Origin of the sequence: Polyangium sp. y55x31 (assembly GCF_029946505.1) — a bacterium.
Classification (GTDB): Bacteria; Myxococcota_A; Polyangia; order Polyangiales; family Polyangiaceae; genus Polyangium.
On record NZ_JARZHG010000011.1, the window covers coordinates 115343 to 172737 of the forward strand.

The 57395-nt window shown below is 69.5% G+C and carries 48 protein-coding genes and 1 tRNA gene (2 of these 49 running past the window's edge); 21 read left to right on the plus strand and 28 right to left on the minus strand.

Annotated elements, in window-relative coordinates:
• A protein-coding gene (locus QHF84_RS20840; protein WP_281315096.1) for a protein kinase crosses the window boundary here: on the minus strand, nucleotides 1-3264 show its 5' portion. It extends 2070 nt beyond the left edge of the window; 3264 of the gene's 5334 nt are visible here — the first part of the coding sequence; the start codon lies at nucleotides 3262-3264; its stop codon lies beyond the left edge, outside the window.
• 208 nt (nucleotides 3265-3472) lie between these two features.
• On the opposite strand from QHF84_RS20840, the gene QHF84_RS20845 reads away from it, so the two are divergent.
• The 3 genes from QHF84_RS20845 to QHF84_RS20855 are packed head-to-tail and all read left to right on the plus strand — an operon-like array spanning nucleotide 3473 to nucleotide 7185.
• The gene (locus tag QHF84_RS20845) at nucleotides 3473-3772 is read left to right on the plus strand and encodes a septum formation initiator family protein (RefSeq protein WP_232379981.1); all 300 of its coding nucleotides are present in this window, start codon (nucleotides 3473-3475) and stop codon (nucleotides 3770-3772) included.
• 48 nt (nucleotides 3773-3820) lie between these two features.
• Entirely contained in the window at nucleotides 3821-5476 is a 1656-nt protein-coding gene (locus tag QHF84_RS20850; RefSeq protein ID WP_281315097.1) for a hypothetical protein, read from the plus strand.
• A gap of 23 nt (nucleotides 5477-5499) precedes the next feature.
• Entirely contained in the window at nucleotides 5500-7185 is a 1686-nt protein-coding gene (locus QHF84_RS20855) for a methylmalonyl-CoA mutase family protein (protein ID WP_281315098.1), read from the plus strand.
• Between the two features lie 320 nt (nucleotides 7186-7505).
• On the opposite strand, the gene QHF84_RS20860 is transcribed toward QHF84_RS20855, so the two are convergent.
• Genes QHF84_RS20860 through QHF84_RS20880 form a run of 5 tightly spaced genes read right to left on the minus strand, consistent with a single transcriptional unit; the run spans nucleotide 7506 to nucleotide 12416 of the window.
• Nucleotides 7506-8873, minus strand: coding sequence for a sigma 54-interacting transcriptional regulator (locus QHF84_RS20860; protein WP_281315099.1), 1368 nt, complete (start codon nucleotides 8871-8873; stop codon nucleotides 7506-7508).
• A 41-nt stretch (nucleotides 8874-8914) separates the two neighbouring features.
• On the minus strand, nucleotides 8915-10276 hold the full coding sequence (locus QHF84_RS20865) for a serine/threonine-protein kinase (RefSeq protein WP_281315100.1): 1362 nt from the start codon (nucleotides 10274-10276) through the stop codon (nucleotides 8915-8917).
• 51 nt (nucleotides 10277-10327) lie between these two features.
• Nucleotides 10328-11368 carry a hypothetical protein gene (locus tag QHF84_RS20870; protein ID WP_281315101.1) on the minus strand — a complete coding sequence of 347 codons (1041 nt, stop codon included), beginning with the start codon at nucleotides 11366-11368 and terminating at the stop codon, nucleotides 10328-10330.
• Nucleotides 11335-11745 carry a hypothetical protein gene (locus QHF84_RS20875; RefSeq protein WP_281315102.1) on the minus strand — a complete coding sequence of 137 codons (411 nt, stop codon included), beginning with the start codon at nucleotides 11743-11745 and terminating at the stop codon, nucleotides 11335-11337. The genes QHF84_RS20870 and QHF84_RS20875 overlap by 34 nt, the downstream gene beginning before the upstream one ends.
• Nucleotides 11742-12416, minus strand: coding sequence for a hypothetical protein (locus tag QHF84_RS20880; protein WP_281315103.1), 675 nt, complete (start codon nucleotides 12414-12416; stop codon nucleotides 11742-11744). The genes QHF84_RS20875 and QHF84_RS20880 overlap by 4 nt, the downstream gene beginning before the upstream one ends.
• Nucleotides 12417-12645: 229 nt before the next feature.
• Here QHF84_RS20880 and QHF84_RS20885 point away from each other — a divergent pair, with 229 nt between their 5' ends.
• On the plus strand, nucleotides 12646-13092 hold the full coding sequence (locus QHF84_RS20885; RefSeq protein WP_281315104.1) for a hypothetical protein: 447 nt from the start codon (nucleotides 12646-12648) through the stop codon (nucleotides 13090-13092).
• A 10-nt stretch (nucleotides 13093-13102) separates the two neighbouring features.
• Here the strand turns inward: QHF84_RS20885 and mutY are convergent, their stop codons facing one another.
• Together mutY and QHF84_RS20895 are read right to left on the minus strand one after the other, a co-directional pair.
• Nucleotides 13103-14239, minus strand: coding sequence for an A/G-specific adenine glycosylase (gene mutY / locus QHF84_RS20890; RefSeq protein WP_281315105.1), 1137 nt, complete (start codon nucleotides 14237-14239; stop codon nucleotides 13103-13105).
• Nucleotides 14236-15537: an aminopeptidase P N-terminal domain-containing protein gene (locus tag QHF84_RS20895; protein ID WP_281315106.1), complete on the minus strand. Its 1302-nt coding sequence runs from the start codon at nucleotides 15535-15537 to the stop codon at nucleotides 14236-14238. Before QHF84_RS20895 ends, mutY begins: the two co-directional genes overlap by 4 nt.
• Before the next feature lie 396 nt (nucleotides 15538-15933).
• On the opposite strand from QHF84_RS20895, the gene QHF84_RS20900 reads away from it, so the two are divergent.
• The 4 genes from QHF84_RS20900 to QHF84_RS20915 all read left to right on the plus strand — a co-directional run bounded on the left by QHF84_RS20900 (nucleotide 15934) and on the right by QHF84_RS20915 (nucleotide 18636).
• Nucleotides 15934-16263: a hypothetical protein gene (locus QHF84_RS20900; protein ID WP_281315107.1), complete on the plus strand. Its 330-nt coding sequence runs from the start codon at nucleotides 15934-15936 to the stop codon at nucleotides 16261-16263.
• 33 nt (nucleotides 16264-16296) lie between these two features.
• Nucleotides 16297-16857 carry a hypothetical protein gene (locus QHF84_RS20905; protein ID WP_281315108.1) on the plus strand — a complete coding sequence of 187 codons (561 nt, stop codon included), beginning with the start codon at nucleotides 16297-16299 and terminating at the stop codon, nucleotides 16855-16857.
• Nucleotides 16854-17348 (plus strand): hypothetical protein, encoded by a 495-nt coding sequence (locus tag QHF84_RS20910; protein WP_281315109.1) that lies wholly within the window; start codon nucleotides 16854-16856, stop codon nucleotides 17346-17348. The genes QHF84_RS20905 and QHF84_RS20910 overlap by 4 nt, the downstream gene beginning before the upstream one ends.
• 61 nt (nucleotides 17349-17409) lie before the next feature.
• Complete coding sequence (locus tag QHF84_RS20915) at nucleotides 17410-18636, plus strand: phosphodiester glycosidase family protein (protein ID WP_281315110.1); 1227 nt, start codon at nucleotides 17410-17412, stop codon at nucleotides 18634-18636.
• Nucleotides 18637-18999: 363 nt separating this feature from the next.
• Here QHF84_RS20915 and QHF84_RS20920 read toward each other — a convergent pair whose 3' ends face one another.
• A complete protein-coding gene (locus tag QHF84_RS20920; protein WP_281315111.1) occupies nucleotides 19000-21525 on the minus strand; it encodes a hypothetical protein in 2526 nt (841 codons plus the stop codon).
• A 182-nt stretch (nucleotides 21526-21707) separates the two neighbouring features.
• Here QHF84_RS20920 and QHF84_RS20925 point away from each other — a divergent pair, with 182 nt between their 5' ends.
• Nucleotides 21708-23213: a serine/threonine-protein kinase gene (locus tag QHF84_RS20925; protein ID WP_281315112.1), complete on the plus strand. Its 1506-nt coding sequence runs from the start codon at nucleotides 21708-21710 to the stop codon at nucleotides 23211-23213.
• Between the two features lie 177 nt (nucleotides 23214-23390).
• On the opposite strand, the gene QHF84_RS20930 is transcribed toward QHF84_RS20925, so the two are convergent.
• Nucleotides 23391-24428: a hypothetical protein gene (locus QHF84_RS20930; RefSeq protein WP_281315113.1), complete on the minus strand. Its 1038-nt coding sequence runs from the start codon at nucleotides 24426-24428 to the stop codon at nucleotides 23391-23393.
• 103 nt (nucleotides 24429-24531) lie between these two features.
• Between QHF84_RS20930 and QHF84_RS20935 the strand changes: the two genes are divergently transcribed.
• The 3 genes from QHF84_RS20935 (at nucleotide 24532) to QHF84_RS20945 (ending at nucleotide 26932) form a co-directional block, all read left to right on the plus strand.
• On the plus strand, nucleotides 24532-25983 hold the full coding sequence (locus QHF84_RS20935; RefSeq protein WP_281315114.1) for a trehalose-6-phosphate synthase: 1452 nt from the start codon (nucleotides 24532-24534) through the stop codon (nucleotides 25981-25983).
• A gap of 94 nt (nucleotides 25984-26077) precedes the next feature.
• A complete protein-coding gene (locus QHF84_RS20940; RefSeq protein WP_281315115.1) occupies nucleotides 26078-26527 on the plus strand; it encodes a hypothetical protein in 450 nt (149 codons plus the stop codon).
• A 147-nt stretch (nucleotides 26528-26674) separates the two neighbouring features.
• A complete protein-coding gene (locus tag QHF84_RS20945; protein ID WP_281315116.1) occupies nucleotides 26675-26932 on the plus strand; it encodes a GlsB/YeaQ/YmgE family stress response membrane protein in 258 nt (85 codons plus the stop codon).
• Nucleotides 26933-27024: 92 nt separating this feature from the next.
• On the opposite strand, the gene QHF84_RS20950 is transcribed toward QHF84_RS20945, so the two are convergent.
• From QHF84_RS20950 to QHF84_RS20960, 3 genes are all read right to left on the minus strand, one after another.
• A complete protein-coding gene (locus tag QHF84_RS20950) occupies nucleotides 27025-28395 on the minus strand; it encodes a serine/threonine-protein kinase (protein ID WP_281315117.1) in 1371 nt (456 codons plus the stop codon).
• A 320-nt stretch (nucleotides 28396-28715) separates the two neighbouring features.
• The gene (locus tag QHF84_RS20955) at nucleotides 28716-30125 is read right to left on the minus strand and encodes an oligosaccharide flippase family protein (RefSeq protein WP_281315118.1); all 1410 of its coding nucleotides are present in this window, start codon (nucleotides 30123-30125) and stop codon (nucleotides 28716-28718) included.
• A gap of 210 nt (nucleotides 30126-30335) precedes the next feature.
• Nucleotides 30336-30408 (minus strand) — tRNA-Gly (locus QHF84_RS20960).
• Between the two features lie 124 nt (nucleotides 30409-30532).
• On the opposite strand from QHF84_RS20960, the gene QHF84_RS20965 reads away from it, so the two are divergent.
• Nucleotides 30533-31873, plus strand: a complete 1341-nt coding sequence (locus tag QHF84_RS20965) for a hypothetical protein (protein ID WP_281315119.1) — start codon at nucleotides 30533-30535, stop codon at nucleotides 31871-31873.
• 369 nt (nucleotides 31874-32242) lie between these two features.
• Here QHF84_RS20965 and QHF84_RS20970 read toward each other — a convergent pair whose 3' ends face one another.
• The 7 genes from QHF84_RS20970 to QHF84_RS21000 form a co-directional block, all read right to left on the minus strand.
• Nucleotides 32243-32719: a hypothetical protein gene (locus QHF84_RS20970; protein ID WP_281315120.1), complete on the minus strand. Its 477-nt coding sequence runs from the start codon at nucleotides 32717-32719 to the stop codon at nucleotides 32243-32245.
• 422 nt (nucleotides 32720-33141) lie between these two features.
• Nucleotides 33142-33498, minus strand: coding sequence for a hypothetical protein (locus QHF84_RS20975; protein ID WP_281315121.1), 357 nt, complete (start codon nucleotides 33496-33498; stop codon nucleotides 33142-33144).
• 44 nt (nucleotides 33499-33542) lie between these two features.
• A complete protein-coding gene (locus QHF84_RS20980) occupies nucleotides 33543-34163 on the minus strand; it encodes a sterol desaturase family protein (protein ID WP_281315122.1) in 621 nt (206 codons plus the stop codon).
• A gap of 298 nt (nucleotides 34164-34461) precedes the next feature.
• Nucleotides 34462-35604, minus strand: coding sequence for an iron-containing alcohol dehydrogenase (locus tag QHF84_RS20985; protein WP_281315123.1), 1143 nt, complete (start codon nucleotides 35602-35604; stop codon nucleotides 34462-34464).
• Between the two features lie 19 nt (nucleotides 35605-35623).
• A complete protein-coding gene (locus QHF84_RS20990) occupies nucleotides 35624-36985 on the minus strand; it encodes a glutamine synthetase (protein WP_281315124.1) in 1362 nt (453 codons plus the stop codon).
• 50 nt (nucleotides 36986-37035) lie between these two features.
• The gene (locus QHF84_RS20995) at nucleotides 37036-37998 is read right to left on the minus strand and encodes a GGDEF domain-containing protein (protein ID WP_281315125.1); all 963 of its coding nucleotides are present in this window, start codon (nucleotides 37996-37998) and stop codon (nucleotides 37036-37038) included.
• A 55-nt stretch (nucleotides 37999-38053) separates the two neighbouring features.
• Entirely contained in the window at nucleotides 38054-39157 is a 1104-nt protein-coding gene (locus QHF84_RS21000; protein ID WP_281315126.1) for a hypothetical protein, read from the minus strand.
• Between the two features lie 482 nt (nucleotides 39158-39639).
• Here QHF84_RS21000 and QHF84_RS21005 point away from each other — a divergent pair, with 482 nt between their 5' ends.
• From QHF84_RS21005 to QHF84_RS21015, 3 genes are all read left to right on the plus strand, one after another.
• On the plus strand, nucleotides 39640-39864 hold the full coding sequence (locus tag QHF84_RS21005) for a hypothetical protein (RefSeq protein WP_281315127.1): 225 nt from the start codon (nucleotides 39640-39642) through the stop codon (nucleotides 39862-39864).
• 126 nt (nucleotides 39865-39990) lie between these two features.
• The gene (locus QHF84_RS21010; protein WP_281315128.1) at nucleotides 39991-41559 is read left to right on the plus strand and encodes a hypothetical protein; all 1569 of its coding nucleotides are present in this window, start codon (nucleotides 39991-39993) and stop codon (nucleotides 41557-41559) included.
• A 17-nt stretch (nucleotides 41560-41576) separates the two neighbouring features.
• On the plus strand, nucleotides 41577-42326 hold the full coding sequence (locus QHF84_RS21015) for an ATP-binding cassette domain-containing protein (protein ID WP_281315129.1): 750 nt from the start codon (nucleotides 41577-41579) through the stop codon (nucleotides 42324-42326).
• Nucleotide 42327: 1 nt separating this feature from the next.
• On the opposite strand, the gene QHF84_RS21020 is transcribed toward QHF84_RS21015, so the two are convergent.
• On the minus strand, nucleotides 42328-43221 hold the full coding sequence (locus QHF84_RS21020) for a lysophospholipid acyltransferase family protein (RefSeq protein WP_281315130.1): 894 nt from the start codon (nucleotides 43219-43221) through the stop codon (nucleotides 42328-42330).
• 318 nt (nucleotides 43222-43539) lie between these two features.
• Between QHF84_RS21020 and QHF84_RS21025 the strand changes: the two genes are divergently transcribed.
• Entirely contained in the window at nucleotides 43540-44175 is a 636-nt protein-coding gene (locus QHF84_RS21025; protein WP_136934646.1) for a response regulator transcription factor, read from the plus strand.
• Between the two features lie 212 nt (nucleotides 44176-44387).
• On the opposite strand, the gene QHF84_RS21030 is transcribed toward QHF84_RS21025, so the two are convergent.
• The 3 genes from QHF84_RS21030 to QHF84_RS21040 form a co-directional block, all read right to left on the minus strand.
• On the minus strand, nucleotides 44388-45179 hold the full coding sequence (locus QHF84_RS21030; RefSeq protein ID WP_281315131.1) for a hypothetical protein: 792 nt from the start codon (nucleotides 45177-45179) through the stop codon (nucleotides 44388-44390).
• Between the two features lie 380 nt (nucleotides 45180-45559).
• A complete protein-coding gene (locus tag QHF84_RS21035) occupies nucleotides 45560-48292 on the minus strand; it encodes a hypothetical protein (protein WP_281315132.1) in 2733 nt (910 codons plus the stop codon).
• Nucleotides 48293-48383: 91 nt separating this feature from the next.
• Nucleotides 48384-49838 carry an O-antigen ligase family protein gene (locus tag QHF84_RS21040; protein WP_281315133.1) on the minus strand — a complete coding sequence of 485 codons (1455 nt, stop codon included), beginning with the start codon at nucleotides 49836-49838 and terminating at the stop codon, nucleotides 48384-48386.
• Nucleotides 49839-49967: 129 nt separating this feature from the next.
• Between QHF84_RS21040 and QHF84_RS21045 the strand changes: the two genes are divergently transcribed.
• The gene (locus tag QHF84_RS21045) at nucleotides 49968-50600 is read left to right on the plus strand and encodes a polysaccharide biosynthesis/export family protein (protein ID WP_281315134.1); all 633 of its coding nucleotides are present in this window, start codon (nucleotides 49968-49970) and stop codon (nucleotides 50598-50600) included.
• A gap of 237 nt (nucleotides 50601-50837) precedes the next feature.
• Nucleotides 50838-52628, plus strand: a complete 1791-nt coding sequence (locus QHF84_RS21050; protein ID WP_281315135.1) for a M4 family metallopeptidase — start codon at nucleotides 50838-50840, stop codon at nucleotides 52626-52628.
• Nucleotides 52629-52680: 52 nt separating this feature from the next.
• Here QHF84_RS21050 and def read toward each other — a convergent pair whose 3' ends face one another.
• Both def and QHF84_RS21060 read right to left on the minus strand, forming a co-directional pair.
• Nucleotides 52681-53274, minus strand: coding sequence for a peptide deformylase (def, locus tag QHF84_RS21055; protein WP_281315136.1), 594 nt, complete (start codon nucleotides 53272-53274; stop codon nucleotides 52681-52683).
• A 20-nt stretch (nucleotides 53275-53294) separates the two neighbouring features.
• Nucleotides 53295-54287 carry a hypothetical protein gene (locus QHF84_RS21060; protein ID WP_281315137.1) on the minus strand — a complete coding sequence of 331 codons (993 nt, stop codon included), beginning with the start codon at nucleotides 54285-54287 and terminating at the stop codon, nucleotides 53295-53297.
• Between the two features lie 50 nt (nucleotides 54288-54337).
• Between QHF84_RS21060 and QHF84_RS21065 the strand changes: the two genes are divergently transcribed.
• Entirely contained in the window at nucleotides 54338-55417 is a 1080-nt protein-coding gene (locus tag QHF84_RS21065) for a glycosyltransferase family protein (protein ID WP_281315138.1), read from the plus strand.
• On the opposite strand, the gene QHF84_RS21070 is transcribed toward QHF84_RS21065, so the two are convergent.
• Both QHF84_RS21070 and QHF84_RS21075 read right to left on the minus strand, forming a co-directional pair.
• The gene (locus tag QHF84_RS21070; RefSeq protein WP_281315139.1) at nucleotides 55418-56515 is read right to left on the minus strand and encodes a hypothetical protein; all 1098 of its coding nucleotides are present in this window, start codon (nucleotides 56513-56515) and stop codon (nucleotides 55418-55420) included.
• Nucleotides 56512-56775 carry a hypothetical protein gene (locus tag QHF84_RS21075; protein ID WP_281315140.1) on the minus strand — a complete coding sequence of 88 codons (264 nt, stop codon included), beginning with the start codon at nucleotides 56773-56775 and terminating at the stop codon, nucleotides 56512-56514. The genes QHF84_RS21070 and QHF84_RS21075 overlap by 4 nt, the downstream gene beginning before the upstream one ends.
• Before the next feature lie 558 nt (nucleotides 56776-57333).
• Between QHF84_RS21075 and QHF84_RS21080 the strand changes: the two genes are divergently transcribed.
• Nucleotides 57334-57395: the 5' end (the start) of a DUF2169 domain-containing protein gene (locus QHF84_RS21080; protein ID WP_281315141.1), read on the plus strand. It continues 2368 nt past the right edge of the window; the window shows 62 of its 2430 coding nt (coding positions 1-62); its start codon is at nucleotides 57334-57336; the stop codon falls past the right edge of the window.

Sequence of the window (57395 nt, forward strand, 5' to 3'; positions counted from 1 at the left end):
CGGCATCGCGTCGGAGCGGTTCGCCAGCGACTCGAAGTGCTTGGCCGCCTCGACGAAGCGCGAGGCGTTGAAGGCGATCTCGCCCGAGACGTAGAGCGCCTTCATGTTCGTGGGATCGAGGTCGATCGCCTTCGTCGCGGCCGCCTGCGCGCGCTCGGTGTCCTTGAGCTTCTCGTGCAGGAGGAAGGCCATCTCGCCGTAGTGGCGCGCCTTCGCGAGGTTGCCCTCGGCAGCTTCGATCTCGCGGCCGAGGAGCTCGACGGCGCTCGTGGCGTCGCCGCGCGCGAGGTAGGCGGCGCGGAGCGCGGTGGAGGCCGCGACGTTGCCGGGCTGCGCGTCGAGGGCCTTCTTGTAGCGCTCGATCGCGCCGTCGCGATCGCCCTTGTCGTCGAGCAGCTTGGCCGCGCGGATCCAGAGATCGGCGCGCGTCTCGGGCGTCGTCGCCTTGACGGCGAGCGACTCGATCGCGGAGAGCGCGGCGAGCGCGTCGCCGGACGCGGCGCGGACGTTCGCGAGCGACTCGAGCGCGCCGCCGTGCTGCGGATCGATCTCGATGACCTTCTCGTACGCCTTGGAGGCGCGCTCGGGCGAGCCGATCTGCTCGACGAGGACGCGGCCCATCGCGAGGAGCAGCTCGATGCGGCGCTTGTCCTCGGTGACGATGCGGAGGAGGCGCTCGTAGAGCGAGACGACGTCCTCCCAGCGCTCGAGCGCGCGGTAGTGCCGCATGAGCGCGGTGAGCGTTCCCTCGTGCGCGGGATCGATCTGGAGGATGGCCTCGTACGCTTCGGCGGCCTTGCCGTGATCGAGGAACTGCTCGTCGTGGATGCCGGCGAGCCGCTCGTAGAGGTTGATCTTCTGGCGCGGCGTCGCGCTGATCGCGATCTGCTTCTCCAGGTTGCCGACGAGCTCCTTGTAGCGGCCCGTGCGGTTGTAGATGCGATCGAGGCCGCGCAGCGCGGTGAGGCTGTGCGGGTCGACGTCGAGCGCGGCCTCGTAGCGACGCGTGGCCTCGCCGAGATCGTTCAGTTGATCCTCGTAGAGCTCGGCGACCCTGCAGATGGCCTCGACGCGGGCCTCGCCGCGGAGCGCGTCGGCGCGGCGCTCGAGGATCTTCGCGTAACCGGCCCAGTCCTCCAGGCGGTGGTAGATGCGGCCGAGCGCCTCGGCGGCTTTGTCGTTGCTCGGGTCTTCCTGGAAGATGTGCTCGTAGAGATCGCGGGCGCGCGAGGCGTCGTTGAGCCGCGTCTCCAGGACTTCGGCGGCCTCGGCGCGGATCTCGCGGGAGCGCTCCGGCGTCGCGGCGCGATCGGCGCGGGTCTGGAGGATCTGGCAGAGCTCCTGCCACTGCTGCGCGCGGCGGTAGAGCTGCGCCATGCCGTCGAGCGCGCCGTCGTGCCCGGGCTCGGCCGAGAGCACGGCCTGGAAGCAAGGCAGGCCCATGTCGGGGCGCGCGATCTTCTCCGAGTACCAGCGCCCGAGCAGGTTGAAGAGCGCGATCTTGGCCTCGGTCGACATCTCCGCGCTCGTCGTCGCGGTGCTCAGGATCTGGAGCGCCTCGGCCCAGACCTTCATGTCGCTGCCGGCCGAGCGCTCGAGATCCTTCGCGTAGTCCTGGTTCTCCGGCAGGACGGAGAGCGCCTGCGCGAAGGCGAAGACGCCCTGCTCGATGTCCTCGAGCTCGCGCACGTAGAGGCGGCCGATCTCGTTCAGCGCGCGCGCACGCGCCGGCGGATCCTGCGCCTTCTCGCTGCGCTCGAGGAGCATCTCGGCGACCTCCTCGTACTTCTCGAGCTCCCTTCGCACGCCTTCGAGCGCGCTGAACGCGACGTCGTCGTCCTCGTCGAGCTCGACGATCTGCTCGAGCACGCCCTCGGCCTTCTCCAGGTCCTTCGCGACGTTCTCGTAGGTGCGGGCGGCGCGGAAGAGGAGCTGCTTCTTCGTCTCCGCGGCCTTGATCTTCTCGCCCGCGCTCTCGCCCTCGTCGACCTCGGAGGCCGCGATGACGAAGGCCTCGGCGACCTTGAGCGGATCCGCGCCGTCACGCGCGGCGCTCTCCAGCGCGAGGGCCGAGTCGTGATCCATGGGATCAGCGAGGAGCATGTCGGCGAGGTCGTTGATCTCCTCGTCGGTGAAGCTCTTGCCCTTGGGCGCTTCCTCCGCGCTCTTGGCCTTGGGATCGACGAGGTCGAGCGCGCCGCTCACGCCCTTGGGGCGCGCGCTCGGGTTCTTGTCGAGCAGGCGCGCGATGATCTCGTCGAGCTCTTTGTTGACCCAGCCCTTCGGCGCGACCGTGGACGCGGCGGGCGCCTCGCGGACGAGGTGCGCGGCGGCGATGTCGGCGCCGGTCTCGGCGTTGAACGGAGGCTTGCCCGCGAGGAGCTCGAAGAGCGTGGCGCCGAAGGTGTAGATGTCGCTCTGCGTGTCGATCGCGCCGCCGCGGATCTGCTCGGGCGAGAGAGCGCGGGCGAGCGTGGGGACGCCGAAGGGACCACCCACGCCGGCGCCGAGACGATCGCAGCAGGCGTCGACGAGGTACGCGCGGACCTTGCCGCCTTCGCCGCGGCCGACGAGTACGTTCTCGAGCTTGATGTTGCCGTGCACGACGCGCGCCTCGTGCAGCGCAGCGAGGGCCGAGAGGACGGCGCGGACGATCTCGCGCGCCTCGTTCATGTGCAGCGCGCCCGTGCGCGTCACGCGCGCGGCGAGCGGCTGGCCGTCGACGGGGGCGTACGCGACGTACGCGTGGCCCGAGACGACGCCGGCTTCGAGCGACGCGGGCAGGCCTTCGTGCTGCACCTTCGCGGCGTGACGAACGGCCGTGAGGAAGCGCTGGAGGGCGCGTGCCCCGGAGGCTGCGTCCTTGCGAAAGATCTTGAGGATCCGCTCCTCGGGCTTGTCTTCGCCCTCGACCTTTCGTGTCGCGGCGTAGACGGCGGCGCGCGGGCCCTCGCCGATCTTGCGCGTGATCGTGAAGGCGCCGAACGCCTCGCCGGCCTTCATCTCCGCGTCGGCGGTGCCCTTCTTCGCGAGCTCGCGCAGCTTCGCGTCGGCCTCGGGCCTCAAGGCGAAGATCGCGTCGAGCAGCGCGCCCTCGGCGTCGTTCTCGAAGCATCGATCCGTGAGCGCGCGTGCGAAGGATGCCTTCGAGACGGCGCCTCCTACCTGGGCCGGATCGAGCCCGAGCAGCTCGCGCGACAGCGCGGTCATTTCATCGAGCGAGAAGAGGCGCTCGAGCTCACCTCGGACGATATCGATCGACATGCAATCTCCTCGGATCCTTCGCGCGAGCGTCCTCGTCTGGTCATCGTTCGGTCCAGCCGAACCGACCAGGGCGCCCGCGGGCGGGCGTATGCTAGCCAAAGGTCAGGTCGTTCGCGAAGAACAACTGACGCAAAAGCGCGTGATCTTTACGAAGGACGCGAACCCGGAAAGTTGACCGGGCGCCCCCGGCCGTGGCAGGGAGGAAGACGTGCGTCGACTCACCTTGGCGATCGAGCGGGTGCTGCCGGTCGGAATCCTGGTCGTGGCGGTCATCGGAGTGCCGGTGATGATCCTTTCCCCGGAGGGGCTGCCGCGGCTGCGGGGGCTCGAACGGGAGCTCGAGCAGGTGGAAGAGGAGAGCGCGGAGATGCACCGCGAGATCGACGCGCTGCGCGGTCGGGTCGAGCGGCTGCGGGATGATCCCACGGCGGTCGAGCGCATCGCGCGGGACAACCTCGGGCTCGTGCGACAGACCGAGGTCGTCTTTCAGTTTCCCGCGTCGCGCTGAGGGCCCAAGGCGCCCCTCGCCAACATAAAGAGTGATATCGTTCGCGCCGTGTCGGTCGAGTTGGGGCGACGCCTGATCGCGGCGAACCTGGTGACGCGGGAGAAGGTGCAGGCGGCGCTGCTCCTGTCGGTCGTGCGGGGAATCCCATTCACGCGCGCGCTCGTGGATCGCGGGGCGATCACGGAAGCCGAGCTCGACGAGGAGATCGCGCGGTACGCAGGGCCGGGGCTTCGCCACGTGCAAGGCGCGCCCGATCTCGTGGCGAAGCTGCCGCGCGCGCTGTGTCGGAGGCTCTGCGCGCTGCCGACGCGGCTCGATCCGTTCACGGGGACCGTGGACGTGGCCGCGGCCGATCCGCTGGACGCGCACATCGAGGTGGAGATGTCGTTCCACCTCGGCGCGCCGGTGCGCGTGCTTCGCGCGCCGATCGGCGCCGTGGAAGAGGCGATCCGGCGGATCGAGCTCACGGCGGCGCAGCCCGAGGCGCCGAAAAAGCCGCGAGGTCGCCGCATCACGCCGGCCTCGCCGTACGGCGCGCCGCAGTCGTCGATCCCGCCGCCGCCCACGATCAGCACGCCGATCCCGCTGGTGAAGCGTGTGCCGGAGGGCGCTGACGCAGATCCGACGAACGCGCAGACGCCGGCGACACGACGCGGCGCGCCGGGGACGTTGCGTGGCGCGGCGTCGCTCGAGCGGCCCGTTCGTTCCGCGTTGCCGGCGACGAAGGCCGCGGCAGCAGCGCCTTCGGGTGGAGACGATCCGCCGCGCGTGTCGTTTCCTTCGACGCCGCCGCCGGGCCCGGCCTCGGTTCCCTCGCCGCTCGCCGTGGCGCCGCCCGAGCTCACGGCTTGGCGCGGCGCGACACGCCCGACCCTGGATCCGTCGGTGTTCTCGCGTTCGCCTTCGAGCGACGGGGGCACGGCGCCACGTGTCGTGGGCGATGCGTCGAACGCAGAGAAGGCCGAGCGCGTGGCGGCGATGTGGACGACGCACGACGCGCCCATCTCGCACGCGCTCGCGCCTGCGCTCGGTGCGCCGATCGCGGAGCCGCCTACCGGGCCGAACTCGTTCGCGCCTGCGCCGTCGGCGCGTCGTGGCGGCGTGTCGGTGCCGCCGCCCGCGATGTCGCTCCCTGTGCCCGTGAAAGGCCAGGTGAACGCGCCTGCGCCGACGCCCGCGCCGGATTCCGAAGAGGAGCCGCAACGCCAGACGTTTGTGGGTCCGCCTCCCCTGCCCTTCCCGGATCCGAGCGCGATCCTCGGAGCGCTCGCGCGGGCCGCGACGCGCGACGAGATCGTCTCGCTCGCGCTGGGAGGCGCGGCGCTTTTCGCGCGACGCGTGGCGCTCTTTGCGGTCAAGCGTGACGGGTTCCATGGTTGGACCTGCAACGACGAGTTCGGGGATGAAGAGGCGCTGCGAGCGCTCTCGATCCCGCACGACGTGCCGAGTGTGTTCGCGACGGCGACGGCGACGTCGATCTACCTCGGGCCCGTGCCCGAGACGGAGGCGCACGCGGGGCTGCTCGCGGTGATGGAGCGCGCGAGCCCGGACGTGGCCGTGGTGGCGGTGCGCGTCGCGGGGCGGCCGGCGGCGGTGTTGATGGTCGACGATCTCGGAGACACGCTCACCGGCACGCGCAGGATGGACGAGCTCGCCCGCGCCGTGGGCGAGGCGCTCGCGCGGCTCCTGTCGGCGCGCGGGTAGACGAACGTCGAGGACGACGAACGATGAAGAGCGACGACGACCGAGCGAAAGGCCAGGCGAAGGAAGAGTTCGAGAAGCGGCTCGCGAAGGCGCGCAAGGCGGCGAGGCCACGTGCGCCGCTGCTCTCGGGGCCGCCCGGATCGGTCGGCGTCGACGCGGACGACCTCTACGACGAGGAGACGCTCGAGCGTCTGGGCTTCGATCCTGAGCGGGATCTCGGCTTCCCGGGGATGCCGCCGTTCACGCGCGGCGTGCAGCCAAACATGTTTCGCGGGCGCCTCTGGACGATGCGGCAGTACGCCGGCTTCGGCACCGCGGAGGAGTCGAACGCGCGTTACCACTACCTGCTCTCGCAGGGACAAACCGGGCTCTCGGTCGCGTTCGATCTGCCGACGCAGATGGGCCGCGATTCGGATCACGCGCTCGCGGCCGGCGAGGTGGGGCGCGTGGGCGTGGCGATCGACTCGCTCGGCGACATGCGGCGGCTGCTTGCGGGGCTGCCGCTCGACACGATCTCCACGTCGATGACGATCAACGCGACGGCGGCGATCCTGCTCTCGCTCTACATCGCGGTCGCGGACGAAGCCGGGGTTCCGAGGGACAAACTTCGCGGTACGATCCAGAACGACATCTTGAAGGAGTACGTGGCGCGCGGGACGTACATCTATCCGCCGCGGCCTTCGATCCGGCTCATCAGCGACATCTTCGCGTTCTGCTCGAAGGACGTGCCGCACTGGAACACGATCTCGATCAGCGGCTACCACATGCGCGAGGCGGGCTGCGATGCGGCTCAGGAGATCGCGTTCACGCTGGCCGACGGGATGGCGTACGTGAAGGCGGCCGTCGAGGCGGGGCTCGACGTGGACGACTTCGGCGGGCAGCTCTCGTTCTTCTTCAACGGGCACAACAATTTGCTCGAGGAGATCGCGAAGTTCCGGGCGGCGCGCAGGATCTGGTCGTCGATCATGCAGGAGCGGTTCGGCGCGAAGACGGATCGGGCGCGGGCGCTCAAGTTTCACTGCCAGACGGCGGGGATGACGCTGCTCGCGCAGCAGCCGATGGTGAACGTGGTGCGTGTGGCGATGCAGGCGCTCGCTGCGGTGCTCGGTGGTTGCCAAAGTTTGCACACCAACGGATTCGACGAGGCGCTCGGGTTGCCGACGGCGGAGGCGGCGACCTTGGCGCTTCGGACGCAGCAGGTGATTGGCTACGAGTCGGGCGTGACGGACTTCGTGGATCCGCTCGGTGGGAGTTATGTGGTCGAGGCGCTGACGACGCGGCTCGAACAGGCGGCGCGCGAGTACATCCGGCGGGTCGACGAGCTTGGCGGGATGGTGTCGGCGATCGAGCAGGGCTACGTGCAGCGTGAGATCCAGGCGGCGGCGTATCGCTATCAGCTCGAGATCGAGGAGAAGAAGCGGGTCATCGTGGGGCTGAACGAGTTTGCCTCGGAGAGCCCTCCGGTGCCGGTGATGAAGATCGATCCGCGCATCGAGCGTGAGCAGGCCGAGCGGACGCGCGTGTGGCGCGCCGAGCACGAGGGGCCGCAGAAGAGCGAGGCGCTCGGCGTGATCGATCGTGCGGCGCGCGGGACGGAGAACCTCTTGCCGCCGATCCTCACGGCGGTGAAAGCCGGCGCGACAGTAGGCGAGATCAGCGACGTGCTACGCGCCGCCTGGGGCGAACACACCGAAATCCTCACCATCTGACAAACCCCCTCCGACGTGCATCGACCGCATCGCGGTCGATGCATCAGCGGTCCCGGGCTTGCCCTGCAAAAAGGGGCGGACAGCTACAAACTGACAAACCCCCTCCGACGTGCATCGACCGCATCGCGGTCGATGCATCAGCGATCCCGGGCTTGCCCTGCAAAAAGGGGCGGACAGCTACAAACGAGAGTTCCCCGCGACGACTGCGCTCCGCGCAGTCGTCGCCCAGAGGTCCAGGGCTTGCCCTGGTTCAGGTCCAGGGGCGAACAGCCCCTGGTCGGGTCCGGGGTGAAACCCCGGCGCCACGCACTGCCTGAGACTCACGTATCGCCGGGATCGTACAAACCGCGCTTCTTGAGCAGCGCGCGCAGATGGTTCCGCGCGACGTCGGCCTGGCGCGAGGCTTTCGAGAGATTGCCGCCGCAGCGACGGACGAGCGCGTCGAGGTAGGCGCGCTCGAAGCGATCGATGGCGCGGGCTTTGGCTTCGGCGAACGTTCCCTGAAGGTCGAGGGGTTCGCGCTCGGCCTCGCTTCCGCGGAAACCGAATCCTTCGCCGGCGAGATCGTTCTCCGTGATCGTCCCGTCCTGGCAGAGTGCTGCGGCGCGCGCGATCACGTTGCGCAGCTCGCGCACGTTGCCTGGCCACTTGCGCAGGGTGAGGCTTCGCAGGGCTTCTTCCGTGATCGAGAGCGGGCGCTCCGACGTGGAGAGCTCTTCGAGGAAGTGACGTGCGAGCAGCGGGATGTCTGCTGGGCGCGCGCGGAGCGGCGGCAGGAAGACGCGTGCTTCGGCGAGGCGGAAGTAGAGGTCTTCGCGGAAGCGGTGCGCCTCGATTTCGGCGCGTAGATCGCGGTGCGTCGCGGCGATCAGACGGAAATCCACGGGGATGATCTCGTGGCCGCCCACGCGCGAGAAGGTGCGGCTCTCGAGGACGCGCAGGAGCTTTGGCTGCAGGTCCATCGGCAGCTCGCCGATCTCGTCGATGAAGAGCGTGCCGCCGTGCGCGCGTTCGAATGTGCCGATGTGCCGCGCGTCGGCGCCGGTGAATGCGCCGCGCTCGTGGCCGAAGAGCACGCTCTCGGCGAGCGTCGGCGGGATCGTGGCTGCGTCGAGCACCACGAAGGGGCCTTCGCGCCGCGGCGAGTGCTTGTGGATGGCCCGCGCGAGCTCTTCTTTGCCCGTGCCGGTCTCGCCTTGCGCGAGCACGGTGAGCTGGCTCGGCGCTACGCGCTCGAGGGTCGCGAAGAGCTCGCGCATCTCGGCGGAGACGCCGATCAGCCCGCCGAAGCGGCCGCCTTCGCTGCCGCGCTCGGGCTCGGCGCGATCGTCGACTTCGACACGTACGAGCGAGTCGCCGATCTTCAGCAACGCGCCTGGGCCGAGCTCGGCTTCGCTGATGCGGTGCGGGCCGAACCACGTGCCGTTCGTCGTGCCGAGGTCGCGCACGAGCACGCGGCCCTCGGGCCTGCGTTCGAGCTCGAGGTGCGTCGCGGAGATGCGCGGGTCGGGGATGACGAGGTCGTTGGTCTGGTGCCGGCCCACGGTGGCGCGGGCGCGGGTGACGAGGAGCGTCTTGCCGGCACCCGGTCCTTGGGTGACGACGAGGCGCGCGACGCCGCCGCCCTGTTTGGCCTGGCGGGGCTGAATTTCGGTCGCGGGAAGCTTAGGGGAAGCGGTATCGCTCACGGTCAGCCCGGAGGGGTATCATGAACGGGCCCTCGCGTACTCTAGAAACCGGCTTCGTTCACTTGCGTGAGGGGCTTCGAGCCGCTTCGCGTCGTCGTGACTGCTGGGCGCGTGGGCGCGACCGAGGCTGAAGATGTCGCCGCGCTCGTTGCTTGCACTACCGGACGCACCGCGTCCGCCGTGGACGTGTTTGCGGGGGTTTGCGTGGGGCTCGACGCGGGCTTTGTGCGAGGATCGTGCTCCTGCGTGGCTTGTGCGGCGCCGCTGCTCGTCGGCCTCGTGGGGGCGGCCTGGGGGGTCGGGGCGGGGTCTCGCGTCAAGAACGTGGCAATCGTCCCGCCGAGGAGGGCCGCGCCCGCCAGGAGCATGACGCCGGCGATGGCGCGGGATCGCGTCGGCTTCGGGTCCGACGTCACCGTGGGGATCGGCGCGGGCGTCGGCGCGGGAGACGGCTTTGGGGTTGCTGCGCTCGCGGGTTTTTTCGTCTCGGGGGGCGGCGGCTCGGCGGGCGTTGGATCCGCTGCGGCCGAGCAGAGCGCGGTCTGCAGGGCTTCGGCCATCTCGCCGGCGTCCTTGAAGCGCTCGGCGCGATCGGTGAGCAGGCAACGATCGACGAGCTTCGCGAGCGCGGCGGGCACGTCGCGTGCGACCTCGGCGAGCGCGGGCGCGTCTTTGCGTCGGATCGCGGCGAGCACTGCGTTTGCGTTCGGCGCTTCGAACGGGCGCCTGCGCGCGAGCATCTCGTAGAGGATCACGCCGAGCGCCCACACGTCGCTGCGCGCGTCCACATCGGGATCCCCGAGCGCCTGCTCGTAGCTCATGTACTGCGGCGTGCCGAGCACCTGGCCCGTCGCCGTGAGCGTCGCGCAGAGCTCTGGATCTGCGGCCGCTGCGCGCACCTTGCTGATGCCGAGATCGATGATCTTCGGCACCGTGCTGCCATTCGCGCGATGCAGGACGATGTTGGCGGGCTTGAGGTCCCGATGGACGATCCCCGCGCGATGCAGGGCCGCGACGCCGCGCGTGATCGCGAGCGAGATCGCGCCGGCTTCTTTCCAGTCGAGGGGCGGATCACGGGCGATGCGATCGGCGAGCGTCTCGCCGTCGAGCAGATCGAGCACGAGGTAGAGGAAGCCGTCCTCGGTCTCGCCCACGTCACGCACGCCGACGAGGTGCTCGTGCTGGGCGAGCGCGAGCAGGCGCGCCTCTTTCATGAAGCGATCGCGCACCTCGGTGCGCCACCCGGCTGCGTCGAGCGAGATCGCTTTGATCGCGACCTCGCCGCCGGACACGCGATCCTCCGCGACCCACACCGTGGCCATCGCTCCCTCCGCGAGGGGGCGGACCAGCGCGTAACGCTCGGCGAGGACGCGGCCGATCTCCACTGCTCGAAGGAGTATCACACGAGGCTCGTTTCCGGGGAGACGCGCGCTCTCCGGAATCACGCCTCGGGTTCAGTCGGAGGACATCGGGGCGATCACGATGCGATCGTCCTCGGTGCTGTCGAGGGCTGCCTCCACGACGACACGGATGCCGCCGCATGCGAGCTCGAGGACCTTCGGCGCGCGGCTGCGCTTCCGGCACGCGGGATCGTCCGAGATCCGCGCGGAAAATTCGCGTCGTACGAGTTCTGTCGCGCGGGAGACGCCCGCGGCTCGTCCGCTCGGATCCCCGAGCTCGATCGCCCGACCGCTGACGGTCTCTTCGAGGCGTACGAAGAGATCCGGCCCGCCGATCGTGACGATCCGTGGCCTGCCACGCGCGTCCTCGACGACCACGACTTCGACGGTGGCTTGACGCTCCTCCGTGCCCTCGTCCTTCGTGACCTCGTACGGCAGCTCGAAGAGCTTTGCACAGCGCATCTCGCCGCCGCGCGCCTCGTCGTTCCACGCGCACCGGGGCCACGGGAGCGAGAGGCTCCACGGGACCAGGAGCTCGGCTTTCGCCTCGGAAAGGGGCCGCACGAAGGCGTCCGGGTCGAGCCACGCGCGGAGCGACGCCATGAGCTGCTCACGCGCGGCCACGCGCTTGCCGGCGAGCCTCGCGAGGCGATCGTTCGTGCCCATGACGGTTCGATCGAAGCCGCCTTCCGCGCTCGGCCCCTTCTCGGCGAGTCGATCGAGCTTCTGCCGCGCCTCGGCGGCATGCGGGCCGCGCGGGAGCGCCGCGAGGTAGACGTGCAGGCCTTGGGCGGTGCCTCGGTGCTCCTCGAAGTAGAGCGGCTCGGCCATCGTGTAGAACGCGCGTACCTCCGTCGCGAACGTGCCTTCGGGGTATTGCGCGAGGTAGCGCGCCGCCGCGACGATGCGCCCTTCGAGTGTCGGCGCGACGCGTGTCTTGCGGAACGCGCTGTACTCGGCCGTGGACGTCGTGACGGGGCGTAACGCGGCGCAACCCGAGGCGAGGGCGACGAGCGCCGCCGCGAGGACGATCCATCGGGCTTCGAGGCGCCGCGCGCTCGTCACGGCTTCGCCTCCGGCGGACAGAAGTTGCACTCGGTCGAGATCGTCGCGCCCTGATCCGCGACGAAGGTTGCGTACGTGTCGCAGGAGGCCGCTTCGAGCGCGCGCAGACAAACCTCGCCGTCGTGCACGATGGGGTAACAGCCCTCGGGGAACGATTGCGGCTGCTGCGTCGGATCACAGGCGCGCGCGCACGCCGCCGTGGAAAAACCACACTCCTGGCAACGCGCGCAGTCGACCGTGGCCTTCTCGCGGAAAAACGCGGCGGGGTCGAGGTCCGCGGGCGCTTCGCCGCAGCTCCCGATGTCGCCCACGGTCGGCGCGGCGACGACGAGGACGAGCATCGCGGCGAGGCGCATGATCTCGGCGCGGCCGATCGCGCGGCGCGGCTCGGGCAGGCCTCGCGTCACGGCAAGAACTCCACGTCGAGGATCAGGCCGAGCGACGCGGACAGCACGGGATACGCAGGGTATTTCTTCTCCCACGTGCTCGCGCCGTAGAACAGGCTGCCTGCCACGTCGAGCACGAGCCCGAGTCCGCCGGTCACGAAGAACGCGCCGCCGCCTGCCACCGTGAGCCCCACGTTGACGTCCGGCGAGAGCAGGATCTCCGGGCCGGCTCGTCCGTACGCGAGCAGCCGACCCGGTCCGCGGTACATCAGGATGTACCCCGGGGTGAGCACGGTTTGCCCGACGCCGCTCAGCGCGAACGTGAGCCCCAGCATCCCTCCGTGCTGCAAGCCATCGGGCGACCCGAACGCGAGCGCGCCCATGAGCGTCGTGAAGGGCGCGATCGCGCTCGGAGACTCCGCCGTCGCGCCGAGCTGCGTGGCCAGCCGATACGGGTTGTTGAAGCGGAGCCCGCCGCCGAACGAGAGGCCGGCGAGCGTACGCACGTAACCCTTGGGCGGCGCGGACAGGGCCTCGTAGAGCGCGCGCCTCGCTTCGGCCGCGTCCTCTTCGCGCGCGGCCGGCGCGTCTTCCGCGGCGATCGCGGTCGCGGCCCAGGCGAGGACGCACCCGGTCGTGAACGTCGTCACGAGGGCCGTCGAACGGCGGGGCCGCGGGCGTTTTTCGCGCATGCTGGGGCCCCTGGGTCTTACCGCGTAACGTGCGTTCTTCGCACGTCAAATCACGCGCGCGACTCTTGCATTCGGGCCGAGCGTGAACAGCAACAAACCCCTCAAGCCGGCCCGATCCGGGGCGAAACACGCGCGGGCGGCCGCCCCGTCCACCCAGGCTCCGCCCCCCGCATCGAGCGTACGCAGCAGCGAGCATCGCCACGGCGAAACCCCCGCGCGGCGCTCGGGGATGTCGTTCGACGAGAGGCCCCCGCGGCCCGTGCTCGAAGATCTCGACGAGTTCGCCGCGCCGCCTCTACCTGGCAAGGTGCACCCGGCCGACGCGATGGACGAGCCCGTGCACACGCTCGACGACAGCGATCGCGTCTTCCGCCACCACCCGAACGATCAGGTGAGCGAGGGTTTTTCCTTCGATCCCGACAACGCCGACGCGGCTGCGGATCTCGCCGGTGATCTCGGGGCCGAGTTCCTCGAAGGCGCGACGCGTGGCCGCGACATGAGCGACGTGATCTTGTCGGACGAGGGACAGGACATGGACACGCCGTTCCTCGTCGAGGAGATCGGCGCCGAGGGCGAGGACGTGTACTTCTCGGAAGAGGAGCGCGGAACCATGGAGGACGCGTTGCGCGAGCGGACCAAGCCCGCTTCGCGCAAGCGTGCAGGCCCCACGGAGTGAGCCGAGGGCGCTACGCGCGGGCCTTTTTCTTGCGCGCGGTGCCCTTCTTCTCGGGCTTTGCCGCCGCGAGGATCTTGCGCGCCAGCGTGGAGACGCCGACGCCCTCGGCGTCTCGATCGAGCCAAGCGAGCCGCTCGTACGGCGCCGTCGTCGGCGCTTCGAGCGGCCACGGCCGATTGGCGCGCGCGCTCAGCACGAGCACGTCGAGCTCGCGGTGCGTGAGCACGTGCTCGACGCGCCCCACCTCCGTGAGCTTCGCGTCCGCCGCGATGCCTGCGCCGCAGAGCGAGCTCATCGCATCCTCGGCCGTCCGAGCCTCGACCATCGGCGGCTCCCACAGCCCGCCGAACAGCCCTCCTTCTTTGCGCCGCGCGAACAGAAAGCGCCCCTCGTGCTCCACCACCGCTGCGACCATCGCCACGCGCGGCGATGCCTTTTTCTCGCCCACGATCGGCAGCTCGCGTTCCCTCCCCTGCGCCCGCGCCGCGCACGCGTCGCGCACCGGGCAGATCAGACACGCCGGGTTCTGCGGCGTGCAGATCGTCGCGCCGAGCTCCATCAGCGCCTGGTTCCACGCGCCGGGCTCCTCCTCGGGAACGAGCTTCTCCGCCACGCTCCAGATCCGCTTCAGGCCCGCGGTGCTCTTCACGTCCTCCTCGATCGCCTCGAGGCGCGCGAGCACCCGCGCGACGTTGCCGTCCACGAGCGCCGCCGGACGATCGAACGCGATGCTCGACACGGCGCCCGCGGTGTACGGGCCGATCCCGCGGAGCTTGCGCAGCTCCTCGGCCTCCGCGGGGAACACGCCGCCGTGTATCGATGCGACCTCCTGCGCGCATCGATGAAGCTCTCGCGCGCGACGGTAGTAGCCGAGCCCGCTCCAGAGCGAGAGCACCTCGTCGAGCTCGGCGGACGCGAGCGCACGCACGTCCGGAAACCGCTGCAAGAATCGCTCGTAGTACGGGATCACCGTCTCGACGCGTGTCTGCTGGAGCATCACCTCGGACAGCCAGATCGCGTACGGATCCCGCGTCCTGCGCCACGGCAGATCTCGCGCGCTCTTGCGGAACCAGCCCTTGAGCTCGACGGCGAGCGTCGCCTCGCGCGGCGCCGTTTCCGCCGCGCGGCCCTTCGTTTTTTGCTTCAAGCGTTTCGGCAGGCGCGCTCGACCTCGTCCGGCGCCTTCGGGATGTCGGCCGTCAGGTTCTCGTAGCCCGTGGCCGTGACCAGGATGTCGTCCTCGATGCGGATGCCGATCCCGCGATATTCCGCCGGCGCCTTCTCGTCATCCGGCGCCACGTAGATCCCCGGCTCGATCGTGAACACCATCCCCGGCTCGAGCTGCCGCGCCTCACCGTCGCGGTAGTAGTGCCCCACGTCGTGCACATCCATGCCGAGCCAGTGGCTCGTGCGGTGCGGATAGAGCCGCTTGTACGTCTCTTTCTCGATGATCTCGTTCACGTCGCCCGAGAGCAGACCCTCGCGGACAAACCCCTCGACCAGCGTCCGCACCGTGATGTCGTGCAGCGCGTCCACCGTCACGCCCGGCTTCACGGCCTCGATCGCGGCCATCTGCGCGGCGAGCACGATCTCGTAGAGCCTTCGCTGCACGGGCGAAAATGTCCCGTTCACGGGGAACGTCCGCGTCACGTCGGACGCGTAGTACTCGTACTCGCAGCCCGCATCGATGAGCAGGAGCTCTCCGTCGACGAGCTTCTTCCGGTTCGCATGGTAGTGCAGGGTCGTCGCGTTCGGCCCGGCTCCCACGATGGGCGTGTACGCCGTGCGCTCCGCGCCGTTCCTGCGGAAAACCTCGCGGATCTGCGCCTCGACCTCGTACTCGTAACGACCCGGCGCCGCGAGCCGCATCGCCCCGAGGTGCGCCTCGCGCGTGATCGACGCGGCGCGCCGCATGAAGCCGAGCTCTGCCTCCGACTTCACTGCGCGCATCTCGTGCAGCACGTCGCCCGGCTCCACGATCTCGGTCGGCCACGTCTTTTTGGTCCGCGTCCCCTTCAGCCGGAGCAGCTCGCGCGCGCGGAGCACGCGCTCGTCGAGGGACCGGTTCTGGCCGAGCTTGTAGTAGAGCCGGTGGTAGCCCTGCAGGTAGTCGATGAGCTTGTCGTCGAGCTCGTCGATGGTGAACGCCGCGTCCGCGCCGTACTCGGCCTTCGCGCCTTCCACGCCCGCGCGGGCCCCGTCGTACTTCTCCCGCTCCGGGTCCCGCTTGCGGACGAACAGAACCACCTTGTGCTCCGGGTGCTTCGGGGCCAGAAGGAGCACGGCGTCGGGCTCGCCGAAGCCCGTGAGGTAGTGGAAGTCGGAGTCCTGGCGGTACTCGTGGTGGACGCTGTTGTTGCGGATGAGCTCCGGCGCCGCCGGAAGGACGAGCACTCCCGGAAGTCGCTCGATCAATTGCCTGCGGCGTTCGGCGAAGATGTTCATCGGCCGGGGACTCTAGCGCAGAACCTTGGCCGGCCAAACCCACCACGCGCCCGCGCGCACCTCGTCCTGGCCGCACTCGCAAGCCTCGCTCTGCTCGCCGGCTGCCGCGAGCGCCCGCGCCCCTGGGAGCAAGCCGGCGGCGCCGCCTCCGCCCCCGACTCCCCGCCCCCGACGCCGCCCCTGCCCAAGCTCCCGCCCTCGATGCTCGGCGAGGCCCCCGCCGACGCCGACGGCGGCGTCGCCGAAGCAGGCCCGGCCACACGCGACGAAGACCCAGTCGCCTCGCCCGTTCGTGTCGGTGGACCCTGGGTTCGCTGTTACGGGAATTTTCGCCTGGAGGGAGATCTGCGGAAAGATCTCACGCGCCTGACCATGTTGTGTGGTCCGGAAAACGGGATGCGACGGCTCACGAAGGAGCCAGTCGAGGCGGAGGTCGCCGAGGGAGGCGCGCCGGTCCCGTTCCCGCTCGAAGCCAAAAAAGGCGAGTGTTACCGAGTCTTTGCAGTTGCCGAGCCGACCGTGACGGACCTCGACGTCGTGGTTCGATCGAGCCGAGGCGCCTCGATCGCCGCGGATCACGGCGAGGATCGGTGGCCCATCGTCCAACCCGACCGGCCGTTCTGCCCTCTCGAGAACGATACCCTGACGGTGGAGCTTGCCGCCCGGCGCGGAAAGGGAAAGGTCGTCGCCGAGGTTTGGGCGCTGCGGGTGTCGATGTCCGATTGACGAAGGCCCCCTTCCTGGCTAGTGAGCCGGCGGATGGGCGACATCGACGATCTTCCGAGCCGTGAAGAGCCGCCCGAGGGGGAGAAGCCGGAGACGGAGCGGCGGCGCACGTTCGACCGTGCCATTCCGGAGCTGCTCAAGCGCGCCGTCGAGCGCGCCGTCGAGACCGGCGTCGGCAAGCTGAGCGAAGGCCCCGACACCCTTCGGCATTTCGTGGGGGATATGAAGCTGCCGAAAGAGGTCCTGAACTACCTCTACCAGCAGATCGACGACACCAAGACCGGGCTGTACCGCGTCGTCGCGAAGGAGATTCGCGACGTCCTCGAGCACACGCAGTTCGCCGACGAGCTGACGAAGGTGCTCACGAAGCTCTCGTTCGAGATCAAGACGGAGATCCGCTTCGTCCCGAACGACGCGCGTCCCGCCGAAAAACCTGCGGCCGAGGACACGGACGCCGAGGATTCGGAGGAGGACGAGGGCGCGGCGACGGAGGGGCAGAAGGGTCTGCCGAAGCCGTCCGTCTCCGCGCAGGTGACGGTCAAAGACCGAGGAAAAGAGACGCGGCGCGAGCGCAGAAGACGCGAGGGTACGTGATCACGAAGAAGCCGAAGACCGGTGGCGAGATCGATTCTTATTGCACGAAATGCAAGCTTGACCTGACTCATCGCATCATCGCCATGGTCGGCGACGAGGTGAAGAAGGTGGAGTGCAAGACGTGCGGCTCCCATCACCTCTACCGCCGCCCGAAGAGCGAGAAGCTCGCACCGCTGGCGCCCAAGACGAAGGCCGCCTCCGCCACGAAGCGCGAAGGCTCGGGCGGCGAGGAGCGCAAGTCCGGAAGCGCCCGCGCAAGCGCAGCCGCGCAACGCGAGCGTGACCAGACGATGCAGTGGGAGCACGCGATCGCCGGCCAGCCCATGGGCGCCTTCAAGCCCTACCGCGTCACGCTCACGCTCGGCCCGGGCGAGCTCATCCGTCACCCGAAGTTCGGCGACGGCGTCGTCGCCCGCGTGATCGATCGCGGCAAGGTCGAGATCCTGTTCAAGGACGGCCCGAAGACGATGGCCCACGGCCAGGTCCTCTGACGCTCCGCACACACGCCTCTGCTTGGGTCTCCGGGGCGTCCTGGAGTACCCTCCCGGCCCCGTGACCGGCCCCGAGACAGACAAGAAGAAGAAGCCGCGGCGCTGGCGGCGGCGCGCCGCCATCGGCCTCGGCGTCACGCTCGTCGCAGGCGGCGCGACGTGGTGGGCGATCCACAACGTCCCAGGCTTCGGCCCCGCACTCGCCGACGGCGTGCGCGCAGTGCTCGGCCCCTCGGTGGTCGCGTGGATCGAGGACACGGCCTACGGGCTCGCCGACCGCGTCAACGTCTGGCGTCACGGCGACGAGGCCCCCACGACGTTCTGGGAGACCCCGGCCTCGGCCTCAGCCGCCCTTCCTGCAGCCCCCGCACCGGAGGTCGTGCCCGCGAAGGTCGACGTGGCCGACGCCTCCGCACCCGAGGCCCCGAGCTTCCCCCCGCCGCGCTTCGAGGCGCCGTTCGCGAACGTCGCGGCAGCAGGCGACGGAACGTGGCTCGTGATGCAGGAGGGCAGTCGCGAAGGCGAGCCGCCCGTGCTGGTCAAGGCCGTGGTCCACCCGGATCCGAAGCGTGGTTTCGCCGCTGTGGCCGTCGTCGCGATGGACCTGACGCGCATCGCGATCCGTCTCGTCGCAGGCACGACGGAGCCCGTCTCGCAGAACGTGCCGCTCTCCGAGCGTCCCGGCCTGGTCCCGGCCACGGAGCACCCGGCCCTCATCGCAGCCTTCAACGGCGGCTTCAAAGCGCTGCACGGGCAGTACGGGATGATGATCGAGGGCAAGACGTTCCTGCCCCCACGCGACATCGCCTGCACCGTGGGCCTCTACCGCGACGGCGCGATCCGCATCGGCACCTGGCCCGCGCTCGCGTCGACCGAACCCCAGATGGCAGCGTACCGGCAAACGCCCGCATGTCTCGTCGAGGGCGGCGAGCTCAACACGAAGCTCACCGAGTACAACAAGAACTGGGGCGCGACCGTCAGCGGCGAGACCGTGATCCGCCGCTCCGCCATCGGCATCGACGCCGCAGGCCGCACGCTCTTCTACGCACTCGGCGAGGCCGTCACGGCACAATCACTCGCACGCGCGATGAAAGCCGCCGGCGCACGCGACGCAGCGCAGCTCGACGTGAACTACGCCTACCCGCGCTTCCTACTCTTCGAGCACCCGCCCGCCGCCGAGCGACGCGTCGCCTCATCACTCGTGCCGCACGTCGACTACCGCACACACGACTACGTGAAGGACCCGTCTCCGCGCGATTTCTTCTACGTCACGCGCCGCGCGCAGTGAGCTGGGGGCGCGTCGCTGGGGCTTCGCCCCAGGCCCCACCAGGGGTTGTCCACCCCTGGACCCGGACCAGCGCAAGCGCTGGACTCGGGGTCGATGAACTGCGCGATGCGCAGTTCATCGAACGAGCCAGGTCAAGACCGGCGACGACACTGCCAGCCAAGACAGCAGCGCTGATGTTTCAACCGGCAACGTGCCGCTGCGTGCGACGACCTCCACGGTCTTGCCACCGGCCTGTGGGAAAAACTGCGCGTAGCGCAGTTTTTCCCCCCCGAGTCCAGCGCTTGCGCTGGTCCGGGTCGAGGGGCGGATAGCCCCCGCGGGGTCCGGGGCAGCGCCCCGGCTCCACGGTTCCACAAGAAAAAACTACGCCTTCGGCCGCGCGAGGTTTTCCTTCAGATCGATCCACCACACCGGCGCGCCCGCGGCGGGCTCGCCGCCGGGAGGCCCGACGCTCACCTCGACGCGGATCGGACCGACTGCGCGCATGTAGATCCGCTGCCCGACGGCCGTCGCGCCGAGCTTGCAGATTGCCACCTCCACGCGCGGATCGTCTGCGGCGACCTCGCCGTCGTCCTCGGCGCGCATGTACAGCACCTCGACGTTTGGCTTCGTGCATGCGCCGACCTCGCGCCACACGTCGTACTCCACCGAAGGATCGAGCACGTCGGCGAGCTGGCCGTGGCGGTTGCGACCCACGCGGTACTTGAAGGCGTCGCGCTTCTCGGCGCGCACGCTTGCGCCGATGCGTTCGAACTTCATCGCGAGGGCGCCGAGCGCGCATGCCGTCTTCACGGTCGGCGCGCCGAGGTTCAGCCGATCGGGCTCGATGAAGCGGTGGATCTTCACGTTTTTCGGCAGCGTCGCCGTGAGTTTGTCGAGCAGCGCCGGGTGCATGCTCATGCGGCCGCCGAGCATCACGCGCAGGCCGTCGTAGGGATCTGGATCACGCCCGATCTTCTCGAGCGCCTTCTCCAGGCCCACGCGCACCTCCTCCACCGCCTCGGAGAACCAGCCGTCGATCTCTGCGGCGATTGCTTGCCGATCCACCTCGAGTGGGAAATCGAAGAACGGACCGTCGAGCGTGGCGAGCTTGATCGACTTCGGCAGGCGTGCGTCGCCGCCTTCGAGCAGCGGCCGGATTGCGTCCTTCAGCACCTCGGCGTTCGCGCGGCCCTCGGGGCTCGCGACGAGCAGGTGCTCGAGTGCGCCCACGGGCGTCTCCTCGCTCGGACGATCGAACGGCACGCGCGCCGCGCCCACGCTCGCCTCTGCGGCGATGTAGAGCCGGTAGGCGAGCCGGTGCAGGAGCCGCTCGCCGCCGAACCACGGGATGCTCGTCGGCTCGAGGTACTCGATCATCCGCTCGTGGCCGCCCTCCATCTGCTCGTCGGGTTTGGCGTTGCGGAACAGGCCGAACACCACGCCCGTCTCGCTCGCGCCTGCGTCGATCGCCACGAAGGGCACCGGATCGGGCTTCGGCTGCACTGCGAACGCGCGGAACGCGAAGGCTGCGAACGGGATCGCTGCGGGGCCCGCGTCGACCACGTTCAGCATGTCCATGTCGTGGAACTCGAGCATGCCGGCGGGCAGGCTGCGGAAGATGCCGCGACGCACCGCCACGAGCGCGCTCTTTCGCCGATCCTCGTTCCAGCCCGAGGGCATCGCCACGAGGTAACGCGTGTGGATCCCGCGCGTCCTGTGGTTGACGTGCAGGCCGATGTAGTAGGCGTAGAGCTCGATCGGATCGAACGGATCGTGCGCGCCGATCCCGTCCTCGTCGATGATCGGCGGCGCCGGCTTCTTGAGCGTCTCCTGCGTCTCGGGATCGCCGCGACCGCGCAGCGAGATCTTCTCCTTGCGATCCACGCGCTCGCGCAGCATCGGCAGGTGCGTGAGCGTCGCTGCGCCGAGCGCGATCGACTCCTCGCCGCCCTTCTTGCGCAGGGCGCGCGCCGCGTGCCCGATCGTCACCTCGCCCCAGCGCGTCATCGGCAGGATCACGCGATCGCGCCACGCCTTCAGCGTGCGCCCGAGCTGCTCGAACGAGATCTCGCTCGGGTTCTCGTAGTCGGCCGACACCACGGGCGCGCTCGTCGCGCCGATGCGCACGAGCTCCGGCGCGCTGCGATCGCCGCGCAGGGCGACGACCGTCGTGCTCGACCCGAGATCGATCGACACCCACTCCTTGAGCACGTCGTGCTTCGGATCACGCCGCTTGATCTCCGGCGGCACCGCGTCCTTGTCCGTGCGACCGATCCGCCGGTGGATGCCGACGACCTTGCCCTGGCGCAGGATCGCGATCGCCGTCTGCCCCACGTACCGCGCGCCGTTCCAGAGACCGGCCGAGGGATCGGTGAGCAGGTGCCCCTTCACGCAGGGCAGGTTCGCCACGACCGTCGGGAACAGATCGGCGAGGTGATCACTCGATGCGACCCCGTCGTAACGCTCCACCTTGATCGCGGGGCTGTAATAGTCCTGCGCGCCTGCGCCGTAGATGCGCGGCGTCGTCTGGATCAGCTTGAGGTACGGGACGGGCGAGGTGTGTTCGTCGAGCCGGTACTCCTGGTACTGCTTCGCCCACCCGATCTGGTTTTCCATCTCGGGCCCGATGCGGGGCACGCTCGCGTTCATCTCGGTGCCGAAGTAGAGGAACTTCGTCGGCGCGCCGCCCACGAACGCCGCGATCCGCACCTCGATGAACGACTGCGAGGCTGGCAGCGGAGGCAGCGGGATCGTGTAATCGAGTACCAGCGTGGTGGACCAGGGCTGATCGAACAGGCGCGACTCCCACCGTGTCACCAGCGTCGGAAAGCCCCTCCCCTCGAGCGAAGTGAGCCTCTCGGCCTCGCGAAGGTGGGCGTCGTCGATCGACAGCTCGTAGAGCGACATACGGGGGCGACCTTAACACGAACCCGCTTCCGGTCGGCAAAGGCCCTGTGGGGCATCCGTGACCCCTGCGTCCTGCCGGCGCCCCCGCCTTTTCCCCCACCCGCCTCCTGGGCTCGCGCCCGGCACCCGTGGTAAGCTCGAGACGTGTTGGATTCCTTCCGCTTCTCGCGAGCGACGATCCGATGACCCTCACCCCCGGCCAAGTCATCGACGACAAGTACCGCATCGTCCGCCTCCTCGGCACGGGTGGGATGGGCGCGGTCTTCGAGGGCGAGAACACGCGGATCAAGCGCCGCGTCGCCATCAAGGTCCTGCACGCGAGCGTCTCCGGCTCGGGCGAGACCGTCGCGCGCTTCGAGCGTGAGGCCCAGGCCGCGGGAAGGATCGGCTCCGAGCACATCTGCGAGGTGCTCGACCTCGGCGTTCTCCCCGACCAGTCGCGTTACATGGTCATGGAGTACCTCGACGGCGAGACCTTGAGCGCTCGGATCAAGCGCTCGGGCCGCCTCACGCCGGCGCAGAGCATCCCGCTCATGGCGCAGGTCCTCGACGCGCTCGGCGCCGCGCACGCCGCGGGGATCATCCATCGTGATCTCAAGCCCGACAACATCTTCATCCTGCCGAACAAGGCGGGTCGCGCCGACTTCATCAAGATCCTCGACTTCGGCGTCTCGAAGTTCTCGCAGATCGGCGGCGAGGAGATGAACGTGACGCGGGCCGGCTCGGTCGTGGGCACGCCGTACTACATGTCGCCCGAGCAGGCGCGCGGCATGGCCGTCGTCGACGCGCGCAGCGACATCTACGCGCTCGGCGTCGTGCTCTACCAGGCGACGACGGGGCAGGTCCCCTTCCGCGCCGAGACGTTCAACGAGCTGCTCTTCAAGATCGCGCTCGAGCTCCCGCCTCCGCCGCAGCAGTTCGTCCCGGATCTCGATCCCGAGTTCTCCCTGATCATCCAGCGCGCCATGGCGCGCGAGCAGGTGCACCGCTTCCAGTCCTGCGCCGAGTTCAAGGACGCCCTCCTCGCCTGGCAAGCGGCGCGTGGTGGGAGCCCGAGCATCGTCCCCGGCGCGCGTCTGCCGACGCAGCCGCCCGGCGTGCTCATGGCGCCGGGGCCGCTCACGGCGACGCCGCTGCCCGGCGTGATCCCGGGCGTCGGTACGGCGACGCCTCCACCCGGCGTGCCCGGCATGAGCGTGACGGGACAGGGCATGGCGGGACAAACCGGCACGTCGCTCGACGGCTCGCAAGGCACGGCGAACGCGTGGGGCCACACCTCTGGCGCCGCTGCGCCGAAGCCTTCCCGCGCGAATGCGGTCGTGGGCGCGATCGTCGGGGTCGTCCTGGTCGCGGGCCTCGGCGTCGCCGGGTACCTGATGCTCGGCAAGAAAGACCCGGCGCAGGCCGGCGGATCGATCCCGACCACGAGCGTCGCCCCGCCCGCCCCGACGACCGCCGCCACGCCGACCACGGCGCCGACGCCGAGCGCTGCGGAGGCCGTCAATCCCACGCCGCCGGAGACCAAAACGGCGGAGCCTGCCGCGAGCGCAGCGCCGACCACGACAACCTCGACCGCGCCGCTCGGCACCACGTCGGTCAAGCTCGGTGGTCCGCTCCCCAAGCCCTCCGCGACGTCGACGAACAAGACGAACAAGGGCGGGACGACGGGCGGCGACTTCGGCTACTAGCCGCGAAGCGCGGGCCCGTTCGGGTGTTTCACGGCGTAGCGCCGGGGTTTCACCCCGGACCCGACGAGGGGCTGTCCGCCCCTCGACCCGGGACCAGGGCCAGCCCTGGACCTCTGATGCATCGACCGCGATGCGGTCGATGCACAGGCATGTGGATTTTGGTGCGACGCCTGCGGCTCAGAACCGACCGACGAGCCCGGCGCCGTTCGGCGCGACGTACGGCACGATCATCGCGCCCGCGGGTTTGTCCTGCTTGCTCCCCATCAGGAACAACGCGACGCCTGCGCCGGCCAGCGCCGCGCCCGCCGCGAAGCCCACGATCGCGCCCGTCCCGCGCGACGCGGCCGCCTCGTCGAGCGCGGTGATCTCCGCCTGTTTGTCCGTGGGGCACGGCTTCGGACAGGCGTTGAACGCGTCGTCGGCCTCCTTCGATTTGCCCACGAACATCACCGTGAAGATCGTCCCGGCGATGATCCCCGCGCCGCCGAGGCCCATGCCGGCAATGCCGACGTACTTGAGCGGGCTACTGCCCTTCGGCTTTTCCGGAAGCGTCGGCCCGCCGCCCCCGCCGGTTTGTCCGCTGCCATCCGGCACGACCGCGCCCGCCGCCGGCGCCTCCACTTCGAGCGACACTTCTTTCTTCTCGCCGTCGCCGAGCGAGACTTCCTGCGTGACGGGGCTACGCCCCGCCGCCGTCGCGGTGACCACGTGTTTGCCCGGATCGATCGGCCGGTGCACACCGATGAGCGCGGACGTGACGCCCTGCTCGTCGAGCTTGACCGTCACCTTCGAGGGATCGGCCGCGCCCGGGCCTGTGAGCACGATGCGCAGCGAGCCGATGCGAGGTTCGATCGCCGAGAGCTCGGTCTTCGCGTCCTCCTGCGCTCGCTTGAACGCGGCGGGCGCGTTCGCGGGCAGCTCCTCGCGGATGATCTTGAGGAACGTCTCGCGCGCGGCAACCAGCTTGCCGAGACCGACCTGCCCGCGCCCGATCAGCAAGAGGTGCGGCGGCGCGTGGATGATCGCCTCGGCGCGGCCGAGCAGATCGATCGCCTCGGCGTAGTTCTTGTTCTGCAGGGCCTCGGCGCCTTGCTGCGCCAGAGAGCGCGCGGCCGCCTTCTCCTCGGCCGTCTGCGATGAAGCGGGCCTGGGCGAAAGGAGGGCGAGCGCGACGGAGGCAGCGGCGGCGAGCGGAGCGAGACGATGGAGGCGCACGGGACGGTATCTCCTCGATCTCCGACCCTACCACACGAGCAGGCGCATCGATCAAATCCGCGAGACCGCCCGTGACGGCATTGCTTTCGCATGGGCGGATCCCATGAAAACCCGCTCCCCCCGCCTGGTCATCGTGAGCGCGCGCGCGCCGTTCGTGAGTACGGCGAGCGGCATCGTTCGCGCGCCGGGCGGCCTCATCTCCGCGCTTCTGCCGCTCATGCGCAGGTCGCGCGGAACCTGGATCGCGACGGGCGCGGACCGGGACGCTTGCGACGCGAGCGAGCTGCCCTTCCGCGTGCGTGCCCTCTCCCTCCCCTCGGAGATCCGCTCGGCCTGGTATGCAGGGGCCTCGAACGGCGCGCTCTGGCCGCTCTCGCACGGCTTCGTCGAGGTGTGCCGTTTCCGCGCCGAGCATGCGCGCGCCTACTTCGAGGTGTGTCGCGCCGCCGCGGACGCCGCCGCCGAGCACGCGCCTGCGGGCGCCGTCGTCTGGGTCCACGACTACCAGCTCGCGCTCGTCCCTGCCCTGCTCCGGGCGCGCAGGCCCGACCTCACGATCGGCTTCTTCTGGCACATCCCCTGGCCCGCCGGCGAGAGCTTGCGGGTCCTGCCCTGGGCCTCCGAGCTCGTCGAGGGGCTGCTCGGCGCGGATCTCGTGGGCCTCCACGTGCCGCGGTACGCGCGCGCCTTTCGCGATGCGCTCGACGAGCTCGGCGTCGCATACGTGAACGACGGCGGAAGCATCGTCGTCCCGCGCAGCGAGCGCGAGGCGCGGATCGAAGCGTGGCCGATCGGCGTCGACGTCGAGGGCTGGGCCTCGCTCGGGCGCGACGAGAACGTGGTCGCGGAGGCCGCGCGCATTACCTCCGATCTCGGCGGCGGTCGCGTGCTTCTTTCGGTCGATCGCATGGACTACGCGAAGGGCATCGTCGAGCGGCTGGAGGCCTTCGAGCGGCTCCTCGAACGAAGCTCCGAGGCTCGCGAGCGCGTGACGCTCGTGCAGATCGGCGTACCGAGCCGCGAGACGGTGCCGGCGTATCGCGAGCTCCGGCAGCAGATCGAGGCCACGGTCGGGCGCATCCAGGGACGCTTCGGCGGGCTGCGCCGAAAGCCGGTGCACCTCCTCGCGCGGACCTTCGACTCGGCCGAGCTCGCCGCGTATTACCTCGCGGCCGACGCCGCGATCGTCACGCCGAAGCGCGACGGGATGAACCTCGTCGCCTTCGAGTACGTCGCGACGCGGCCGAAGCCGAACGGTCGGCTCTTGCTGAGCACGACCGCGGGCGCGGCCGACGTCCTGGCCGAGGCGCACCTCGTCAACCCCTACGACGAAGAGGGCCTCGCGTCGGCGATCGAGAACGTGGCGCTCGCACCGGAGACGGCGACCGACGTCTCGCGGATGATCGCGCTGAAGGCCAGGGTCTCCCGGCTCTCCGTGGAAGCGTGGGCTGCGGGCTTCCTCGCGCGGCTGGAGCAGGTGACGGAGGAGCGGGTGCCCGTACGGGCACAAGAGACGCGCCTCGCTGCGTCCGCGCGTATCACACGCGCGCGTTGACGAGGGCGCTCGCGCGCGTCACGCGCGGACGGAGCGGCCGTGATCGGGACGCACGAGGGCCGGTGGCACCGGACGTGCTGAACCTGCCGGCGTCATGACCAGCACGACACGCCCATCGAACCCGACCTCGGAGGGCAAAGCCCCCGGACGAACCGCGCCTCGATCCCACGTCGAGGCTCCGCCGAGCCCCACGGTGGGGCACGTGTTCCGCTGCCCCGAGTGCAGCCGAGTGTTTCTCGTCGTCGCCGCGGAGGGCGCGACGGCCGCGCCGCGATGCGCGTGCGGCACGGAGCTCGTCGCCGGCACGTTGCCCGCGGGCGCGCACGAGATCTCGATGCGCGCGCATGCCAAGCGACGAGGCGCGTCGCGCCGCGCGCCCCCGCGTGGTGAGGAGATCGATCAAGGTTACGGCTCCTCGCACGGCTACGGCCCTGGACACGGCGGACCGACGAGCCCGGGCGACGCGCCAGCGTGCGGGACCGAGAGCACGCCCCCTTGCGATCAGGCGCCCTTGGAGATCGCGGCTGACCCGGAAAAACCCTGAGATTCGTCTTGCTCCGGCGGCGTGCACGCTCTGCCCGGCACGCAGACTGCATCGGGTGAATGCGGGCGGACGTCCTCGCGGCGTAACCCCGCCTGCGCGGCACGACGAGTGCGCCGCGCGTGCCGCGCGAGAGGGAGGTAGGAGAGCATGTCGATTCTGCTCTGGATTCTGTTCGGTCTCGTCGTTGGCGTCATCGCGAAGCTCCTGACGCCGGGTCGTGAGCCCGGAGGGTTCATCATCACGGTGCTGCTCGGCATCGCCGGCGCGCTCCTCGGCGGCTTCCTCGGACGCGTGCTCGGGATCTACCCGACGTACCAGTCGACCGGCGGCTTCATCATGTCGATCATCGGCGCGATCCTGATCCTCGCGATCTACAACATCGCCACGAGTCGTCGCACCGCCTAGAGCCGCGCCCGCACAGGACGTGGCTCGGAGGCGCGCCCCGCGGCGGGAGGAGTCCCGCGGGGCGCGTTTTCATTCTTTGGAGCACGAAGTTTCTACCGCGTCGCCTTGGATCCCGCGGACACGTCGCGCGCCGGGCCGATCCCCTCGGACAGCGTGCTGCCGCGCGCGGCCGCCGCGACGAGCAGGCCCATCACGAACGCGACCACGAGCGGCACGACGTGCGGCGACGAGAGGCGGTGCCGAAGCAGCGGCGGCGCCGCGATGATCGTCGCGGCCTCGTCGATCGGCAAAGCCACCTCGGGCCGCGTCGTCTCGCACTGCGCGCTCGTCTCCGCGAGGCTCTCGGCGCCCTCGCGCGGAAGCGCCCGCGCGCGGAACCCTTCGGGCCGCGTGTCCTCCGCGGCGGGACTCTCCACCGGCGCCGACCTCGCGGGCGACGTCGGCTGCCGCCACGACTTCGGCTCCGGCCACGTGTCCGGCGCGCCCGCGTGCTCGACCTCGTACACCTCCCGCGCGAGCTCCGCGAGCTCGGCCAGCGCTGCCGGCCCACCCTCGACCGAGAGCTCGGCGCCGACGGCGCGGAGCGCCTGCTCCATCGCGGCCGCGCTCTCGAACCGATCCCGCGGATCCTGCGCCAGCGCGCGCCCGACCACCGCTTCGAGCGCGGGCGGGCAGTCCGATCGAAGCGCCGCGAGCGGCGGGATGTCCGCGTCGAGCGCTTGCCGGATCATCTCCACGTCCGCGCCGCGCCGGAAGAGCGGCCGCCCCGTCAGCATCTCGAAGAGCACCACGCCGAGCGCGTACACGTCGCTGCGCGCGTCGAGCGGCTGCCCGCGCAGATGTTCCGGCGCGATGTACCCCATTTTCCCCTTCACCAGCCCCGGCGCCGTGTCGCGCGGCACGTGCGCGCTCGTCGTCTTCGCCACGCCGAAATCGATCAGTTTGATCTCGCCGTCGACGGACACGAGGATGTTCTGCGGGCTCACGTCGCGATGAACGAGGCCGATCGGAACACCGTCGTCGTCCTCGAGCGCGTGGGCGTGCGCGAGCGCGCGCGCGGCCGCGGCGCCGACCTCGATCACCGCGCGGAACGAAAACGAACGACCACTCGCCCCGAGCGCGCGTCCGAGCGTCGCGAGGTCGGGGCCACGCACGTGCTCGAGCACCAGATGATCACGCCCGCGGTGCGACACGAAGTCGTAGAACCGCACGATGTTCGGGTGGCAGAGGCGCGCCGAGATCCACGCCTCCCACGCGAACATCTTCACCACCGCCGGCGCGGCGCGGAACTCGTCGCGCAGCCGCTTCACCACCACCGTGTGCTCGATGGCGTAGAGCCCTCGACGCCGCGCGAGGAACACCTCCGCCATCCCGCCGCTGCCGAGCGGCTCGACGAGCTCGTAGCCCCCGGCGCCCATCGGCAGCCGCTCCGGCAAGCTCCCGCGCGAACCAGGTGAAGGCACGGGGAAGGGCCACCTCGCCGAGGTCGACGTCGCCGGGCGCGATCGCCTGTCCAGCGTGCGCGCTCGGCTCGGACCGCGATCGCGCCTCCGCCTTGGTCGCACCTTGAACTCACCCCCCTCCGCCACGAGAGCATCATGGCGCAAGCTCCCTCGCTCGCCAGCCGCATTCGTAGGCTTGCTTGCGCGAACCACGCGCGTGTGATGAAGCGGGACGGCGCGCGATGTTCGTGCTGATGCGCGCGCCGTCCGCGGAGCGCATCACGCATGCGAAGCGCGCGTGTTCCGCGCGAACGAACGTGGTCCGTCCGTGCCTCCTCGTCTCACGTGACTGCGGCTTCGCGGCTCTTGTCAGGCTTGCGCCGCGCGAGCGCGCGGACCTCCGCGATCGTCACCACGCGCAGCGCGAGCAGCAGCGCGGCGTGCGTGATCGCGCCTGCGATCACGGCGGCCCAGAGCCCCACCGTCTTCAGCGCGAGGAGCGCGACGAACGTCATGATCACCGTCGCGAGCGTGGCCCTGCCGAGCCGCCCGATCGGCGCTTCGCGCACGTACGGCATCGCGAGGATCCCCGTCGCGACGAGCATGCCCAGGGAGGCCACGAGCGCCGCGAACGCGGCCCCGAGCGCGCCGTGCCGCGGCACGAGCCACATGTCGAGCGCCACGTTCGCCGCGAGCGTCGGCGCGAGCACCGCGCCGAGCTTTCGCTCGCGCTTCGAAGCGAGCAGCGGCAGCGCCGCCACCTGGAACGCGAACGTCGCCGGCACGTGCCACGCGAGCACCCGGAGCACGTCCGACGTCCCCGCGAAGTCGCGCCCCTTGTACACGAGCGCGACCACGTCCGGCGCGACGATGCTCACGCCCGCCGCGAGCGGAAGCCCGAGCGCCGTCGCCACCACGATCGCCGTGCGGAAGAGCTTCACGAAGCCGGGCTGATCCTGCGCGTAGAGCCGCATCCCCGCCGCGAACGCGGCGCCGAGCACGAGATCCGAGATCAGCTCGAGCTGCTCGACGAGCACCCACGCCGCGCTGAACACACCGACCGCCGCCTCGCCGTCGAGCCAGCGCAGGATCACGCGATCGGCCTGCCGGATCACGCCGAGCAACGCGCCGATGAGCCCGAGCGGGATGCTCTTCTTCGCGATGGCCAAGAGCTCGCGCATCCCCACCTCGAGCCGCGGCTGATAGAGCCGCGTCCGCAGGAAGTGGTACGTGAGCGCGAGCTCGATCGCGTTGCCGAGCGCGAGCGCGCCTGCCGCCGCGAGCACGCCGAGCCCCGACGCCACGAGCGCGACCGACAGCGCGATCACGAACAGACGCGCGCCGAGCTCGACGTACAGGATGTACTGGAAGCGCTCGTGCGCCTCGAAGCTCAGCCACATCGTCGTGTAGAGGATCGTGGCGAGCTGCGACGCGGCCGCGATCACGACGAGCGTCGCGCCGTCCCCCGAGCGCGTCGCCACGGTGAAGAGCGTCGCGCAGAGCAGCGTCGTCGCGCCCATCGCGCCGCGCACGATGAGCGCCGAGCCCAGGTGCCTCGGCCCGAGCTCGGGCGTCACCGCGATCTCGCGCGCGAGATAGCCGCGCACGCCGAGGCCGGCGACCACAGCGGCCATCGAGGTGATCGCCAGCGACGCCTGCAGCTCCCCCCACGCGGCCACGCCCAGCCGACGCGCCAGGTAGCCCACGTAGACGACGCTCAGGACGGCCATGATGGCCTGCTTCGCGATCATCAAGGCGGCGTTCCACGCCACCCTCTGTCCCTGGTGCATCCTGCGCGCCCCCGCTCCGCGACAGCGGACTGACGCTTGGATGCTCGACCCGTGCTCTTCGCATCGAGCCGCTCGCGACGCTCAGGCGGACAAAAGCAGTGTGGCGGCCGAAGCCGCCACCTTACTCTGCTTGCGCGGTGTTTTCCCGGAACACCGCGACTTCTACTTCGGAGCGGGACACGAGGCTCGAACTCGCGACCCTCAGCTTGGGAAGCTGATGCTCTACCAACTGAGCTAGTCCCGCGAACTGCGAACGCATGTCTAGCCAATTCCGGGGAGCTTGGCAAGACCCTGTGCGTCCGTGAGGTTTCCGCCCTGGCCGACGACGATCCCCCGCATCGTTCCGACCTGTATTACCTTCGCTCTCCGTGCTTCCCGCTCGTCCTCGTTTTCTCGCGGCAGCGCTGTTCGTCCCCTCCCTCGCCCTCGCGACCGCGAGCTGCGGCGGTCCTCGCGTGCCGACCGGCAGCACGCCGGCGCCGAGCCCCGAGATCGACTGTCCCGATCCGATCGGGACGATCCCTCGCGAGAGCTGCACCGAGATCGCCGACGACTTCGGCTCCTTCGACGTCTCGAGCTCCCTCAAGCTCGCAGGCGCGAGCCGCGGCGCCGAGCAACGCATCGAGGCCATCCGCGCCGCCGCCGATCTCGCCGCAAAGCTCAAGGAGCGTCGCGTCGGGCTCTGCGAGTCGTACAACGCCTGCAAGACGAAGCCCGCAGATCACACCGCCGAGGATCAGCGCCTCGCAGGGCTGATGAAGGAGCTCATCGATCTCTGGGACGCACGCAAGTTCCTGAACGCAGATGACGTCGCTCGCTTCCGCGAAGGCGTCACGAAGATCGCCGTCAAGCTCGACGGGACGATCGCAGTGCCGAGCCCCGACGGCGCAGCACCCACCGTGGGCAAACCCGCGAAGAAGACGGTGCGCGGCGAGGCACTCGCGCGAATCGAGGGCGCAGGCCTCACCTTCGCTCCGTCCGGCGGCAACGTCACGATCACGTCGACGACCGCAGGCACACACGACGCACTCCGCGCCGCCGCCGAGGAGCTTCGCGGCACGGGCGGTCGCATGCGCGTGCGTATCTTCGGCTCGTACACGCCGTCGACGTCTCCGCTGATCCCAGCCGGCGAGGACCTCACCATCCGCTTCAAGTACCGCGCAGCGCAAGCAGGCGATCTCCACGTGGCGCTGCGTTCGCTCGAGGATCCCGACGCCGTCGAGAGCACGATCGTATTCCGCGTCGCCGCCGGCACCGGGACGGAGAGCACGACGCTCACGGCCACGCCCGGATCGAGCGGGTTTTACGTGGGCATCGGCGCACGCGGCGCAGGCAGCGTCGAGTTCGACGACGTCGAGCTCGTGCGTCAAAACGCCGTGATCGCCGCAGCCCGCGCCGAGTCCACGAACGAGGCAAACCTCGTGTCGAACTGCACCGTGAACAAGAAGAAGCCCCTCGCAGGCAAGGCCTCGTTCCTCTGCGAGTCAGGCGACGGCGACAAGCTCGTCCTCGGCCAACCCAAAGGCCACCTCTACCTCGCCCTCAAGACGCCCGCAGGCGAACGCGCGCGCATCCGCACCCTCTCGCTCGAAGGCGGGCGCAGTCTCGACCTGAACGGGAAGGAAGACACCGAGCTCGTGATCGGTCTCGAAGGACCAGGCTCAGCCACGATCCAGTCGATCGAGCTCTTGCCCGTCGGCGCGGATTAGCGAAGCTTAGCTGCACCGTGGAGCCGGGGCGCTGCCCCGGACCCCGCGGGGGCTGTCCGCCCCTCGACCCGGACCAGGCACGGCCTGGACCGAGGGTGGAAAAACTGCGCGGTGCGCAGTTTTTCCAGCGGGCCGGTGGCAAGACCACGAAGGTTTGTCTCACGTGGCGGCGGGCGTTGCCGGTCGAGCCGTCAGTGCTGCTGCCTTGGTTGGCAAGGTCGTGGGTGGTCTTGACCCTGGCCGTTCGATGAACTGCGCACCGCGCAGTTCATCGACCCCGAGTCCAGCGCTTGCGCTGGTCCGGGTCCAGGGGTGGACAACCCCTGGTGGGGCCTGGGGCAAAGCCCCAGCGAAACGCTTCGAGACGCTCTAGCTCTCGTTTGCTGCGGGCCGCTCGCGCGCCGTTATCGGCGGAAGCGTCTTTGCGCGTGCGCGTGATTGCGAGGCGACGGGTGTTGCCTCCTTCTGGAGGAATGCGAGTACGCTCGTCGCGTCTGCCTCGGGCACGATCCAGGGGAGTGCGCGCAGCTCCAGGTCTTCTGCCGGGAGCCATCGCAGGCTCCGCGTGATCAGGACGACACGCTGGTTCCGTGCGCAGAGCTCCTTGGCGAGTTTGGCTGCGCCGCGTGGCGCGGGCGGCAGATCTAGACAGACGAGACAGAGATCGAAGGGTTTGCCCTTTGCCCAGGAGCGCGCTGCCTCCACGGAGTATGCTTCGACCAGCTCGACATCCTCGATCAGTGGCTCGAGCCCCTGGACGAGCGCATCACACGTCGACAGGCGTGGGTCTCTTGCCACCAGGATTCGGCGGCCCTTCGCCTCGACGTCCGTTTTTGTCTCGATCATCGTCGCTCGGAACCCGTCACGCGCCCCCATATTCCCGACCCTCCCGAGAAGCGATCGACTTCAGGGCCGAGCGTATCCCTCTTGAGCCTGATCACTCCACGCTTTATAAGCGCCGCGAGCGAATCAGCGGCCGAGCCGGGAGCCCACACGTCCTGGGCGGCTCGCCCATGTGGGAGATCCATGAGCCAGTTCAGCGTGCAGAGCCGATGCGAGTGCCAGGCGATTCTGACTGCGACGCTCGACGAAAAACGTCACGTCGTCTCTGGGATGGCGTCGCGGGGGCGAGCGCGGGAGGTCGCGCCTGCGCATAGCATCGGGGCCTCGGGCGAGCGCTTCGACATCGGGTGGGCTTGCCCCTTCTGCGGCCGTAACACCTTGCGCACCTTCCACGTCGGCGCCTTGCGCCCCGTACGTGCCGCGTCCTAACAGGACCGAAGCTCTGCTTCGAGCAGCCGCGCCGTCACCTCTGCGCGTGGCCCCTCGCCGGCCCTCTGCCTGAGCCAGCGCGCGTGCGCCAACGCCGCCGCGGCTTCGTCGTGGCGACCTACCTCCGACAGGAGCGCTCCGAGCAGCGTGAACGTCCGCGCGCGCCACTCGTCGTGCGAGCAGGCCTGCCTGAGCAGCACGATTGCGCCCCGCGTGTCGCCGCGTCGACGCAGCTTCCGCGCCCGGTAGATGAGCTCCTCGATCTCATCGAGCTCCCCTTCCGGCCGATGTGCTGTCCGTTCTTCCCGCGCGCCGAGGTTGTCGCGCACGGTTCGCCCACCTCTTCGGCTCATGACGGGCCTTCCAGCAGGGCCCGTTCCAGCCGGCGGCGCGACGATCAGTTCATCGTCCGGAACACGTAGTCCCAGAGCGGCGAGGACACACCCCAGCGCGCGGGGGTGCCGGTGTGGTGGTGGATCATGTGGTGGCGCTTGATCCACTTGCCCCAGCGCGAGCTCATCCGGAAGTGGTGGATCGCGTAGTGCGTCCCGTCGTACGCGAGGTAGCCGAACCCGAAGCCCGCGAAGAGCGGATCCACGAGCACCGGGCCGACGAGCGCGCGGAACAGCAGGTAGAACACCACGCCGAGCGGGATGCTCGCCCCGAGCGGAAACACGAGGCGATCTGCGTCCTGGGGGAAGTCGTGGTGGACGCCGTGCAGGACGAAATGCACCCGGCGTTGCCAGAGCCGTGGCCCCACGTAGTGGAAGACCCAGCGGTGCAGCACGTACTCGGCGAACGTCCACGCGAACAGGCCGAGCAAGCCGAGCGACAAACCGGTCACGAGCCCGACGCCGTTCTCGTAAGCACGGAACGCGAGGTAGCTGTAGACCGGGATCCAGAATACGAACGGCGTCGCGGGGTGGATGCGGGAAAACCGCTCGATGAGCGGGGTCTCGAACATCCGGCAGGTGGCCGGCTTCGACGATCCGATGCGATCCGGGGCCGTGGCTACCATCGCCCCCGACTCCTAACGCATTCCGGGAAGAATCGCTAGGGACGCAAGACGCGCAACCCCTGGCGAACCGTATCCTCGCTTCCCCTGCATCGACCGCATCGCGGTCGATGCACCCTGGGTCCAGCGCTTGCGCTGGTTCGGGTCCAGGGGTGAACAACCCCTGGTCGGGCCCGGGGTGAAACCCCGGCGAATCGGCCTGCGATTTCGGAAGGTTGTGCAGCATCGTCGAGGTGCGACGCGAGGGACGCGGCGAACGAAAAATCCCTCGCGTCACACCTGAGGGATGCGGGTCAAAGGCTCAGAAACAGGCCTCGTAGAGCGCGCGGAGGTCGTCCCGGGTGCAGGGCCGCGGGTTCGACTGGTGGCAGGCGTCCTGGAAGGCGAGATCGGCGAGGCGCTCGAGGTTCGCGCGCGGCACGCCCGCCTGCGTGAGCGTCCCCGGCAGACCCGTCCGCTCGCGCAGCCGGCGCACGGCTTCCACGCAGCCGGCCGGGCTCGCCTCGCCGCCGAGCAGGACCGAGACCTCCGCGAGCCGCGCCCCCACGACCTCCGCGTTGAACGCACACACGGCCGGCAGGCAAAGCGCGTTCGCGAGGCCGTGGTGCGTCCCGTGCTCGCTCGACAGCGGATGCGCGAGCGAGTGGCATGCGCCGAGCCCCTTCTGGAACGCGACCGCGCCCATCATCGCCGCCTTCATCATCCCGCCGCGGGCTTCCAGGTCGTCGCCGTTCTTCACGGCCCGCTCGAGGTAGCGCCCGACGTGCCGGATCCCTTCGAGCGCGATGCCGTCCGCCATCGGGTGATCGCCCTTCGCCACGTACGCCTCCAGGCAGTGCGTGAGCGCGTCCATGCCCGTCGCCGCCGTGAGGAACGCCGGCATCGACCGCGTCAGCTCGGGATCGAGCAGCGCCGCGTTCGCGAGCAGGTGCGGCGAGAAGATGACGGTTTTCCGATGGTTCGCGTCGAGCGTCACCACGCCCGAGCGCCCGACCTCGCTGCCCGTGCCCGCCGTCGTGGGCAGCGCGAGCATCGGCGGCACGTTCGCCGTGATGTACCGATCGCCGCCGATCGCGTCGTCGTACTCGGCGAGCGGCCGGTGGTGGTGGATGCCGAGGCGCACGAGCTTGCCCACGTCGAGCGGCGAGCCGCCGCCGACCGCGATCACGAGGTCCGCGCCCGACGCTCGGAACGCGCGCACGCCGTCGTGCACGTTCGCCTCGATGGGGTTGCCGAGGACGCCGTCGAAGATCGTCCACGCGATCCCCACCTCGCGCAGCGACGCCTCGATCGGCGCCAAGAGCCCCGCTCCCACGACGCCTTTGTCCGTCACGATCAGCGCGTGCTTGCTGCCGAGCCGCGCGGCCTCTGCGCCCGTCTGCTTCGCTGCCCCTGCCCCGAACACGATGCGCGTCGGGAAGCTCCAGATCGACAGTGGTCCCATGCTCGCCGCCCTCCCCCTCTCAGATCGCCTCGAAATACCGCGCGAGCTCCCAGTCCGTGACGGCGCGCTCGTACTGGCGCACCTCCCACTGCCGGGTGCGCACGTAGTGATCGACGAACCCCTCGCCGAGGATCTTCCGCATGCGCTGGCTCTCCGCGAGTAGCGCCGTCGCCTCGGCCAGCGTGCGCGGCAGCCGCTCGCGCCCCTCGCCGCCCTCGCCCGCGTCGCCCGTGATCGGCGCGCCCGGATCGATGGTGTTCTCGATGCCGTAGATCCCGGCGCCGAGCGTCGCGGCCATCGCGATGTACGGGTTGATGTCGGCCGCCGCTTGCCGCACCTCGACGCGCGCGGACTTCGTCCCGGCGCCCACGATCCGAAGCGCCGCCGTGCGGTTCTCGAAGCCCCACGTCGCCGTGAGCGGCGCCCACACGCCGGGCACGTACCGCTTGTACGAGTTGATCGTCGGCGACACGAGCGCCGTCATCTCGCGCATGCACGCGAGCTGCCCGCCGATGTAGTGGCGCATCTGCCGCGAGATCCCGCCCTCCGACGGCGGCCCCTGGAACACGTTCTCCCCGTCCTTCCAGAGGCTCTGGTGCAGGTGCCCGGACGAGCCCGGCAGCTTCGCGTTCCACTTCGCCATGAAGGTCACGCTGAGCCCGTGCTCGTAGGCGATCTGCTTCATCGCGGCCTTGAAGAGCGCCGCCTTGTCGGCCGCGCGCAGCGCGTCGTCGTACCGGATCGCGGCCTCGTACACGCCGGGCCCCGTCTCCGTGTGCAGCCCTTCGAGCTCGATGTCGAAGGCGCGCATGCCGTCGAAGATCGCGGCCATCAGCTCCTTGTGCTGGCCCTCGCGCACCCACGAGTAGCCGAACATCCCCGGCGAGAGCGACTCGAGCTTCTGGAACCGTTTTTCGTGAAGCGACGCGGGCGTCTCTTTGAACAGAAAGAATTCGTACTCGGCCGAGAGCTTCGCGTGAAGCCCGAGCGACTCCGCGTGCGCGATGACGCGCCGGAGCGCCGAGCGTGGACACGCCGGATGCGCGTTGCCCTCCGCGTCGCGGAAGTCCGCGAGCATGGCCACGGTGCCGGGCTCCCACGGCACGAGCCGCTTCGTCGATGGATCCAGCACGGCGTGCGCGTCGGGATATCCCGTGTGCCAGCCGGTCACGCGCGCGTTGTCGTAGAGGACATCGCCGATGTCCCATCCGAAGACGACGTCGCAGAACCCGAACCCCGAGGAGAGCGCCGAGCGCAGCTTCTCCATCGAGACGTACTTGCCTCGAAGCACGCCATCGACGTCGAAGCCGCCGATCTTCGCTCGACGAACACCTCGCCCCTCGAGCTCCCCCAAGAGCTCATCGAACGTTCCCCCACCCATGCCGCAGTTCGTACCACAGCTTCGCGGCACAGGCGCGCGGCGCTACGGGCTCATTCGATGCGCTCCGGAGGTTCGTCCGCGGCGTGCTCGAGGTCGCTCTTGATGTTCGTCCCGCCGAGATCGACGAGGATCGCTCCGGGCTCCCGGCGCTTGGCTGCGTCGAGGGCGGCCGCGGCGCGGCCGAGCACGTCCGCAGCGCCGTCGGCCGAAGGCGGCCTCCACACGGCCACGCCGACGCGCAACGTGATCACGTATCCCGCGTCTTTCGCCGCGGACGCCATGTGCGCCGCCGCTCGCGTGAGCACGCTCTTCACGGCGGCATGGTCGACGCAGGGCAAGAGCAACGCGAAGTCGTCGTTCCCCCACCGCGCGACCACGTCGTACTGACGCCGCGACGCGCGCAGCGCCTTGCCGAGAAGCGCGAGGAGCGCGTCGCCCTTCTCCCTTCCGAGCACCTCGTTCACCGCGCCCATGCCGTCGACGTCGACGCGCGCCACGGCGTACGAGTCCCACACGCGTTGCGCGCGCCGATGCTCGCGCTCGCACTCCTCCTCGAAGCGACGCCGGTTCGACAGCCCCGTCAGCGTGTCGACCAGCGACACCTCGTCGAGCTTGCGCGCCATCGCCGCGGACGCGCTCTGATCACGCACGACGTCGATCCGCCCCACGACCACGCCGCCCTTCACGATGGGCGCGCTCGTCCACACGAACGAGCGCTGCGGCGGCCCCGTGATCTCCAGCGGGTCGATCTCCACGCGCGTTGGCGAGAGCGCGCCGGCGTCGAGCGACGCGACGGGCCCTGCGAGCTCGGGCGCGGCGTGCGTGAGCCGCGCGAGCAGATGCGCGCGACCTTCCCCCACGCACGACCCCGGATCGAGCCCGAGCAGCGCGGCCGCGCGCCTGCCCGCGGCGCGGCACACGAGCCCTTCATCGAAGACGAGCACTGCCTCGTCGAGGACGTCGAGCAGCGTTTCGAGCGCGAGGTCGGAGGTGTGGGTCGATCGCGACGACATCGCGTTCGAAGGGTACCACCCGAGCGACGCGCCGGAAAAACTTCGGGCGCCCGGATCAGGGCGCGACGGAGAGCGTATGTCGCGACAGGAACCGGAGCAGGTCTTCCTCGCGCCCCTTGGGCCAGCGCCGGTGGAGCGCGGTCCCGACGATCTTCGTGCACTTCTTGTCGATCGCGCACGACGGCTCCTCGCCGTTCGCCGCGCCGAGCCGAAGCCCCGTGGTCTCGGCCGCGATCGCGTCGCGCGCCCGCAGCCAGCGCTCGACCGACGCGCACGGCGCGATCTGATCACACGCGCGGTACATCACGAAGGCCGGCGGCGGCGGACCCGGGCACGACCACGCGGCGCGCGGCGCGTCACTGCCGTACGTGGCGAACGCCGCGACCCGATCGGCGCGCATCATCGCGTACGTCGCGGCCATGTGCCCTCCGTGCCCGGCGCCGACGGCGTAGATCCTCCGGCGATCGACGTGCCCACGTGTCGTGAGCACCGACACGAAGTGATCCGTGGTGGCGACATCGACGTTGTCCTCGCCGGTGTAGTCGACGTCGAACATCGCGCCCTCGCGGTTGCCGTGCAGGGCGCGACCTTGCGGGGAGAGCACGATGAACCCTGCGTGCGCCGGGTCGCCGGTCAGATCGAAGCGCGCGGCGAGCTTGCGCAGCGCGGTCTCCTTGTCGACGCTGCGCGGGTTGTCGCCGGCATCGTGGAAGAAGACGAGCAGCGGTACGGGCGCGCGCGTCTCGATGCCCTTTGGCGTGATGACGCACGCGTAACGCGGCGCGCCTGCGGCGTCTTTCCACTCGAGGACTTCGGAGCCGGGACAGGGCGGCCTTCCGAGCGTGCGCTTGATGTCGCGATCCGGCAGCCCGTCGACCGCGACGCAGCTCCCTTCGGTGGGCGGGCGCGTCACGGGCTTGGCCGCCGCCGTGGCCGACAGCGCGGGGACCGGCGCGGCCCCGCCATCCTTGCGCCCTGCGTCCTTGGCGCCCGCGTCGGTCGCGGCGGCATCGGCGGCTGACGCGTCGCGATCGAAGACGCCGAGGAGATCCCCGCCGTCTACATCGGAGGAAGGGAGCGAGCACCCCGCGCCGAAGAGCGTTGGGATGGCGAGCGGCGCGGCGAGAGCGAGCGCGCAGGCGAGTATCCGGAGCCGCACGAGCGACACTCTAGCCAAGAAGGTGGCTTCGCGAAGCGTCAACGCACCGCGACACGGAGAAGCGGGCGTTGCGAGGAAGGGGAACGTGCCGGGACCGGGATCCGCGGGCGTTGTGATGCGTGGGAATTGTCCGGGATCGGGAGCCGCGGGCGTTGTGATGCGTGGGAATCGTCCGGGATCGGGATCCGCGAGGGTTGCGACGCGTGGGAATTGTCCGGGATCGGGAGCCGCGGGCGTTGCGACGCGTGGGAATCGTCCGGGATCGGGAGCCGCGGGCGTTGCGACACGGGGGAATCATCCGGGCCTCCGATCCGCGAGCGTTGCGCGGCGGAGGAATCATCCGGGATCCGGAGCCGGGTGCGTTGCGACGGCTGGAAGGGCGATCCGGCCTCTGGCCCGCCTCCGTCCGCGCCCTCGCTCCCGAAATCGCCCGCCCCCCTCCTTGAAAGCCCAGACCGACTGGCTAGGTTCCCTCGACCTCAATGGACCTCTTCGACGGCATCCTCGGCGCCCTTCTCCTCGCTCTCGCGGCTTTCCAGACCTGGCTCACGGTTCGCGTCTGGAAGAGCCGCCTCTTCGAGCGCAAGCAGAAGATCCTTCAGTCCCAGCTCATCTGGCTCCTGCCCATCATCGGCGCCGGGCTCGTCTTCACGATCCTCATCGAGGAAGAGCGCTCCAACAAGACGCCCCCCTCCCAGCTCTCCTGAGCTGACTGGAAACTTCCGCGACCACCCTCCTCGTCGCGCGCGATTTTCCCTCGGATCGTCTTCACCGTCCTCACCACCTCCTGCTCATGTTGAGTGCCGCTGGCCTTCGGCGTTAAGGTGGCGCCGATGTCCATCACGCCCGGTACGCTCCGAGCCGAGATGGAGGCGCGTCGAGCCTCCGGACGGACCTTCGATCTGAAAGAGTCGCTCTCCGTCCTCGTGCCGCTCTGCACCGAGATCGGGGAGCTGCATCGCGAGGGCAAAGCGCTCTTCGTTCATCCCTCCGCCATCCTCTACACGGGCTCCGCCGTCAGCCTGCTCGAGGACAAGGCCGAGGCGCTCCCCGCGCTGCCGGCCGATCGCGCCTGCATCGCGCCCGAGTGCCGCAAAGGCACGCCCGGCGACGCTCGCGCGACCGTCTTCAGCATCGGCTCCATCCTCTACGAGATGCTCACCGGCGGCAGCGTCGGTCCGGGCATGAAGCGGCCCACGGACGTCGTGCCCGACCTGCCCGCTTCGCTCGAGATGATCCTCGGCAAGGCCCTCGTCGCCGACGCGAAGCACCGCCCCGCCGACCTCGGTGCGCTCGCGCAAGCCCTCCACAACGTCGCGCCCGGCGCCTCCGTCGCGCCGCCGCCCACGGATGCAGGCCTCGACGACGGCGTCGACGTCGACGTCGCGATGTCGCTCATTCCTCCGGCCACCGCGACCGGCGGCGTCGCGATCCCCGCCGCGCCGAGGGCCCCGAACATCCCCGGCGCCCCCGTCGTCGCGCCCGCGCGCCCCGCCGCGCCCGCACACGATGGCCCCTTCCCCATCGCCGTCGTCCAGGCGCCTCAGGTCCGCAACGCCAACGATCCCACCCAGCGCCTCGCCGACCTCAAGGCCGCGCTCGAGTCCGATCCTCGTCCCCGTTATGTCGTCATCAAGGACGGCATGGATCACGGCCCGTTCAGCGCGGTCGAGGTCCTGCAGCAGATCGCCACGGGCAACTTCACCGGCGACAACCCCCTGCGTGACTCCATCCTCAACGAGGAGAGGTTCATCAAGGACTGGGAGCAGTTCGCCCCGTACGCCGAGCAGGCGAAGCTGAACCGCGACATCAAGCAGGAGAAGAAGAACCTCGAGGCCGTCGTCGTCGCCGAGCGCAAGGGCACGCAGTACAAGGCGCTCATCGGCCTCGCCGTGATCGGCGTGCTCGGCGCAGGCTTCGCGGGCTGGCTGCTCAGCGTGCGCGGCAGCAAGAAGGAAACCAAAGAGGTCCAGGGCGACAGCGTCGTCGCGGTCGAGGTCGACGCCGGGCTCGGCGCTGGCAAGTCCGGCCCCGCGGGCGGCGGTGCCGTGGGCGGCGGCGGCGGCGGCAAGTACCCCGTGCTCGGCGGCGGCATGAGCTGCGAGGGCGCGCGCTCCAAGTACATCGAGGACTACAGCAAGGACGCGCCCCCCGATCTCAGCGCGGGCTCGTTCGGCAACGTGTTGAACCGCGGCAATTACCTCAACGCGTGCAGCGTGCCCTCCTCGACCGAGGTGAGCATCTGCGCGGCGATCCAGAATGGCCGCGCGGTCGGCGTGACGGTCACGACGAAGCCTTCGAACCCGGGCATCAACTCCTGCGTCGCCGGTCAGGTGCGCGCTTTGTCCTTCCCGGCGCACCCGCGCCTCGACGTCACCAACACGACGTTCGCCGCGAACTAGCCCTCTGCGGCCGTCCCATGACCGAGCCGCTCATCCGCATCGAAGACATCACGAAGAGCTTCGGCGCGCGGACCGTGCTGCGCGGCGTGAACCTCTCCATCCCGCGCGGCTGCCTGTACGGCCTCATCGGCCCCGGCGCGTCGGGCAAGAGCGTCTTGCTCAAGCTCATCACGGGCCTCTACCGGCCCGACGCGGGGCGCATCCTCGTCGAGGGGCAGGACGTGCACCAGATGAGCGATCTGGAGCTGCAGAAGTTCCGGCTGCGCTTCGGCATGTTGTTCCAGAACAACGCGCTCTTCGACTACATGACCGTGGGCGAGAACATCGCGTTCCCGCTGCGCCGGCTCTTCGATCTGACCGAGGACGAGATCGCCGAGCGGGTCGCGGAGCGGCTGCGCGTAGTCTCGCTGCCCGGCTTCGAAGATCGTCTGCCGGCAGGGCTCTCGGGCGGGCAGAAGAAGCGCGTGGGCGTGGCGCGGGCGACGATCACGAAGGCGGAGATCGTGCTCTACGACGAGCCCGCGGCGGGCCTCGATCCCGTGACGTCGCAGCGCATCTTCGAGTTGCTCCGCGACGAGCAGCGGGCGGCGGGAGCGACGGTCGTGATGGTGTCGAGTGATCTCGATCGACTGCTCACCGTGACCGATCGGGTCGGCATGCTCTACCGCGGCCGGCTCGTGTTCGACGGCACGACGGAGGAGGCGAAGACGAGCGACGATCCGTACGTCCGCCAGTTCGTCCACGGCCTCACGGAAGGCCCGCTGTAGCTCACACGAAGTGAAACCACTGCGTGGGGTTGTCGCGCAGGAACGCGCCGAGATCGTCCATCAGGCGCTGCGCTGCTGCGTCGAGGTCGCTCGGCGCGGGGCGACGTGGGACGTGGATCGGCGGGAGGACGTGGGCCTCGTAGTGCATGAAGCCGAGCCTTCGCGTGAAGACGGGCATGATGGGGGCTCCGCTCAGTGCGGCGATCGTCAGCGGGCCTTCGGGCACCTGGAAGGGCTCGCCGCAGAGAGCGACCGTGCGTGCGCGCATTCCGGGGGGGACGCGGTCGATCTGCATCGCCACGACGTCGTCTTGCTGGAGGTGACGGAGCAGCGGCAGCGCGTCGAGCGCTGACTCGCCGATGTGCACGACCTTGACGCCCGAGCGCTCACGCAGCTCGTCCTGCATCGCGCGGGCTCGCTCGTCGCGTTCGCGGGCCATCACGACGACCACGTTCTTGGCGTGCACCCGGCTCAGCATCGGGCCTGCGACTTCCCAGCCGCCGAGGTGCGCGGTGGCGATGACGATCCCCTTCCCCTCGGCGGCGCAAGCCTCGTAGTTCGCGACGCCGATGGCGTTCGAGAGCAGCCCGAGCTCCCGACCGCGCGGCGTTCCGAGCAGCATCGCCTCGGTCATGCAGCTCGCGTAGTTCGTGAAGACGGCCGCGACGTCGACGAGCTCTTCGTGTGCGGGGCGCGGACCGAGCACGCGGCGCAGGTTCCGGCGCACGCATGCGCGCTTCTCGTGGAGGCCTGCGGCGAAGGCGGGGCCAAAGAGCAGCGGGCCGTAGCGGAGCAGCGCTTCAGGGCCGTGCATCACGGCCTTCACCATCAGCCGACGGAGGAACGCGGAGTCAGAGCGGAGCTCCTCCGCGATGTGCCGGATGCCGCTCTGCATGGGGCGCTCGCCCCCTGCATTAGCAGCTCGCCGGGAGATGTCAGGGGGAACGGAGGCCAGCGGCAGCCGGAGCGGATGTTCGGGCGGGCAGCGCAGCGGAGGCGGAACGTGATGTCGCTCGTCGTCGCAAAGGCGGCGCATGTGTACAGGTGAAACCGGTGCATGCGTACAGGGAAAAGGGTTTGCCCGGTGGTTCGTCCGGGCGTTCCGTCACGCTCGGATAGGGGTTTTTCCCCCCTGACGGGGCAAACCCGACCCCAAAAGCGGGTTCATTTCGAGGGGGTTCTCACGGTAATGGTGGGGGCGAGGGGGAAAACCATGAAGCTCTTGCTGGTCGATGATCAGAATGTCGTACGGGAATCGCTGGCCAAGGCCCTGCGGGACGAGCCCGATGTCACGCTCGTCGTGGAGGCAGAGAGCGCACGTGACGCGCTCTCACAGAAGAACCGGCAGCCCTTCGACGTCGTCGTGATCGAGCTGTCACTCGCAGACCGTTGCGGGACCGAGCTCATCCGGCAGCTCAAGTCGTTCGGCGAGACGCGCGTGCTCGTGCTCTCCACCTTCCGCGACGAGTTCCGCGTAGGCGAAGCGATGCGCGCCGGCGCCGACGGCTACCTGTCGAAGCGCTGCCGCATGAAGGAGCTCATCGACGCGATACGAACCGTAGCCAAAGGTCGCACCGCCGTCTCTCCCGACGTGAGCGCAGCCATGGTGCGCGCACTCCAGCGCCGCGACGCCGCCCGCGGAGACGTTCTCGCCTCACTCAGCGAGCGCGAGCGCCAGGTCTTACGCCTACTCGCGATGGGCAGCAGCGCGAAGGAAGTCGCCGCGCACCTCGCCATCAGCGTAAAAACAGTCGAGACACATCGCGCACGCCTCTGCGCAAAGGTCGCAACCCACAGCGTCGCCGACCTGACCCGCCTCGCCGTTCGTGCCGGCCTCATCGATATCTGAACATACGTCGCGGGGCGTTGCCCCGCACCCCAGCAGGGGGCTGTCCGCCCCCTGCACCCCGGACCAGCGCAAGCGCTGGACTCGGGGTCGATGAACTGCGCGATGCGCAGTTCTTCCCCAAATGGTCCAGCGCTTGCGCTGGTCCGGGTCGAGGGGCGGATAGCCCCCGCGGGGCCCGGGGCAGCGCCCCGGCGCGACGCCGCCGAGCACACTCAGGCCTGACAGGCGCGTGCTGCTGGCGGAATTTCGTAGTCGTGGAATTCGAACGGGTCGCCGAGGCGGCCATCCATGGCGGCGCGGGCGATGTTGTACATTTCCCGTGCGGTTACGTAATGCACCCGGAAGCCTTCTCGCTTTCCTAGCCAGGCCAGGGCCTCGTGGAAGCGGCGTTGTGGGGCGCCGAGCAGGCTGTCTGCTTCGCGCTCGGGGGCGCCGTGGGTCGAGAGCTTTACGAAGACCCATTCGGGTTTGCCTCGTACGGACACGCCTTGGTCGATCCAGCTCTCGAGTCGCGACAGCGTTGCTGGGTCCCGCGCTGTCAGTGCGCCTGCGTCGATTCGGAGCGGCAGCCCTGGGCCTTGCCGGAGTGAGAGTGCGAGTGGCCCCTGCATGCAGAGCACTCGCTCCATGCGCCCGTCGCCTACGCTTGCTGGCCGCCCGCGCTCGTGTGCTCGACGGCGCTTCATGTCGCCGGATGGATAATAGATGCTGTTCACGATTCGCGGCTGCGTCCGGTCTGGCGCTGAGGGGAATGTGAAGTCGGCGTAACAGCCGAGCTCGTGCAGCAGGTCTAGCTCGTCGTCCACGCCGCAATGGGCGCCGTCGGCGCGCGAATTTGCCAGGCACCAGTTGCCGTGGATGAATGCCCATCGATCTTCGCCTCGTACCCGCGGCACGAGGCCGTGGCGACCGAGGGATGCGAGGGTCCCCTCGAATTTTTCTCGCAGGGTGCTCCGTGTGTCTCGGTCGTGGTGCAGGTGCACCTCTACCTCGCCGAGGCCCATCGCTACGAGCTCTGCGATGGGCTCGAGGAGTGCTGGATCGTACTGGTCGCCTGGGTAAAAGAATGTGTGCCGCGGGGGCCTGCCGTTCGAATCGCGGAAGGATGCGGCGAGTGCGGGGTATCCGCGCCGCCACGTCGCTACCCGTGTGAGACCGCGTGAGAGGGGGGCTGCGCCTGGGGCCTTTGCGTCGCCGGTCCAGAGTGGCTCGAAGTGATCGCAGATGGCCACGAGCACGTGCTTTGGCCGCGTGATCTCGCCGAAGACCAGCCGCTCGACGCCGCGGACGAGCCGCGCCTCGGCCCAGCTTCCCATCCATGGCGCGAGCTTCTCGGTCCATGGCGCGATTCGCCCTGCCACGGCTCTCTGCGCGGCCTCCACCTTCATGCGCTCGCCCTCCCCTTCGGCGCTCGACCCTCTGGAAGCAGGTCGTTCAGCACGACTCCGAACATGCGCCGGTCGCCGAGCTGCTTCGCTGCGCGCGAGAGCTCGCTGCCTTTCGTCATTCCTGCGCGAGCGATCAGGACGCACACGTCGCTCACGTCTTCCAGCACGTTCGCGTCGCCCGAGCCGAGTACGGCGCAGCCGTCGATGACCACGTAGTCGTAGCTCTCCTTCAGCGCGCGCACGGCGCCCTCGAACCACGTCGAATGCAGCGCCGTCGGGAACGCTGCCTCTGTCGCCGGCTCGGCGAGCACGTACAGCGAGGCGCCGATACGAAGCACGCTCCATGGCTCCCAGCGGCCGCTCATGTGCCGCCGGAGTTGCGCCGAGAAGCCCATTTCTTCGGGCACGTGCAGGCCCAGCATCGAGGCGAGGCGCGGCCGACCGAGGTTGCCCTCGACCAGCACGACACGCGCGCGCTCGGCCTCGGCCAGGGTCATGGCGAGCCGCGCAGCGACTGCGCTCTTCCCCTCGCTGATTCCCGGGCTCAGCACGCTCACCACGAGCGGATCCTCGCCGCGCTTTTGCTCGAGCCTGTGCCGGAGCACGCGGAGCGCGCCGAGCACCGCGGGAGGCGCGCCGCGAATCAGCTCGAGCGCGCCTTCGTTTTCGGGGTCGAAGGGCATCCCCACGACCTCGACCTCCGGCGCGAGCATCATCGAGCCTGCGTTCGGATCCCGCAGCAAGATCGCGTTTGGCTCGTCGTCTGCCGGCGGCTCCTCGGCGAAGTCGTCCGCGATGGGCTCGACGGGCGGCTCCTCGGCGGGCGGCTCCTCGGATGGCGGCGGCTCTGCGCTCTTCGCCTTCGCGAGGTAATCCGCGAGCGTCGCGCCGTAGGGCAGCGTCTCCATGCGGATCCGCTTGGGCGGGAGAGGTTCCTCCTCGACCTCCGGGGCGGACGGCGGCGCGCCGAGTGGCATGACGCAGGGTTCGTCGGAGCGCGGCGCGTCCGCCTCCTCCATTCGAACTTCAATCGAGCCGCTGTCCGGCGGCCGGCTCTTTGGCCCCGTGTCCTCGGGTTTTCGAGACGATGGCGGCGGCGATCCCCACGAATCCCGTGTGGTCAGCGCCGTGCTCGTCTTCGGCTCCGGGATGTGCGGCACCGACACGAGCAGCGGCGGCTCGCCGAGCGCCTCGACGTCCCCTTCGTCGAGGATCGTCTCGCACAGAAGCACGCGCGTGCCCGCATAACCGAGCGCGAGGAACAGCGCGACGAACGAGCCTGCGAAGAACACGCGGCCACGACCGCGATCCGGCTTCACCGGCAGATAGGCTGGATCCACCACGACGAGCGCCGCCTCCGCCTCCTCTTCCGCGACCGTCGCGGTCAGGCTCGCGCCGCGCTCCTTCTCCTGCACCTTGCGGAAATTCTCCCGCGCCCGCTCCAGATCGAGCCGCAGCTTGTGCCACTCGGTCTCGAGCTCCACGATTTCGGGATCATTCGGCACCTCGGCGGCCGCCTGCGTCCCCAGGCTCGTGCCCGTCGTCGATCCGGTGTTCGGCGACGGACTCGTGTTCGTGGACCTCGCGCGCGGACCGACCGTCCTCCGCGCCGAGATTTGCGCGGCGATCGAGCGACGCTCCTCTTCCAGCGCCGCGCGGCGGCCCGGCTCGATTCCGTCGCCCTCGACCGGCGGCGGCGGGGCTCCGCCCGTGCGCAAGAGATCGAGCGTCTTTTCCGCCGTGGCGAGCGCGGCCCGCGCCCGCGAAACCTTCGATTGCGCGGAGATCGCGTCCGGGTGAACGGGCGTGACCTTCTGCAATTTCGTCGCGAGATCCGCCTCCGCCGCGACGAGCGCCGCTGCGGCCGCGTCCCTTTGCTTCTGCGCGTCGCTCACGTTCACCGGCAGCGGCGGCGGCGCGCCCGGCTTCCCCGGGCCGGCGAGCTCGGCGTCGATTTGCGCGAGGCGCTGGAGCAGCCGCGCGAGCACCGGATCCGCGGGCGCTCGTTCCCGGCTCGCCTGGGGCGCGCGATTCACGGGATTCGGCTGCGCGAGCGGGGCCGCCGCGCCCGGTTGCGGCGCTGTCGGGGCGTAGGGCGAGTCGTTGATGCCCCAGGTGAATTGCGGATGTTTGGCGAGGAAACGCGCGAGCGCCCGGCTCGCGTCCTCGACCGTGTGATTGGCCTCGTCGAGCTCGCGGCGCAAAACGTCGTGGTTCAGCGCGGCCGTCGTGAGGTTGTCTTTGCTGTAGTCCTCGATCATCACCTCGGCGAGCCGCCTCGTGACGGCCTGCGCCGTGGCCGGATCGTGGTGGGAGAACGACAGCGCGAACGTGTCCTGGGTGCGTGCGCGGAAGGAGACGTTTTTCTGCATCTCCGCCACGGCCTCGAGCATCGATTTTTCCGCGAGCTCGGGATAAAGATCGAATTCCTGGATGATCGAGGAGAGCGTGCCGCGCGCGAGGACGATCTCCTTCAATCGTGGGCCGAGCCGCGCCGCGCGTTGCGCCGCGCTCTCGCCTTCCCTGCCCGCCCGGACGACCTCGCGGTACACGACGGTCGTCTCGCTCCGGTAAATGCGCTTCGTGGAGAGTGCGAGCAAGAGCGAAGCGAGGACGAGCGCCGCGGCGATGGCGATCGTGCTCCGCGCATACCTGCGCGTTCGTTTCATGAGGACGACGATCCGCGCGAGTCGCTCGCGCGGTGTGCTCTCGGTGCTCAGGCGGACCATCTGCTCCCTCCGCGCTCGGGCCCGAGGAGGCTTCGGGCAATGAACATGCTCGGCGCCTCCCCGCTCACCTTGTTTGTCGAGAACGTGCAATTCAGCCAATCACGTGCAGCACGATCCACACGATCGGGAAGAGCAAGAGGCAAGCCGCGCAGACGGTTGCGGCTTCGCGCAGGTCGATACGCACCGAGAACCGCGGGTCCTCGGCGCGCGCGGCCTGGTAGAGCGCCGCCGAGGCGCCGAGCAGCATGTAAAGAAACTCCTTGTACGACCACGACAGGAAAAAGATCCCGACGTACGCCCCGACGAGCGAGATCGCGATCGCCGGCGCGAGGCGACGCAGCTCTGCGTCCACGTCGTACGAGCCGAACCACAATTTCACGGGCACCTTGATCGCGCCATAGAGCACGAGCGAAAAGAGGCAAGCCCCGATGATCCCCGTCTCCGCCGCGGCGAGCAGATAGCTGTTGTGCGCCGTGAGGCCGCGCGTCGATTCGTCGGCGAACTGGCCGACGCCGAAGCCGATCCCCTTCGATCGCCGGATCATCGTGAGCGCCTCGGCCACGAGATCGAGCCGTTCGTCCGCGGACGCCTCGGCTTCCGCCCCGCTCCGACCGCCGAGCAGGAGCACGGGCGGAAACGCGATGCAACCAATGACGACGCCGAAGATCCCCGCGCGCCGGATGAATGCGAGGCCCATCACGACGAGGAAAACGAGGACGCCCATGCGCGACTGGGAAAGGACGATCATCACGGCGAATGCGAGGGCGACGGCGAGCGCCGGGACGACGCGGAAGATCGAGCCGACGCTGGAGAGGAGGCCGTCTGTGAGCAGGATCGGAAGCCTCAAGGACGCGGCGCTCGGCTTCTGGTTCGGATCACGGGACGAACGTTTTCGTTCGGCGAACGCGAGCGCGAAGGGCAAGGCCATCACGGCGGCGAGCGAGAGCTCGTTCGGGTCGGCGAGCGTGCCGCGATAACGTACGCGTCCTCCGATCGTGGCCGTGCCGAACGGCCCGACCCGCTCGCAACGGTAATTCACGTCCGGCAGGCCGTCCTTGCGGCAATCGAGCGCGGTCTCGCAGCCGCGCCCGTCGTACTCGAGCTCGCCTTTGCCCTCCCAGTCGCCTTTTTCTGCGATCATGCAGCCATAAGGGCTTTGTGACTGCACGAGCGCGACCGTCGTGGCGAACATCATGCAAACGAGCAGCGTCCAGCAGAACCGCCGGAGCCCCTTCGTCGTGCCGAGGCCGAGCGCGATCACGCCGAAGATGCAGAGGACGATGGCGAGATCGATTCCCTCTTTTTGCAGGACCGCGGGCCTGCGCACGAGCGTGACGATCGCTCCCCACAGGAAAAACGCGAGCACGAAGGGTGCGTGCGGCGGTAAATCGACCCGGGCGCGACCGCGCAGGACGTCCGCGGCGAATGCCACGGTGAAGAGCGCGAAGACGATGTAGAGGAGCGGCAGCCCGGCGAGGGCCGGCACGAACTCCTGGGGCTTCAAGACGACGAGCGCGCAGAGCACGCACACGATGATCGAGGCCATGTCCCCCGAAGGCGCGCGTTCCAGATGACTCTCCGCGGCGCGCGTGGCCTCTTTCGTAGCAGGGGTCGGCCCTCCGAGCATTCGGGATCACCCTTTGCCATGGGTGAACCTGCTCGTCGGAGGAATGCCATGGATGTGCACCAAAAGAAGAGAATCGCCCGGGGCGTGAAAGGACGATTCGTGCGGGGATGCCTGCTCCTTCTGGGGCTTTGGGCCTCGGCGAGCTGCGGCGGCGCGCGTCCGAACTACGATTACACGACGGAGCTGCGCGTGATGCGGACGTACACCGTCGGCGCCGGGGACGTGCTCGAGGTGCGCGTATGGCACAACGATCAATTGAGCCGCAGGGTCACGGTGCGCCCCGACGGATTCGTGACGCTCCCGCTCGTCGGCGACATCGTCTGCGGCGGCAAGACCGTCGAGCAGATCGGCAAGGAGATCACCGAGAAGGGCCAGCAATTCTACACGGAGCCGCTGGTCGTGTCCGTCGAGGTCGCCGAGCTCCACAGCTATCGCATTTACGTGCTCGGCGAGGTCACGCGTCCGGGCGAGTTCACGCCGACGGGGCAAGTCACGGTGCTGCAGGCGATCGCGCTCGCCGGTGGATTCACGCGGTTTGCCGCGCCGAACGAGATCGTCATCGTGCGCAAGGACGCGCATGGCGAACGGCGGATCCCGTTCGCGTTCTCGGCCGTGGTGAAAGGCGGCGATCTACGCGAGAATTTGCCGCTCCTGACGAATGACACCGTGGTCGTTCCATAGCGCACCCCTGGTCACTCCAGAGTGCACCCGGACGTTCCAGTTTGGATGCACGATTCCGACGGATTTAGCAGATGCAACGCTGTTGCATTGATTCGTAATGGATTTTACCCATTACGGACTATTTTCGGCTGTGACGCAGATCGGCATTGACACCAATCGAGAAAAAACGGAAGGTCGCCAATCTCCGGGCCCCCGGATCCGTCCGCTCCGACCTTTTTTTTCTCGAGGTGTCAGCCCATGCGTAATCGTCGCCTTGTCACGCTCGCTCCTCTGACGTTCCTCCTCGCCGCCTGCGCCGTCGACGGCCAGGACGAAGGCAATCAGGCCGCTTCGCAGGACGTTTTTGCCAATCGCGACGAGCAGGCGATGAAGCTCGCCGGCGACATCGGCATCGAGAAGGTCGCCGAGCGCGAGATCGCGCGCGGCGCGGGGGACCTCAACGTCGAGCGCGTGCACATCGACGAGAGCGGCGAGGCCGTCACGCGCGTCGCCCAGTCGATCGACGGGCTCCCGGTCTTCGGCGCCCAGGCCGTGGTCGAGCTCGACACGCGCGGCGGCGTGAAGCAGGTGCACGATTACCTCGAGCGCAACCTGCGCGTCGAGCCGGCCACGATCTCCGAGGCCGAGGCGATCAAGATCGCCTACGGCGCCGTGGACGGCGTGGTCTCGCGGACGCGCAAGGCGGACATGCAGATCCTCGCGCGCAAGCAGCTCGGCGCGGTGGCGACGCACCGGATCCAGCTCGAGGCGACGAACCACGACGGCTCGCCCTCGCTGCCCGTGATCTTCGTCGACGCCCGCACGGGCGAGGTCGTCAATAGCTACGACAACCTCCAGACCGCGCGGAACCGCAAGACGTACACGGCGGCCAACAAGACGACGCTGCCTGGCACGCTCGTGCGCTCCGAGGGCCAGGCGGCCGTCGCCGACGCCGTCCTCAACGCGGCGCACGACAACGCCGGCATCACGTACGACTTCTACTTCAACAACTTCGGCCGCGACAGCTTCAACGGCTCGGGCGCGACCCTCACGTCGAGCGTCCACTACAGCACCAACTACGTGAACGCCTACTGGGACGGCACGCAGATGGTGTACGGCGACGGCAACGGCACCGACTCCTCGGCGCTCACGGTGCTCGACGTCGTGGGCCACGAGCTCACGCACGCGGTCACGGAGTACGCCTCGGGCCTCGTCTACCAGAACGAGTCCGGCGCGCTGAACGAGGCCTTCTCCGACATCTTCGGCGCCTCGATCGAGGCCTACCGCGACGGCGCGGTCTCGGCGAACACCTGGAAGATCGGCGAGGAGTGCTGGACGCCGGGCACGGCGGGCGACGCGCTCCGCTACATGAACGATCCGGCGACCGCGGGCGATTACGACTACTACCCGACGCGCTACACGGGCACGTCGGACAACGGCGGCGTGCACTGGAACTCGGGCATCGCGAACCTCGCGTTCTACCTCGCGGTCGTCGGCGGCTCGCACCCGCGCGGCAAGACGAGCAACGTCGTCGCTCCGCTCGCGTCGAACGCCGTCGAGAGCATCCAGAAGGGCGCGGCGATCTTCTACAAGGCCAACACGTCCTGCCTCGGCCCGAACGCCAAGTTCGCCGACGCCCGCGCCTGCACGGTGGCCGCTGCGAACGAGCTCTACGGCGCGGCGGCGGCCACGTCGGTCGGTGATGCGTGGACCGCGGTCGGCGTGGCCGCGCCTCCGTCGTACTCGCTGCTCAGCACGGTGAGCAACGTCTCGGTCGGCTCGAAGAAGTGGAGCACGCAGTACACGCAGCAGACGCCGGCCGGCTCCAAGGCGCTCAAGATCGAGATCTCCGGCGGCACGGGCGACGCCGATCTCTACGTGCGCTTCGGCAGCGCGCCCACGACGTCGAGCTACTCCTGCCGCCCGTACCTCACGGGCAACAGCGAGGTCTGCGAGTTCATCCCGCCGCAGAGCGGCACCTACTACATCAAGCTCTACGGCTACTCGGCGTCCTCGGGCATCACGCTCAAGACCTACTCCGCGCAGTGATCGAGGCCGGGCGCGCGTGCCTCGGCTCTGCCCGCGGAACGCGCGCCCTCCCTCACTCCACCCCAAAAACCTTCTTCACCTCCGCGACGGGCGCCTCCAGCCAGCGCGCCCCCATCTCGTCGTTGCACGAGAGCGTTCGCGAGATCATGCGATCGACGTAGAGCACGCCGCGCAGGTGATCCACCTCGTGCTGCAGGATCCGCGCGGGCCAGCCCCTCGCCTCCCAGCGCAGCGGCTCGCCTTTTTCGTCGAGGCCCGTCACCTCCACCGCGAAATGCCGCTCGACGAGCGCCATGTAGCCCGCGACGGACAAGCAGCCCTCGAAGTACGTCGCCGTCTCCTCGCCGATCACGCGGATCTCCGGGTTGAAGATGACGGTCAGCGGGAACGGGGCGCGGCCGCGCTCTTCGCGTTGCTCTTTCGTGAGGCGCGCCATGCGGGCGTTATCGTCCTCGAGCACGATCACCTGCAGGCCCACGCCGATCTGCGGGGCGGCGAGGCCCACGCCGGGCGCCTGGCGCATCGTCTCGACCATTTTCTTCACGAGCAGGCGCGTGTCCCGGCTCTTGATCTGCTCCCTCGCGACGGGCGCGGCGGCGGCGCGGAGGACGGGGCTACCGGCTTGTACGATCCTGGGCTTCGACATCGGGACGCGGGATCGTGCCCTCACCCGCGCGTCGGGCGCAAGGAACCGACCACGCCGAGCAAACGCGACGCCCCGCGGCCGAGCTTTTCCGTCGCGCGGCTCTTCCACGTCGCTTCGGGCAAACGCGGCGCCGGCTCGGTGCAGGCGAACGCGTCGAGCCACGCCTCCCAGGGCGGCCGCCCGAGCACGCCGCCGAGGTCGAAGAGCGTGAGATCTTCGAGGCCCGCCGCGCGCGCGATGGCCACGTCGTCGGCGAGCTCCGCGGCCGAGCGATACGTGGCCTCGTCGCCGAGCGCGCCCTTGCCCACCGCGCCGAGCGACACGCCCGCCCGCGCCCCGAAGCGCGCCGCGGCGAGGCGGCACGAGGACGCGAGCAGGGGCCGGACATCGTTGCGGGTCAAAATGCCGCGCGAATACCCTTCGATCAGCGTCGTGTAGACCATCACGCTCGCGTGGTCGCAGGCGATCGAACCGACCGGCGTGCCGAGCCATCGTTCGAATCCCAATGTTTGGTCGTCAAAAAGAACGAGCGGAATGACGGCGGCCGAGACACGGATCGGCGTCGGGACACGCGCGCGGAGGTCCTGCACGAGGGCGCCGAGGATCGCCGCGCCGTCCTCCTGATGCGGCGCGCTCCTCGCGGGCGGATCGAGCCCGAGGAGGCGGCGGAGCCGGTCGATCGGCGGTTCGAGGTCGAGGGCGATTTCCTCGGGCAGGGCACCGGCCGCGTCGAGCTCGTCGACGAGCGCGCGGACGTATGCGGCGAAGCGGGCCGCGTTGTCCACGCTCGCCCAGCGCCCGGCCGCGTCCGCGAGCATCGGCCAGACGGCGAACGGGAGCCCTGCGTCCCTGGCGGCCTGGGCGAGCCGCACGAGGTCGGCGCGTGGGCCCGGCTGCGCCGCGACGATGAGGCCGATCTTCCGCTCGGCGAGGGCGGCGAGCACGGCGGGCGCCGCGATCTCGGCGTGCGTGACCATCTCGCACCAGATGCGAAGGCCGCGCGGGGCCGTCATGCGCGCCGGATCCTCGACCCCCACAGCACGGATGGATAAACTCCGCGTCCATGAAGATCCTCTACGGGGTGGTGGGCGAGGGCATGGGGCACGCGATGCGCTCGCGCGTGGTGCTCGAGCACCTGGTCGCTCAGGGGCACGAGATCGAGATCATGGCTTCCGGGCGGGCCGCCGAGTTCCTCACGAAGCGGTTTCAGGGCGTGAACAAGATTCACGGCTTCCACATGATCTACGAGGAGAACCGCGTCCGCCGGGGCAAGACGTTGTTCTCGAACGTGACGCACGGCGCGGCCGGGCTGCCCAAGAACATCGCGGCTTACTTCGAGCTCATCCAGGCGTTCCGTCCCGAGGTCGTGATCAGCGATTTCGAATCGTGGACGTACCTGTTCGCCAAGACGCATGGACTGCCCATCCTGTCCATCGACAACATGCAGATCATCAACCGGTGCACGCACGGGCCCGACATCATCCGCGGGGACGAGGCGGACTTTACCGTGACGCGCCTGTTCATCAAAGGGAAACTCCCGTTCTGCGACCATTACCTCATCACGAGCTTCTTCCGCCCCCCGATCCGCAAGCCCCGCACGACGCTCTACCCGCCGATCCTGCGCCCCGAGATCCTCCGCGCGAATCGGCGCGCGGGCGACCACCTGCTCGTCTACCAGACCGCCGAAGGAAATGACGCGCTCGCCGATACGCTGCAGAAGACGGGCCTCGAATGCCGCATTTACGGCATGCGCCGCGGCATCCAGGAGGAGCAGGTCGAGGGCAACCTGCGGTATCGGCCCTTCAGCGAGGATGGGTTCATCGACGACCTCGCCTCGGCGCGCGCGGTCATCGCGGGCGGCGGCTTCACGCTCATGGGCGAGGCGGTTTTCCTCCACAAACCCATGCTCGCCGTCCCCATTCGCCACCAGTTCGAGCAGGTGCTGAACGCGCGATACTTGGAGCGCGAAGGGTTTGGCCGGTCGGCGGACTCGCTCGCGGATCCGGCCACGATCCTCGATTTCGTGAAGGTCGTCCCCGAATGCGCGGACAAGCTCGCTGCGTATTCCCAGAATGGGAACCAGGACCTCTTCGACGGGATCGACGGGCTGCTCGATCGGGCCGCGGCGGGCGTGCTGTCCTGATCAGAAGAAATAGCGGAAGGCCAGGCGTCCGCCGAGCGCGCGGGTCGGCGGACCGGGCGAGATCGTGTCCCCCGCGGCGCGCCTTTCCTGCGTGAAACCGTACGTCCCGACGAACCCCAGCGTGAGCGCGTCGCGCCCCGTGTAATACACGCCCGCCGCGACGCGCTCGGTCGTGTAGGCCATGGGCGCGCCGCCGACGAGCTCGGCATTGCGGCGATCGAGGCCTCGGTTTTCGCCGCGCTCGACCCCGGCTTCGAGCATCGCCCCGACCGGCGCGATCGGCGCGAGGTCGACCGAGGCCGCGACGGATGCCGCATACGATCGCGGCGCCATGCGTGAATCGAGGCCCGGGCCGCCGTGGAGCCTCGTATCGAGCGCCTCGCCGCCGAACGAGGCCTGAATGCCCACGTGCCGACCGAACGATTTCGCCGCGCTCGCGTATGCGTGCACGCCGAATGAACGCTCGTCCACCCGCAGCGCCCCGGCCCCGTCGAAATTTTTGAACGCGCAGCCGAGGTCCCCGGCGACGAGGCAGAGAATACGCGCCCTGTCCCGCATCGCCGCGTCCGCCTCGCGCATCATGGCGTCGACGAGCCCCGAGGGACGCGCGCGCACCCCGCCGGCCATGACGAGGCCCGCGCGCAGGCCGACCGAAAGGCCGAGCCATTCGCTGTGCAGGACCTCGAAGCCGAGGTGCGGGCGGAAATCGTAGCCCGTGCGGCCGCCATAAAAATAGGTCGACGACGCGTCGCCCCCGACGCCCATTTGAAAGGCCGCGCGCGCGCCGAGCTCCGCGCCGCGCACCGGCGCGATTCCCACGGCGAGCCGCTCCTCGAACAGGAAAAGCTTCTGTCCGTCACGGGCGGGGAGCGGCAGGCGCATCGGGGCCGCGGGCGGGGCGCCCGCGCCGTCCTGGACGCGCAGGCCCATCGAGGTGTCGATTCCGATGTGGGTGGTGGTGAACGGACCTTCGAGCAGCACGGGCGGCTGGAACCTGTGGCCCTCGAGGGTGCGCGCCGCGGCCGCTCCGTATTCCTCTTGGGCGCGCCCGGACGGGGCGGCGAGGAGCGCGGCGAGGGCCGCGGCGCAGGCGATCACTTGACGCGGCAGGCCTTGGTGCTGGTGCCGGTCACGCCGTTGCAGGATTCGCTCGCGGCGCAATCCGAATCTTGCGTGCAGACCTTGAGGCACTGCGGCTCCGTGGCCGTATCCGTCGGCTTTCCGCAGATCGCGTCGTCGACACATTCGTCCGCCGCACCCTCGGTCTCGCATGGCTCCCCCACCTCTGCCGCGGAACATGCAAGCAGAACGGTGCTGAAGGAAGCGAGCGCCAGCGCGACGAGGCCATTTTTGAGCATGAATGTCTCCTTTCGACAGGGGCGTCAGACTATCGCTCGGGCCGCGGCGTACGCTCCCCTTTTCTGTCGAGAACGTGCATTTTTCTGGTCACGCGCGTGACCATCACGGATGCCCAGCCACCAAAACGAAACACGCGGTCGTCAGGGAAATCATTCAATGGTGGGGGCGGCGGTGCGTCGTCCCGCATGTGCTGGCAATGGCGGCGCGGCGCATCGGGCCTCGCCGGGCGTTCCCGTCAGGCGCGACGGATCGTGGGCCGTCGGGCGTGCCCGGGGTGGGACGGGAGAAACAGACCCGACGGGGGTAGCATGGACGGACCGGCTTTCCGCCAATGGGTTGTCACACGCGCCGGCGGTCGGTCGCGGCCGCATTCGGCCCGACGCACCGCAGCGTGCGGGCCATGCCCGCGTCCGCTGGATCGGACAAATCCCACGTTCCGCCGCATTTGTGACAAGTGTCACACTCGATGGAACGGAAGAGCTCGAGGGCACGAAAGATTCGGGGATCCCCCGAGGAAATCTTTCCCAACCTGCTCGCGTTAAGCTACCCTCCCCGCATTGGAGATCGTCCGACTCTGCCCATTCAGCGTCGCCACCGTGGTGTGGGAAGAGCGCCCCGG

Excerpts from the sequence above, each read along its gene's own strand:
- QHF84_RS20855 (WP_281315098.1), top strand. The coding sequence starts at position 5,500 with ATGAAGAGCGACGACGACCGAGCGAAAGGCCAGGCGAAGGAAGAGTTC.
- QHF84_RS20880 (WP_281315103.1), bottom strand. The coding sequence starts at position 12,416 with ATGCGCGAAAAACGCCCGCGGCCCCGCCGTTCGACGGCCCTCGTGACG.
- QHF84_RS20885 (WP_281315104.1), top strand. The coding sequence starts at position 12,646 with ATGTCGTTCGACGAGAGGCCCCCGCGGCCCGTGCTCGAAGATCTCGAC.
- QHF84_RS20895 (WP_281315106.1), bottom strand. The coding sequence starts at position 15,537 with ATGAACATCTTCGCCGAACGCCGCAGGCAATTGATCGAGCGACTTCCG.
- QHF84_RS20900 (WP_281315107.1), top strand. The coding sequence starts at position 15,934 with ATGCGACGGCTCACGAAGGAGCCAGTCGAGGCGGAGGTCGCCGAGGGA.
- QHF84_RS20905 (WP_281315108.1), top strand. The coding sequence starts at position 16,297 with ATGGGCGACATCGACGATCTTCCGAGCCGTGAAGAGCCGCCCGAGGGG.
- QHF84_RS20920 (WP_281315111.1), bottom strand. The coding sequence starts at position 21,525 with ATGTCGCTCTACGAGCTGTCGATCGACGACGCCCACCTTCGCGAGGCC.
- QHF84_RS20925 (WP_281315112.1), top strand. The coding sequence starts at position 21,708 with ATGACCCTCACCCCCGGCCAAGTCATCGACGACAAGTACCGCATCGTC.
- QHF84_RS20935 (WP_281315114.1), top strand. The coding sequence starts at position 24,532 with ATGAAAACCCGCTCCCCCCGCCTGGTCATCGTGAGCGCGCGCGCGCCG.
- QHF84_RS20940 (WP_281315115.1), top strand. The coding sequence starts at position 26,078 with ATGACCAGCACGACACGCCCATCGAACCCGACCTCGGAGGGCAAAGCC.
- QHF84_RS20945 (WP_281315116.1), top strand. The coding sequence starts at position 26,675 with ATGTCGATTCTGCTCTGGATTCTGTTCGGTCTCGTCGTTGGCGTCATC.
- QHF84_RS20955 (WP_281315118.1), bottom strand. The coding sequence starts at position 30,125 with ATGATCGCGAAGCAGGCCATCATGGCCGTCCTGAGCGTCGTCTACGTG.
- QHF84_RS20970 (WP_281315120.1), bottom strand. The coding sequence starts at position 32,719 with ATGATCGAGACAAAAACGGACGTCGAGGCGAAGGGCCGCCGAATCCTG.
- QHF84_RS20975 (WP_281315121.1), bottom strand. The coding sequence starts at position 33,498 with ATGAGCCGAAGAGGTGGGCGAACCGTGCGCGACAACCTCGGCGCGCGG.
- QHF84_RS20980 (WP_281315122.1), bottom strand. The coding sequence starts at position 34,163 with ATGGTAGCCACGGCCCCGGATCGCATCGGATCGTCGAAGCCGGCCACC.
- QHF84_RS20985 (WP_281315123.1), bottom strand. The coding sequence starts at position 35,604 with ATGGGACCACTGTCGATCTGGAGCTTCCCGACGCGCATCGTGTTCGGG.
- QHF84_RS20990 (WP_281315124.1), bottom strand. The coding sequence starts at position 36,985 with ATGGGTGGGGGAACGTTCGATGAGCTCTTGGGGGAGCTCGAGGGGCGA.
- QHF84_RS20995 (WP_281315125.1), bottom strand. The coding sequence starts at position 37,998 with ATGTCGTCGCGATCGACCCACACCTCCGACCTCGCGCTCGAAACGCTG.
- QHF84_RS21005 (WP_281315127.1), top strand. The coding sequence starts at position 39,640 with ATGGACCTCTTCGACGGCATCCTCGGCGCCCTTCTCCTCGCTCTCGCG.
- QHF84_RS21010 (WP_281315128.1), top strand. The coding sequence starts at position 39,991 with ATGTCCATCACGCCCGGTACGCTCCGAGCCGAGATGGAGGCGCGTCGA.
- QHF84_RS21015 (WP_281315129.1), top strand. The coding sequence starts at position 41,577 with ATGACCGAGCCGCTCATCCGCATCGAAGACATCACGAAGAGCTTCGGC.
- QHF84_RS21020 (WP_281315130.1), bottom strand. The coding sequence starts at position 43,221 with ATGCAGAGCGGCATCCGGCACATCGCGGAGGAGCTCCGCTCTGACTCC.
- QHF84_RS21025 (WP_136934646.1), top strand. The coding sequence starts at position 43,540 with ATGAAGCTCTTGCTGGTCGATGATCAGAATGTCGTACGGGAATCGCTG.
- QHF84_RS21030 (WP_281315131.1), bottom strand. The coding sequence starts at position 45,179 with ATGGGCCTCGGCGAGGTAGAGGTGCACCTGCACCACGACCGAGACACA.
- QHF84_RS21035 (WP_281315132.1), bottom strand. The coding sequence starts at position 48,292 with ATGGTCCGCCTGAGCACCGAGAGCACACCGCGCGAGCGACTCGCGCGG.
- QHF84_RS21040 (WP_281315133.1), bottom strand. The coding sequence starts at position 49,838 with ATGGCCTCGATCATCGTGTGCGTGCTCTGCGCGCTCGTCGTCTTGAAG.
- QHF84_RS21045 (WP_281315134.1), top strand. The coding sequence starts at position 49,968 with ATGGATGTGCACCAAAAGAAGAGAATCGCCCGGGGCGTGAAAGGACGA.
- QHF84_RS21050 (WP_281315135.1), top strand. The coding sequence starts at position 50,838 with ATGCGTAATCGTCGCCTTGTCACGCTCGCTCCTCTGACGTTCCTCCTC.
- def (WP_281315136.1), bottom strand. The coding sequence starts at position 53,274 with ATGTCGAAGCCCAGGATCGTACAAGCCGGTAGCCCCGTCCTCCGCGCC.
- QHF84_RS21060 (WP_281315137.1), bottom strand. The coding sequence starts at position 54,287 with ATGACGGCCCCGCGCGGCCTTCGCATCTGGTGCGAGATGGTCACGCAC.
- QHF84_RS21065 (WP_281315138.1), top strand. The coding sequence starts at position 54,338 with ATGAAGATCCTCTACGGGGTGGTGGGCGAGGGCATGGGGCACGCGATG.
- QHF84_RS21075 (WP_281315140.1), bottom strand. The coding sequence starts at position 56,775 with ATGCTCAAAAATGGCCTCGTCGCGCTGGCGCTCGCTTCCTTCAGCACC.